The sequence below is a fragment of the Streptomyces sp. NPDC023481 genome, assembly GCF_055560195.1.
Genome location: NZ_JBVHJE010000016.1, coordinates 1 through 57,311, shown reverse-complemented (window position 1 = coordinate 57,311; position 57,311 = coordinate 1). Strand labels below are relative to the sequence as shown.

Annotated in this window: 46 protein-coding genes and 3 pseudogenes (1 of these 49 running past the window's edge); 24 read left to right on the top strand and 25 right to left on the bottom strand. The window is 71.5% G+C overall.

The genetic code is table 11. The annotated features are described in order from the left end of the window. On the top strand, positions 1–1,832 hold the 3' portion of the coding sequence (gene yicI / locus ACZ3ZD_RS27670) for an alpha-xylosidase (protein WP_467402705.1). The gene continues 439 nt to the left of window position 1, outside the view; 1,832 of the gene's 2,271 nt are visible here — the last part of the coding sequence; its start codon lies beyond the left edge, outside the window; its stop codon occupies positions 1,830–1,832. A gap of 101 nt (positions 1,833–1,933) precedes the next feature. Here yicI and ACZ3ZD_RS27665 read toward each other — a convergent pair whose 3' ends face one another. Next, complete coding sequence (locus ACZ3ZD_RS27665) at positions 1,934–2,911, bottom strand: MurR/RpiR family transcriptional regulator (RefSeq protein ID WP_467402702.1); 978 nt, start codon at positions 2,909–2,911, stop codon at positions 1,934–1,936. A 158-nt stretch (positions 2,912–3,069) separates the two neighbouring features. On the opposite strand from ACZ3ZD_RS27665, the gene ACZ3ZD_RS27660 reads away from it, so the two are divergent. The 11 genes from ACZ3ZD_RS27660 (at position 3,070) to ACZ3ZD_RS27610 (ending at position 14,530) form a co-directional block, all read left to right on the top strand. After that, positions 3,070–4,635, top strand: a complete 1,566-nt coding sequence (locus tag ACZ3ZD_RS27660; protein WP_467403132.1) for a sodium:solute symporter — start codon at positions 3,070–3,072, stop codon at positions 4,633–4,635. A gap of 98 nt (positions 4,636–4,733) precedes the next feature. Next, positions 4,734–5,903: an anhydro-N-acetylmuramic acid kinase gene (locus ACZ3ZD_RS27655; RefSeq protein WP_467402699.1), complete on the top strand. Its 1,170-nt coding sequence runs from the start codon at positions 4,734–4,736 to the stop codon at positions 5,901–5,903. Between the two features lie 261 nt (positions 5,904–6,164). Further along, positions 6,165–7,181: a zinc-dependent alcohol dehydrogenase family protein gene (locus tag ACZ3ZD_RS27650; RefSeq protein ID WP_467402696.1), complete on the top strand. Its 1,017-nt coding sequence runs from the start codon at positions 6,165–6,167 to the stop codon at positions 7,179–7,181. 267 nt (positions 7,182–7,448) lie between these two features. Beyond that, positions 7,449–8,162 carry an SDR family NAD(P)-dependent oxidoreductase gene (locus tag ACZ3ZD_RS27645; protein WP_467402694.1) on the top strand — a complete coding sequence of 238 codons (714 nt, stop codon included), beginning with the start codon at positions 7,449–7,451 and terminating at the stop codon, positions 8,160–8,162. Positions 8,163–8,235: 73 nt separating this feature from the next. Continuing rightward, on the top strand, positions 8,236–8,592 hold the full coding sequence (locus ACZ3ZD_RS27640) for a PRC-barrel domain-containing protein (RefSeq protein WP_467402691.1): 357 nt from the start codon (positions 8,236–8,238) through the stop codon (positions 8,590–8,592). A gap of 40 nt (positions 8,593–8,632) precedes the next feature. Next, positions 8,633–8,806, top strand: a complete 174-nt coding sequence (locus ACZ3ZD_RS27635; RefSeq protein ID WP_467402689.1) for a hypothetical protein — start codon at positions 8,633–8,635, stop codon at positions 8,804–8,806. Between the two features lie 107 nt (positions 8,807–8,913). Continuing rightward, on the top strand, positions 8,914–10,086 hold the full coding sequence (locus ACZ3ZD_RS27630) for a polysaccharide pyruvyl transferase family protein (protein ID WP_467402687.1): 1,173 nt from the start codon (positions 8,914–8,916) through the stop codon (positions 10,084–10,086). A 34-nt stretch (positions 10,087–10,120) separates the two neighbouring features. Further along, positions 10,121–11,530 (top strand): FAD-dependent oxidoreductase, encoded by a 1,410-nt coding sequence (locus ACZ3ZD_RS27625; protein WP_467402684.1) that lies wholly within the window; start codon positions 10,121–10,123, stop codon positions 11,528–11,530. Between the two features lie 281 nt (positions 11,531–11,811). Continuing rightward, positions 11,812–12,582, top strand: a complete 771-nt coding sequence (locus tag ACZ3ZD_RS27620) for a beta-glucanase (protein WP_467402681.1) — start codon at positions 11,812–11,814, stop codon at positions 12,580–12,582. A gap of 88 nt (positions 12,583–12,670) precedes the next feature. Then, positions 12,671–14,170, top strand: a complete 1,500-nt coding sequence (locus ACZ3ZD_RS27615; protein ID WP_467402677.1) for an MFS transporter — start codon at positions 12,671–12,673, stop codon at positions 14,168–14,170. 144 nt (positions 14,171–14,314) lie between these two features. Then, positions 14,315–14,530: a hypothetical protein gene (locus ACZ3ZD_RS27610; protein ID WP_467402675.1), complete on the top strand. Its 216-nt coding sequence runs from the start codon at positions 14,315–14,317 to the stop codon at positions 14,528–14,530. A 246-nt stretch (positions 14,531–14,776) separates the two neighbouring features. Here ACZ3ZD_RS27610 and htpG read toward each other — a convergent pair whose 3' ends face one another. After that, a complete protein-coding gene (gene htpG / locus ACZ3ZD_RS27605; protein WP_467402672.1) occupies positions 14,777–16,681 on the bottom strand; it encodes a molecular chaperone HtpG in 1,905 nt (634 codons plus the stop codon). Between the two features lie 236 nt (positions 16,682–16,917). Between htpG and ACZ3ZD_RS27600 the strand changes: the two genes are divergently transcribed. Continuing rightward, positions 16,918–17,397, top strand: coding sequence for an SRPBCC family protein (locus ACZ3ZD_RS27600; protein WP_467402670.1), 480 nt, complete (start codon positions 16,918–16,920; stop codon positions 17,395–17,397). 191 nt (positions 17,398–17,588) lie between these two features. On the opposite strand, the gene ACZ3ZD_RS27595 is transcribed toward ACZ3ZD_RS27600, so the two are convergent. From ACZ3ZD_RS27595 to ACZ3ZD_RS27585, 3 genes are all read right to left on the bottom strand, one after another. Further along, complete coding sequence (locus ACZ3ZD_RS27595; RefSeq protein WP_467402667.1) at positions 17,589–18,947, bottom strand: beta-1,3-glucanase family protein; 1,359 nt, start codon at positions 18,945–18,947, stop codon at positions 17,589–17,591. A 307-nt stretch (positions 18,948–19,254) separates the two neighbouring features. Beyond that, positions 19,255–20,646: an APC family permease gene (locus tag ACZ3ZD_RS27590; RefSeq protein ID WP_467402665.1), complete on the bottom strand. Its 1,392-nt coding sequence runs from the start codon at positions 20,644–20,646 to the stop codon at positions 19,255–19,257. Between the two features lie 56 nt (positions 20,647–20,702). Beyond that, positions 20,703–21,572, bottom strand: coding sequence for a carbon-nitrogen hydrolase family protein (locus ACZ3ZD_RS27585; protein WP_467402661.1), 870 nt, complete (start codon positions 21,570–21,572; stop codon positions 20,703–20,705). 93 nt (positions 21,573–21,665) lie between these two features. On the opposite strand from ACZ3ZD_RS27585, the gene ACZ3ZD_RS27580 reads away from it, so the two are divergent. Further along, positions 21,666–22,436 (top strand): FadR/GntR family transcriptional regulator, encoded by a 771-nt coding sequence (locus tag ACZ3ZD_RS27580; RefSeq protein WP_467402657.1) that lies wholly within the window; start codon positions 21,666–21,668, stop codon positions 22,434–22,436. 160 nt (positions 22,437–22,596) lie between these two features. After that, positions 22,597–23,481: pseudogene (locus tag ACZ3ZD_RS27575) on the top strand (NPP1 family protein). Between the two features lie 183 nt (positions 23,482–23,664). On the opposite strand, the gene ACZ3ZD_RS27570 reads toward ACZ3ZD_RS27575, so the two are convergent. Further along, the gene (locus ACZ3ZD_RS27570; RefSeq protein ID WP_467402655.1) at positions 23,665–27,594 is read right to left on the bottom strand and encodes a Pls/PosA family non-ribosomal peptide synthetase; all 3,930 of its coding nucleotides are present in this window, start codon (positions 27,592–27,594) and stop codon (positions 23,665–23,667) included. Between the two features lie 585 nt (positions 27,595–28,179). Here ACZ3ZD_RS27570 and ACZ3ZD_RS27565 point away from each other — a divergent pair. The 6 genes from ACZ3ZD_RS27565 (at position 28,180) to ACZ3ZD_RS27540 (ending at position 39,457) form a co-directional block, all read left to right on the top strand. After that, on the top strand, positions 28,180–29,550 hold the full coding sequence (locus ACZ3ZD_RS27565) for a lectin (protein ID WP_467402652.1): 1,371 nt from the start codon (positions 28,180–28,182) through the stop codon (positions 29,548–29,550). Positions 29,551–29,604: 54 nt separating this feature from the next. Further along, positions 29,605–31,785: an RICIN domain-containing protein gene (locus ACZ3ZD_RS27560; RefSeq protein WP_467402649.1), complete on the top strand. Its 2,181-nt coding sequence runs from the start codon at positions 29,605–29,607 to the stop codon at positions 31,783–31,785. Between the two features lie 270 nt (positions 31,786–32,055). Continuing rightward, the gene (locus ACZ3ZD_RS27555) at positions 32,056–33,237 is read left to right on the top strand and encodes an ROK family protein (protein ID WP_467402646.1); all 1,182 of its coding nucleotides are present in this window, start codon (positions 32,056–32,058) and stop codon (positions 33,235–33,237) included. A gap of 422 nt (positions 33,238–33,659) precedes the next feature. Further along, positions 33,660–35,534, top strand: coding sequence for an alpha-galactosidase D (locus ACZ3ZD_RS27550; protein WP_467402644.1), 1,875 nt, complete (start codon positions 33,660–33,662; stop codon positions 35,532–35,534). A 177-nt stretch (positions 35,535–35,711) separates the two neighbouring features. Continuing rightward, a complete protein-coding gene (locus tag ACZ3ZD_RS27545; protein WP_467402642.1) occupies positions 35,712–38,138 on the top strand; it encodes a glycosyl hydrolase family 95 catalytic domain-containing protein in 2,427 nt (808 codons plus the stop codon). Positions 38,139–38,194: 56 nt separating this feature from the next. Then, positions 38,195–39,457: an SGNH/GDSL hydrolase family protein gene (locus ACZ3ZD_RS27540; protein ID WP_467402639.1), complete on the top strand. Its 1,263-nt coding sequence runs from the start codon at positions 38,195–38,197 to the stop codon at positions 39,455–39,457. 367 nt (positions 39,458–39,824) lie between these two features. On the opposite strand, the gene ACZ3ZD_RS27535 is transcribed toward ACZ3ZD_RS27540, so the two are convergent. The 4 genes and pseudogenes from ACZ3ZD_RS27535 to ACZ3ZD_RS27520 all read right to left on the bottom strand — a co-directional run bounded on the left by ACZ3ZD_RS27535 (position 39,825) and on the right by ACZ3ZD_RS27520 (position 43,499). Further along, positions 39,825–41,270, bottom strand: a complete 1,446-nt coding sequence (locus ACZ3ZD_RS27535) for an MFS transporter (protein WP_467402635.1) — start codon at positions 41,268–41,270, stop codon at positions 39,825–39,827. Beyond that, positions 41,267–41,923: a TetR/AcrR family transcriptional regulator gene (locus ACZ3ZD_RS27530; RefSeq protein WP_467402632.1), complete on the bottom strand. Its 657-nt coding sequence runs from the start codon at positions 41,921–41,923 to the stop codon at positions 41,267–41,269. Before ACZ3ZD_RS27530 ends, ACZ3ZD_RS27535 begins: the two co-directional genes overlap by 4 nt. A gap of 92 nt (positions 41,924–42,015) precedes the next feature. Continuing rightward, positions 42,016–42,102 (bottom strand): annotated as a pseudogene (locus ACZ3ZD_RS27525) (IS5/IS1182 family transposase); the annotation flags it as partial. Positions 42,103–42,104: 2 nt separating this feature from the next. Next, the gene (locus ACZ3ZD_RS27520; protein WP_467402630.1) at positions 42,105–43,499 is read right to left on the bottom strand and encodes an MFS transporter; all 1,395 of its coding nucleotides are present in this window, start codon (positions 43,497–43,499) and stop codon (positions 42,105–42,107) included. Positions 43,500–43,652: 153 nt separating this feature from the next. Between ACZ3ZD_RS27520 and ACZ3ZD_RS27515 the strand changes: the two genes are divergently transcribed. Further along, positions 43,653–44,039: a winged helix-turn-helix transcriptional regulator gene (locus ACZ3ZD_RS27515; RefSeq protein WP_467402627.1), complete on the top strand. Its 387-nt coding sequence runs from the start codon at positions 43,653–43,655 to the stop codon at positions 44,037–44,039. A 37-nt stretch (positions 44,040–44,076) separates the two neighbouring features. Here ACZ3ZD_RS27515 and ACZ3ZD_RS27510 read toward each other — a convergent pair. The 9 genes and pseudogenes from ACZ3ZD_RS27510 to ACZ3ZD_RS27470 form a co-directional block, all read right to left on the bottom strand. Next, positions 44,077–44,302 (bottom strand): annotated as a pseudogene (locus ACZ3ZD_RS27510) (IS630 family transposase); the annotation flags it as partial. Between the two features lie 112 nt (positions 44,303–44,414). Then, positions 44,415–45,074 carry a hypothetical protein gene (locus tag ACZ3ZD_RS27505; RefSeq protein ID WP_467402624.1) on the bottom strand — a complete coding sequence of 220 codons (660 nt, stop codon included), beginning with the start codon at positions 45,072–45,074 and terminating at the stop codon, positions 44,415–44,417. Further along, positions 45,071–45,931 (bottom strand): carbohydrate ABC transporter permease, encoded by an 861-nt coding sequence (locus ACZ3ZD_RS27500; RefSeq protein ID WP_467402622.1) that lies wholly within the window; start codon positions 45,929–45,931, stop codon positions 45,071–45,073. The genes ACZ3ZD_RS27505 and ACZ3ZD_RS27500 overlap by 4 nt, the downstream gene beginning before the upstream one ends. Beyond that, on the bottom strand, positions 45,928–46,806 hold the full coding sequence (locus ACZ3ZD_RS27495) for a carbohydrate ABC transporter permease (RefSeq protein WP_467402619.1): 879 nt from the start codon (positions 46,804–46,806) through the stop codon (positions 45,928–45,930). Before ACZ3ZD_RS27495 ends, ACZ3ZD_RS27500 begins: the two co-directional genes overlap by 4 nt. Continuing rightward, positions 46,803–48,086 (bottom strand): ABC transporter substrate-binding protein, encoded by a 1,284-nt coding sequence (locus tag ACZ3ZD_RS27490; RefSeq protein WP_467402616.1) that lies wholly within the window; start codon positions 48,084–48,086, stop codon positions 46,803–46,805. The genes ACZ3ZD_RS27495 and ACZ3ZD_RS27490 overlap by 4 nt, the downstream gene beginning before the upstream one ends. Positions 48,087–48,140: 54 nt before the next feature. Then, complete coding sequence (locus tag ACZ3ZD_RS27485) at positions 48,141–48,902, bottom strand: cupin domain-containing protein (protein WP_467402613.1); 762 nt, start codon at positions 48,900–48,902, stop codon at positions 48,141–48,143. Further along, a complete protein-coding gene (locus ACZ3ZD_RS27480) occupies positions 48,896–49,825 on the bottom strand; it encodes a DUF6807 domain-containing protein (RefSeq protein WP_467402609.1) in 930 nt (309 codons plus the stop codon). Before ACZ3ZD_RS27480 ends, ACZ3ZD_RS27485 begins: the two co-directional genes overlap by 7 nt. Continuing rightward, the gene (locus tag ACZ3ZD_RS27475; protein ID WP_467402607.1) at positions 49,822–50,934 is read right to left on the bottom strand and encodes a Gfo/Idh/MocA family protein; all 1,113 of its coding nucleotides are present in this window, start codon (positions 50,932–50,934) and stop codon (positions 49,822–49,824) included. The genes ACZ3ZD_RS27480 and ACZ3ZD_RS27475 overlap by 4 nt, the downstream gene beginning before the upstream one ends. A 349-nt stretch (positions 50,935–51,283) precedes the next feature. Beyond that, complete coding sequence (locus tag ACZ3ZD_RS27470) at positions 51,284–52,273, bottom strand: pirin family protein (protein ID WP_467402603.1); 990 nt, start codon at positions 52,271–52,273, stop codon at positions 51,284–51,286. A 211-nt stretch (positions 52,274–52,484) separates the two neighbouring features. On the opposite strand from ACZ3ZD_RS27470, the gene ACZ3ZD_RS27465 reads away from it, so the two are divergent. Continuing rightward, the gene (locus tag ACZ3ZD_RS27465; protein ID WP_467402599.1) at positions 52,485–52,928 is read left to right on the top strand and encodes an SsgA family sporulation/cell division regulator; all 444 of its coding nucleotides are present in this window, start codon (positions 52,485–52,487) and stop codon (positions 52,926–52,928) included. A 26-nt stretch (positions 52,929–52,954) separates the two neighbouring features. Here ACZ3ZD_RS27465 and ACZ3ZD_RS27460 read toward each other — a convergent pair whose 3' ends face one another. The 6 genes from ACZ3ZD_RS27460 to ACZ3ZD_RS27435 all read right to left on the bottom strand — a co-directional run bounded on the left by ACZ3ZD_RS27460 (position 52,955) and on the right by ACZ3ZD_RS27435 (position 56,466). Further along, positions 52,955–53,320, bottom strand: coding sequence for a hypothetical protein (locus tag ACZ3ZD_RS27460; RefSeq protein ID WP_467402597.1), 366 nt, complete (start codon positions 53,318–53,320; stop codon positions 52,955–52,957). Between the two features lie 58 nt (positions 53,321–53,378). Then, entirely contained in the window at positions 53,379–53,636 is a 258-nt protein-coding gene (locus tag ACZ3ZD_RS27455; protein WP_467402595.1) for a hypothetical protein, read from the bottom strand. Then, a complete protein-coding gene (locus ACZ3ZD_RS27450) occupies positions 53,623–53,880 on the bottom strand; it encodes a DUF6400 family protein (protein ID WP_467402592.1) in 258 nt (85 codons plus the stop codon). Before ACZ3ZD_RS27450 ends, ACZ3ZD_RS27455 begins: the two co-directional genes overlap by 14 nt. A 108-nt stretch (positions 53,881–53,988) precedes the next feature. After that, positions 53,989–54,858 (bottom strand): 4Fe-4S domain-containing protein, encoded by an 870-nt coding sequence (locus ACZ3ZD_RS27445; protein ID WP_467402589.1) that lies wholly within the window; start codon positions 54,856–54,858, stop codon positions 53,989–53,991. Between the two features lie 185 nt (positions 54,859–55,043). Next, positions 55,044–55,556, bottom strand: a complete 513-nt coding sequence (locus tag ACZ3ZD_RS27440; protein ID WP_467402585.1) for an AAA family ATPase — start codon at positions 55,554–55,556, stop codon at positions 55,044–55,046. A 187-nt stretch (positions 55,557–55,743) separates the two neighbouring features. Beyond that, positions 55,744–56,466, bottom strand: a complete 723-nt coding sequence (locus ACZ3ZD_RS27435) for an FAD binding domain-containing protein (RefSeq protein ID WP_467402583.1) — start codon at positions 56,464–56,466, stop codon at positions 55,744–55,746. Between the two features lie 187 nt (positions 56,467–56,653). On the opposite strand from ACZ3ZD_RS27435, the gene ACZ3ZD_RS27430 reads away from it, so the two are divergent. Beyond that, positions 56,654–57,052, top strand: a complete 399-nt coding sequence (locus ACZ3ZD_RS27430) for an ACT domain-containing protein (RefSeq protein WP_467402580.1) — start codon at positions 56,654–56,656, stop codon at positions 57,050–57,052. Positions 57,053–57,311: the final 259 nt, after the last annotated feature.

Below are 57,311 nucleotides of genomic sequence, written 5' to 3'. Positions count from 1 at the left end.
CCCACCACGTCCTCACCCAGCTCGCCCTGGGCGTGGGCGAGCAGGTCTACGGCCTCGGGGAGCGCTTCACGCCGTTCGTCAAGAACGGCCAGGTCGTCGACATCTGGCAGGCGGACGGCGGCACCAGCAGCGAACAGGCCTACAAGAACATCCCGTTCTACCTCTCCTCGCGCGGCTACGGCGTCTTCGTCAACCACCCCGGCCGGGTCTCCTTCGAGGTCGGCTCCGAGTCCGTCGGCCAGGTGCAGTTCAGCGTCGAGGACCAGAGTCTCGAGTACTACGTGATCGCCGGGCCCACACCCAAGGACGTCCTCGCCCGCTACACCGCTCTCACGGGCCGTCCGGCGCTGCCGCCCGCCTGGTCGTTCGGCCTGTGGCTGACGACGTCCTTCACCACGGACTACGACGAGGCGACGGTGACGTCCTTCGTGGACGGCATGGCCGAGCGCGGTATCCCGCTGACGGTCTTCCACTTCGACTGCTTCTGGATGCGCGAGTACCAGTGGTGCGACTTCGCCTGGGATCCCGCCGTCTTCCCCGACCCGGAGGGCATGCTGGCCCGGCTCAGGGACAAGGGCCTCAGGGTCAGCGCGTGGATCAACCCGTACATCGCGCAGAAGTCCCCGCTGTTCGAGGAGGCGGCCGCCCTCGGCCACCTCGTGCGCCGCCCGAACGGCGACGTGTGGCAGTGGGACCTGTGGCAGCCCGGCATGGGCCTGGTCGACTTCACCAGCGCCGACGCCCGCACCTGGTTCCAGACCAAGCTCAAGACGCTGCTCGACCAGGGTGTGGACTGCTTCAAGACGGACTTCGGCGAGCGCGTCCCCACCGACGTCGTCTGGCACGACGGCTCCGACCCGGAGCGGATGCACAACTACTACACCCACCTGTACAACCGGACCGTCTTCGAACTGCTGCTGAAGGAGCGGGGCGAGGGCGAGGCCGTCCTCTTCGCGCGCTCCGCGACCGCGGGCGGCCAGCAGTACCCGGTGCACTGGGGCGGCGACTGCTGGGCGTCCTTCGAGGCCATGGCCGAGTCCCTGCGCGGCGGGCTGTCCCTGTCCCTGAGCGGGTTCGGCTTCTGGAGCCACGACATCGGCGGCTTCGAGGGCACGCCCGACCCGGCGGTGTTCAAGCGCTGGCTCGCCTTCGGGCTGCTCTCCTCGCACAGCCGGCTGCACGGCTCGACGTCGTACCGCGTGCCGTGGAACTTCGGCGACGAGGCGGTGGCGGTCGCCCGGCGGTTCACGCTGCTCAAGCACCGCCTCATGCCGTATCTCTACGGTGCCGCGGCCGAGGCCCACCGCACCGGTGTCCCGGTGATGCGCCCGATGCTCCTGGAGTTCCCGCACGACCCGGCGTGCCGTCCGCTGGACCGCCAGTACATGCTCGGGCCCGATCTGCTGGTCGCCCCGGTGTTCACGGAGGACGGCGAGGTCGAGGTCTACCTCCCGGAGGGCACCTGGACGCACCTGCTGAGCGGTGAGCGGGTCACCGGCCCGGTGTGGCGCATCGAGCGGCACGCCTACGACAGCCTGCCGCTGTACGTCCGCGAGGGCGCCGTCCTGCCGCTCGCCTCCGACGACGGCCGCCCCGACGGCGACTGGCTGGACACCCCGACCCTGCTCGTCCACCCCACGGGCGCGGCGGACTACACGGCCGAGGTGACGGTGCCCGACCTGACGGGCACCCCGGCCGCCACCTTCACCGTCCTGCGCGAGGGCACCCGCCTTCGGGTCACCGCCCGCGGCACCGCCCGCCCGTTCACCGTCCGCATCGCCGGCGGCACGAGCGCGACGGGCACGGGTGAGGTGGTCGTCGCGCTGGACTGACCGCAGGGGCGCAGCCGTGCGGCCGGGGTCCCTGTCGCGGCGCGCCTGCGTCGCCGGCCGGTGTGGGGCACAGTGGTGTGCGTCGGAGCACTGACAGGACGTCAATCCCGCGGTTCGAAGCCCCCACGTGGCGCGCCGCCGTCGCCGGCCGGCGCGCGGTGCGGTGGCTGTGGGGGGTTGTGGTGTGAGGGGCTGTGGTGTGAGGGGCTGTGGTGCTGGACGGCCCGGTAGGTCTCGTGGAGGGCCTTGGTCGTGGCCTCGGAGCCTCGTTGGGCTACGCCGACGAACAGGCAGTCGATCACGGCGAGTTGGGCGATGCGGCTGACGGTGGCGCCGGAGCGGAAGGGGGTCTCGCGGGCGCAGGTGGTCAGGACGAGGTCCGCGCTCCGGGCGAGGGAGGAGCGTGGGGCGTTGGTGAGGGCGATGGTGGTGGCGCCGTGTGCGGCGGCGGCCCGGAGCGGCTCGACGGTGTCCTCGGTCTCTCCGGAGTGTGAGACGGCCAGCGCCACGTCGCCGGGCCGGAGCAGGGCGGTCGCCGTGAGGGCGGCGTGCCGGTCGGTCCAGACGAACGCCATGTGGCCGATGCGGTGCAGCTTCTGGTGCAGGTCCTGGGCGACGAAGGCGCTGGCGCCGACGCCGAAGACGTCGATCCGCCGTGCTTCCGCCACGGCGTCCACCGCCCGGCGCAGGGCCTCGATGTCCAGTCCGGCGCCGGAGTCCTCCAGGGCCCGTACCTCGGTGTAGATGATCTTGTCGACGATCTGGTCCAGCGTGTCGGTGGGTCCGATGCCCGTGCTCGGTATGGGCCGGTCGTCGTCGCGGGCTTGTTCGCGGGCCGCGGCGGCGGCCAGGGCGAGGCGCAGCCGGGGGTAGTGGGTGAGGCCTATCGTGCGGCAGAAGCGCATGACCGTGGCAACCGAGGTGTCCGCCCGCTCGCCGAGCGCGCCGATGGAGAGTTCCGCCGCCCGCGCCGGATCGGCCAGGACGACGTCCGCGACCCGTCGTTCCGAGGGCGTCATGGACGGCTTCTCCGCGCGGATGCGCGCGAGGACACCGGTGGGCGGTCTCCGGCCGGTCATGGTCCGCTCCCTCCTGACGGGCCTGACGGGGTGGCACACGGTAACCCCGCCCGGCGTGTCCGTCAAAAACTTACGCGACTCACTGGGGGTGGTTACTTGTTGACTCCGCACGCCCGGCTTCTGATACTCGCCGCATGACAGCAGCGGCCGGAGAGAGCGTGCGCCAGCTCGACCTCGTGGTGATCGTCGTCTACCTGGTCGCGATCGCCGTGATCGGCCTCCGTCTGGCCGGCCGGCAGCGGACGTCGAAGGACTACTTCGTCGGCGAGAGCGGCATGCCGTGGTGGACCGTCTCGTTCTCCGTGGTCGCCACCGAGACCAGTGTGCTCACCGTCATCAGCGTGCCCGGCGTCGCGTACAGCGGCCAGGGTTTCGGCAACGTCGAGCTGGCCCTGGGCTATGTGGTCGGCCGTGTCGTCGTGGCCACCGTGCTCATCCCGCTGTACAAGCGGGGCGGGTTCGTCAGCGCCTACCAGTACCTGGGCACCCGGTTCGGGCCCCGGCTGCAGGGGCTGGCGTCGGTCACCTTCGTCTTCACCCGGCTGATGGCCGAGGGCGTCCGGCTGTTCGCTTCCGCGATCCCCATCAAGCTGCTGCTCGCCGAGTACGGTGTGCACGCGGACTACCGCGTCGTCATCGTCGCGCTCACCGTCATCACCGTCGTCTACACCTATCTCGGTGGCATCAAGGCGGTCATCTGGACCGACGCCATCCAGATGGGTCTCTACCTGGGCGGCGCGGTCCTCGCCGTCGCCGTCCTCTCCGCGCACGTCGGCGGCACCGGTTTCGCCCGCGCCTTCGACGCGGGCCGGTTCCGGCTGTTCGACACGGACTTCACCCTCGCACACGTCCTGACGAGCCCGTTCGCCCTGCCCACCGCCATCGTCGGCGGCGCGATCTTCGCCATGGCCAGTCACGGCTCCGACCAGCTCATCGTCCAGCGGGTGCTGGCCACCCGCTCCCTGCGCGACGGCCAGAAGGCCATGATCGCCTCCGGTGTCTTCGTCACCGTCCAGTTCGCGGCCTTCTCACTGGTCGGCGCGCTGCTGTGGTCGTACAACTGGGGCCGGAGCTTCCAGGAGGCCGGCCTGGGCAGTTCCGACGACCTCTACCCGGACTTCATCCTGCACGGGCTGCCCGTGGTGATCTCCGGCCTGCTCGTGGCCGGCATCCTCGGTGCCGCCATGGGGTCGCTGTCCTCGGCGCTGAACTCCATGTCGAACTCGACGGTCGCCGACATCGTCCGCAGCTTCTTCGGTACGGCACCCTCCGAGGCGTCGCTGCTGAGGCTCGCCCGGGTGATGACCCTGGTGTGGGCGGCGCTGATGGCGGTCTTCGCCTGTGCCTTCAGTGCCGGTACCGGCAACGTCTACCTCACCGGTCTGACCATCGCCGGCTACACCTACGGCGCCCTGCTCGGCGCGTTCCTGCTGGGCCGGACCGTGCGGCGCGCCGACGAGGCGGACTCCGTCGTGGCGTTCCTGGTGACGGTCGCGGTGATGACGTACGTCGTGCGCGCGGTGAGGATCGACGTCACCACGGCCGGCGGCACCGTACCGACGGCTGTCGCCGCGCAGTGGCTGGTGCCGATCGGTGTGGCCGTCACCCTCGCCGTCGGCGGCCTGCTGAGCCTGCGGCACCGCGCCCCCGGGCCGGCCGGGGTCCGCGTGGGCGATCCGGACCCCGGAGAGGGCCGGGTCACGGCGGCCACCGGACCGAACTGACGGCGGGCGGCGGCCTCGGCACCCCCTCGCGTTCCCGACCCCCCGGAGGCACCCATGCCCCAGCCGCAGTCCGCCCCGGCCGCCGAACGGGTGGCGCCATGCGGGTGATCGGCCTGATGTCGGGCACCTCGTACGACGCGATCGAAGCGGCCGCCGCGGACCTCGCCCTGGACGACGACACCCTGCTCCTACGGCCGCTCGGGCACCTCTCCGTCCCCTACCCGGACGACCTACGCGCCCGGGTCGCCGCCTCCCTGCCGCCGGCGGTCACGACGACGCAGGCGGTCTGCGCCCTGGACACCCGGATCGGGCAGGCCTTCGCGGGCGTGGCCGCGCGCGCCCTGCGGGAACTGTGCGCGGGCGCCGCCGACCTGACGGTCTCGCACGGGCAGACGGTGCACCACTGGGTCGAGGACGGCGTCGTCCGCGGCACCCTGCAACTCGGCCAGCCGGCCTGGATCGCGGAGGCCACCGGGCTGCCCGTCGTCTCCGACCTGCGCAGCAGGGACGTCGCGGCCGGCGGCCAGGGCGCCCCGCTCGTCGGCATGACCGACGCGCTGCTGCTGCGCGGCCTGCCCGGCACCCCGGCCGCGCTGAACCTGGGCGGCATCGCCAACGTCACCGTCCTCGCGCCCGGCGCCGAGCCGCTGGCCTTCGACACCGGCCCCGCCAACGCCCTGCTCGACGCGGCCGTCCACCACTTCACCGACGGCGCCGCCTGCTACGACGCGGACGGGCGCCGGGCCGCCGCCGGACGGGTACGCCCCGCGCTGCTCCGCGTCCTCCTGGACGACCCCTACTACCGCAGGGCCGCCCCCAAGACCACCGGCAAGGAGCACTTCCATCTCCCCTATCTCCAGCGGGCGTTGAACGCCGTACCCACGCCCTGCCCCGACGACGTGCTGGCCACGCTGACCCGGCTGACCGCCGTGACCGTGGCCGACGCCTGCCGTGCTCACGGGGTCACCCGGCTCGTCGTCTCCGGCGGCGGCACCCGCAACCCGGTGCTCATGCGCATGATCACCGAGGAACTGCCCGGCGTACCGGTGCGCCCCAGTGACGACCTGGGCCTGCCCTCCGGCGCCAAGGAGGCCCTGGCCTTCGCCGTCCTGGGCTTCCTCACGGTGCACGGCCTGCCCGGCACCCACCCGGGCGCCACCGGCGCCTCCAGAGCCACCCTGCTCGGCAGCATCACCCCCGGCCTGACACCCCTGCGTCTGCCCGAACCGGTGACGCGGCCGCCGCGCCGGCTGCGGATCGTCCGCTGACCGCGACGATCCGCCGGTCGGGTGAGGTCTCCAGCGCGCGCTGCAGCCGGGGCCGCACCTTCTGCCGGCCGCGCCGCCGCAGGCGCGGTCCGCAGACCCGGCGGGGCCGCCGCTCTCCGGCAGTCCGACCGTGCGCGGATGTCCTTCCCCGGATGGATTGCTCCGCTTTTCGCCCTGGCCCTCCGGTGTGAGGCTCGACCGTGGGCAGCCGCCGTGACCGGGGCTGCGGCACCGGACCCCCGTACCGAAGGAAGACCCACCATGCGCGGAGCAGTGATCCACGCGCCCGGCGACGTGCGCTTCGAGGACCTGGACGACCCGGAGATCAGCCGGCCCACCGACGCGATCATCCGCACGGTGGCCACGTGTGTGTGCGGCTCGGACCTGTGGCCGTACCGCGGTGCGGAGCCCATCGGGGACCCGCACCCGATGGGGCACGAGTACGTCGGCATCGTGGAGGAGGTCGGCAGCGAGGTCACCCATGTCAAGCCGGGACAGTTCGTGGTGGGCTCCTTCGCCACCTCGGACAACACCTGCGCGAACTGCCGTAACGGCTGGCAGTCCAGCTGTCTGAACCGCGAGTTCATGAGCACCTGCCAGGCCGACTACGTCCGCATCCCCAACGCCCACGGCACCCTGGTCGGCACGGACGACCACCCGGCCGGCGACTTCGTGCCCAGCCTGCTCGCCGTCTCCGACGTGATGGGCACCGGCTGGTACGCCGCTCTCGCCGCCGAGGTGAAGCCCGGCTGCACGGCCGTCGTGGTCGGTGACGGGGCGGTCGGCCTGTGCGGTGTCATCGCCGCAAGGGAACTGGGCGCGGAGCGGATCATCGCCATGAGCCGGCACGAGTCCCGGCAGAAGCTGGCCCGTGAGTTCGGCGCGACCGAGATCGTCAGCGAACGCGGCGACGACGGCATCGCCCGCGTCAAGGACCTCACGGACGGCGTCGGCGCCGACTCCGTGCTGGAGTGCGTCGGCACCCCGGAGTCCATGCGGCAGGCCCTGCACTCCGCCCGCCCCGGCGGGAACGTCGGCTTCGTCGGTGTCCCCCACGAGGTGGCGCTGGACGGCCAGGAGCTGTTCTTCTCCCAGGTCGGCCTGCGCGGCGGTCCCGCGCCCGTGCGCCGCTACCTGCCCGACCTGATCGAGCGCGTCCTGTCCGGCCGGATCAACCCGGGCAAGGTCTTCGACCTGACGCTGCCCCTGGACCAGGTCGCCGAGGGCTACAAGGCGATGGACGAGCGCCGCGCCATCAAGGCCCTGCTCAAGCCCTGACACCGAAACCCCACCCGTCCGGGGCCCGGCGCCATCGGCACCCCGCAACCCCCGGATGACGGCCTCGTCGTCGGCGTCGGCCCGCCCGCGGACGGCGGCTACGTCGCCCGACGGGCCCTGGGCCGGATGGCGGAGAACGCGACGCCGGTGGCGCGGGTACACGACGATGGATGCCAGGGACGCGGTGGACGCATGGCGTCTCACGGCATCGGCGAGCCTCCCGCCGGGTCAGGGACGGGCGGCGCACACAGGAGATGACGGACCGACATGGCACTGATTCTGGTCACCGGGGCAGCCGGCGGGCTCGGGCGGGACACGGCGCACGCGTTGGCCGACGACGGGCACGAGGTGGTCGTCCACGCCCGTACCCCCTCCCGCCTCACGGAGGGCGGCGACACCGCCCGGTGGAAGGGTGTCGTCACGGGTGATCTGGCCGAACTCGACCAGATCCGTGACGTCGCCCGGCAGGCCGGCGCGTTCGGCCGCTTCGACGCCGTGATCCACAACGCCGGTGTCCTGCACTCCCCCGACGTGAGCACCGTCAACACGGTCGCGCCCTACCTGCTGACGGCTCTCATGGACAAGCCGGCCCGGCTCGTCTACCTCAGCAGCTCGATGCACCGCACCGGCTCCACCGACCTGCGACGGCTGGCCGACGGCACCGCTTCCTACGACGACACCAAGCTGTGGGTCACCGCCCTCGCGCTCGCCTGCGCGTCCCGCTGGGAGGGGACCACCAGCCACGCGGTCGACCCCGGCTGGGTCCCCACCCGGATGGGCGGCGCCGGCGCACCCGACGACCTGGCCGCCGGACACCGGACCCAGGTGTGGCTCGCCACCGCCCACGACGTGACCCCGGCGACCGGCGGCTACTGGTACCACCGGCAGCCGCAGACCCCGCATCCCGCGGCCGGCGACGAGGCCTTCCAGGCGCGGCTCGTCGGGGAACTGGAACGCCGTACCGGCGTCCCGCTCGGCTGACGCCCGGCGCACCGCCCAGCGCGGCTGACATCACCTGGGCCCACCCTGGGTACCCCCCGCACAGGAGGTTGTGATGTTCGAGGCATCCGATATCCGCGAATGGCGTGGGCACGACGTCGTCGACGCGGACGGGCACAAGATCGGCACGCTGGAGGCCGTCTACGTGGACACCAGCACCGACCAGCCCTTCTTCGCCACCGTGACCGTGGGCCTGCCCACCCGCCGGCGGCTGGTTTTCGTGCCCCTCACGGGTGCGACCGTCGGTCCGGGGTATCTGAAGGTCGCCCACAGCAAGGACCGGGTCAAGAAGGCGCCGGCGATCGACCTCGACGGAGAGCTGCCCGCCACCGAGGAGCCGTCGGTCTTCGCCCACTACGAGCTGACCTACACCCCGGGCGCCGGCGGCGAGCGGCGCCTGGGCCGCCGTTGACCGACCGAAGCCGAACCGACCGAAGCCGGCGGGAGATCCGATGAGCCTGTTCCTGTTCCTGATCCTCGTGGCCGTCGCGCTGGGCATCATCGGCGTCGCCGTCCACGGCCTGTTCTACCTGCTGGTCATCGGCGTCGTCGTGCTCCTCGCCGACCTCGTCCTCACCGCCGTACGGTTCCGCCGACGGAGCAGGAAGCACCGCATCGCCCGCTGACGGGCCGGTCGGGTGGGCGGCCCGTCAGCGATGCGGTCGCGCGTTCCGGCGTGCAGGCCGCAAGCTGGTACCGACATGCCCGACAGGTCGTACGGCAGGGAGCGGTCATGGATGGCGCGGACGACGTGACCGTAGGCGTCCTGGGCTCCTACGGGGGCCGGAACGTGGGCGACGAGGCGATCCTCACCGCCCTGCTGGACCGCGTCCGCGCCGGCCGGCCGCGGGCCCGTCTCGTGGTCTTCTCCCGCCATCCGGAGCACACCCGCGGCGTCCACCCGGACGTGGAGGTCGTCGCCTGGGAGGGGGTCTGCCGGGAGGACATCTCCGCTCATCTGCGGCGGCTGGACGTCCTGGTGCTCGGGGGCGGCGGGATCCTCTACGACACCGAGGCGCGGCGCTATCTGCGCACGGCCCGCACCGCCCAGGAGCTGGGCGTGCCCGTCTTCACGTACGCGGTGGGGGCCGGTCCGCTCACCGACGAGGCGGACTGCGCGTGGGTGCGTACGGTGCTCTCGGACGCGGTCGAGGTGACGGTCCGCGACGAGGAGTCGAAGCTGGTGCTCGAAGAGGCCGGGGTGGCCCGGCCCGTCACCGTGACCGCCGATCCGGCGCTGCTGATGGTCCCCGGCGACCGGGGCGGGGCGCTGCTGCGGGCGGAGGCCGTGCCGCGCCGGGTGCGGCTGGTGGGCATGAGCGTGCGGGAGCCGGGGCGGGCGGCGGAGCACCTGGACGAGGAGGGGTACCACCAGCTGCTCGCCAGCGTGGGTGACTTCCTCGTGCACCGGCTGGACGCGCATGTCGTCTTCGTCTCCATGGAACGCGGCGACATCCGGCACGCGCACGCCGTGGCGTCGCGCATGGCGGAGGCGGACCACTGCACGGTGCTGCGCGGGGACCACGGGCCGCAGCAGGTCCTGGACATCGTCGGCCAGATGGACCTGGCCGTCGGGATGAGGCTGCACTTCCTGATCTTCGCCGCGCTCGCCGGGATCCCGCTGCTGCCGCTGCCGTACGCGGGCAAGGTGTTCGACTTCGCGCAGCGGATCGGCGCGCCGGCCCTGCGCGGTGTGGTCAGGGAGACGGCGGGGCTGCTGCTGGCGGAGGTGGACCGCCTGTGGGACGAGCGGCGCGCCCGTGCGGCCGAGACGGCGCTGCGTACGGCGGCGATGCGGCTGCGGGCGGCGGAGACCGCCGAGCGGCTCCTCGCCTGTCTGGACGGCGTGGCCGCGCAGCGGGTCCTGCGGGGTGTGGCGCCCGTGCCCGCGTCGACGCTGGGCTGACGCCGACGGTCACCGGTTCCCGGAGGGAGTGAACGTGTCGTACCTGAGGCCGCCCCGCGTTCCCCGGACGGTGGAGCTTCCGCCGCGTCAGGCGCTGCACGCGGGGTCCACGCAGGTGTTGGTGATCGGTGGCGGCCCGGCCGGTATCGGCGCGGCCCTCGGTGCCGCCAACGCGGGCGCCGAGGTCGCGCTCGTGGAGCGGTACGGGTTCCTCGGCGGCAACGCGACCGCGGCGCTGGTGATGCCGTTGATGAGTTTCCACAACGAGGTCAAGCAGGCCGTGGCCGGCGACACCACGCGCCTGCTGCCGCCCGATCACGGCGAGGGCGAGCCGGTCGTCGGCGGAGTGCTGTGGGTGCTGCTGGACCGGCTGGTGCGGGTGGGAGCGGCGATCCGGCCGTCGCTGGAGACCGGCTACACCGTGCCGTTCGATCCGGAGCTGTTCAAGCTGGTGGTGTACGAGCTGCTGGAGAGCCATGAGGTCCGTACGCTCCTGCACGCCTTCGCCTCCGACGTCCTGAGCCTGCCCGACCGGGCGCGTGCGGTGTTCGAGACGAAGTCGGGTCCCCTCGTCATGGACGCGGACGTGATCGTGGACTGCACCGGGGACGGTGACATCGCGGCGGCGGCCGGGGCGTCGTACGAGATCGGGCGGCCGGAGGACGGCTGGACGCAGCCCATGTCGCTGATGTTCCGCATGGTCCGCTTCGACCACGAGGAGTTCACCGCCTACACCCGCGCCCACCCGGACCAGTGGAGGGGTGTGCACGGGCTGTGGGACCTCGTGCGGGCCGCGGCGGACGCCGGGGAACTCGATCTGCCGCGCGAGGACGTGCTGCTCTTCGCCACCCCGAACAGCGGTGAGGTGGCGGTCAATTCGACGCGGGTCACCGAGGTGCTCGGCACCAGCGTCTGGGACCTGACCCGTGCGGAGTTCACGGCCCACCGGCAGATGGCGCAGATCGCCCGTTTCCTACGCGACCGGGTACCGGGCTTCGCCGACTCCTACGTCGCCCAGAGCGGTGTCCAGGTCGGCGTGCGCGAGACCCGCCGGATCGTGGGCGAGTACCAGCTGACCGGCGACGACGTGCTCAAGGCCCGCAGCTTCGAGGACGCGGTCGCCCGCGGTGCCTACCCGGTGGACATCCACAACCCGAGCGGTCGCGGCACCACGCTGAAGCGCCTGCCGCGCGGTCGGTCGTACGACATCCCCCTGCGCTGCCTGCTCCCCCGGGACGTCGACCGGGTCCTGGTCGCGGGGCGCTGCATCTCCGGGGACCACGTGGCGCACTCGTCCTACCGCGTGATGCCGATCTCCATGGCCACCGGGCAGGCGGCGGGCGTCTGCGCGGCCCTCGCGGCGACCGGGGGACGCCGGCCACGGGACGTCCCGGTGGGCGCGGTCCAGCGGGAGCTGCGGGCGCAGGGCGCCAGCCTGGCCTGACCCGGCGCGTACGGCGGGTGTGGGGCCGCATCGCCGCCAAGGCGCGTACGGCGGGTGTGGGGCCGCATCGCCGCCACCGCGCGTGCGGCGGGTTTCGGATCGCGTCGCCGCCACCGCGTGTGCGGCGGGTTTCGGATCGCGTCGCCGCCAAGGCGCGTACGGCGGCTGTGGGGTCGCGCCGCCGCCAGGGTCGCGGGCGGGGGAACCTCCGAACGGATGTGTCCCCGGGTGGCACGCCGCCCGGCGCGCATGGCGGGTCGCCGTACGGTCAGACATCGCCCATGGACGAATCGACATCCCCCGACCCGCTGCCGGGCCCCCGCGTCCCATCCCCCGAACCCGACGTCGTGTTCCAGGCGGACTTCGCCTCCGGGACCCAGTGGGTCGCCGGGCGCACGTCGGCCTATCCGGGAGGCGGTCCGGTCAATCCGGGCGACGACAAACTGGACCATCTGGTGGACGACGCCTCCTACAGCCGCTCGGGCGTCTTCCGGGCCACCCTCCGGCCGGACGGGCGGTGGGACACGGGGCTGCTGACCACCGAGGGCAGCGAGGAGGGGTTCATGGTGCGGTCGGGGGACGCACTGGAGGCGCGCGTACGACTGCCCGAGGCGATCGGTACCTGGCCGGCCATCTGGACCTGGCGGGACGGCGGCCAGGAGGTCGACGTCTTCGAGTACCACCCGGACAACCCGGATCTGCTGGAGTTCACCAACCATGTGCGCGGCGGCAACCGCTACCTGCGCGACGACGCCGTCCGGCCCGGCGCCTGGGTGGACCTGCGCACGGACTTCGGGGCGCGGTCGGTGGTCTGGTGGCTGAACGGCACACGGGTCTTCGCGGACGGCCGGGGCGTGGGGCACGCCTGGCAGGCCTACCTCATCGTGAATCTCTCGGTCGTCGCCGGCCGGTACCACCCCCCGCCCGAGCCCGGGACGACCGAGATGTCCTTCGAGGTGGCCGGCCTGCAGGTACGCCGTCCGTCCGCGGGCGGTCCGCCGCACGCCGGGCCGGCGGCCGGGGACGGAGAGCGGCAGCAGGCCGGTTCCTGAACCGTGGCGTCTCCGCCCGGAATGTGTGCCCGCGCGGGGCGGGGGAACTTGGAGCGACCGGGTGGCGGCCGAGGGGAGAGGAGTCCAGGTGGCAGCGGCAGCATCCGCGGACGCTCACGAGGCCGGGTACGAGCCGGACCCGCAGCGGTGGCGTGCCCTGTGGGTCACCCTGGTGGCCGGCTTCATGAGCCTGCTGGACGTGACGATCGTGTCGGTCGCCCTGCCCACCATCCAGCGCGAGCTGCACGCCTCCCCCGCGCAGGTGCAGTGGGTGGTCTCCGGCTACGCCCTGACCTTCGCGCTCGCCCTGGTCACCGCCGGCCGCCTCGGTGACGCCCTGGACCGGCGGCGGATCTTCCTGCTGGCCCTGAGCGGCTTCGTGCTGTGCAGCGCGGCCTGCGGAGCGGCCCCCGGCATCACTCTGCTGGTGGTGGCCCGGCTCGCCCAGGGGCTGGCGGCGGGCTTCATGGCGCCGCAGAACTCGGCGCTGATCCAGCAGATGTTCCGCGGTGCCGAGCGCGGTCGCGCCTTCGGGTTCTTCGGCGCCACCGTCGGCATCTCCTCCGCCGCGGGGCCGATCACCGGCGGTGCCATCCTCGCCCTCGCCTCCGGCGCCGAGGGCTGGCGGTGGATCTTCTACGTCAACGTCCCCATCGGCGTCCTGGCCGTCCTGCTCGGCCGCCGGTTGCTGCCCCGCACCCGGCGCTCGCAGCGGGGTCAAGTGGACGCGGCCGGCGTGCTGCTGCTCGGCCTGGGTGTCCTGGCGCTCATGTATCCGCTGGTCCAGGCGGACTCCGGTGGCCTTGACCGGCTGTGGTGGCTGTTCCCGGTGGGGGCGGCGGTGCTGGCCGTGTTCACCTGGTGGCAGTACCGCCGCGTCGCCCGGGGTGCCCAGCCGCTGCTCGACCCGCGCCTGTTCAGCACCGTGCGCGGGTACGCCGTCGGCGCCGGCATCGGCACCCTGTACTTCATCGGTTTCAGCGGGGTCTGGCTGGTCTTCGCCCTCTTCTACCAGCGGGGCCTCGGCTTCTCCCCGCTCCGGTCGGGCCTCGCGGTGACGCCGTTCGCGCTGGGCTCGGCGAGCGCGGCCGTGGTCGCGGGCCGGCTGGTGGAACGGTTCGGGCGGCTGCTCACCGTGTGCGGTCTCGCGGGCGTGCTCGCCGGTCTGGGCGGCACCGCGCTGCTGCTGCGTTTCGCACCGCTGCACTCGGCGCCCTGGCTCGCGGCTCCCGTCATGTTCCTCGGCGGTATCGGCAGCGGCTTCGTCGTCTCGCCCAACATCACGATGACCCTGCGGGACGTGCCCGTGCGCATGGCGGGCGCGGCGGGCGGTGCCCTGCAGACCGGGCAGCGGCTGGGCGCCGCGCTGGGGACCGCCGCCCTGCCCGGGCTGTTCTACCTGGTGCTCGGCCGGAGCCACGACTACCGCGCCGCGCTCGTCACCGCGCTGGGCGCCGGCCTGGTCGGCATGGCGGCGTCCCTGGCGCTGGCCACGGCCGACTGGCAGCGCGACCGGCGCGCGAAGCGGTCCCGCCGCAGCTGCCCGGACGAGCTCGCCAACGACCCGGTGCACGCCCGGCAGACCTGACGTAACGCTCCCCCGGCTCCCCCGGCTCCCCCGAGCTCGCCAGGTCCATCAGGGTGGTCCGGGGCCGTGTCGGGGCGCGGGTGCGGGCCCGGTTGGCCATGCTGGGCCGACAGCGGCACCGCGAGCGGCGACAAGGAGCACTGCATGCCGAAGGATTCCGTCGAACGATTCCTGGCGGCGCTGGACCCCGGCCACCGGGAGACCGTCGGCGCGAAGCCGCGCGAGGAGCAGGAGCAGCTCGCCGCGGCCTGGGAGCGGGAACTGGAAGCGGACGACGAACTCGACACCCTGGACGAGCTGTCCCCGCCGGCGGCGGAGGCCGAGGCGGCCCGCCGGGTCCTGGACCGCGGGACCGGATGACACGGCGCCGGCTCTGCTGCCGGGTGGTCGGCCGTCCTCCCGGTGCGGGTCCAGGCTCGCCGCCAGGTGGAGGTGGGCCGCCACCCGGTGCCGGGCGGCGGCCGCGGCGCCCTGGCCGTGCGGGGTGCGGGTCCCGCCGTCCAGGAGGCCTGCCGTGCCGGTCGGGCCGGTGCGGCGCGGGCGGCCTGCCCTGTCCGGGTGGGAGCGGGTGTCCCGGGCAGGCCGCCTGCGGCGGGAGGAGGCGTGTTACAGCGCGCGTTCCAGACGGTCCGCCATCAGCTTGACGAAGCGGGCCGGTTCCTTCGGCTGCCCGCCCTCGGCGAGCACCGCCAGGCCGTACAGCACTTCGGCGGTCTCGGCCAGCTCCGCGCGGTCCTCGCGGTCCTTGTACGCCTGGTTGAGGCCCTTCACCAGCTGGTGGTCCGGGTTGAGCTCCAGGATCCGCTTGGCGCGGGGCACTTCCTGGCCCATCGCGCGGTACATGTTCTCCAGGGCCGGGGTCAGGTCGTGCGCGTCGGAGACGACACAGGCCGGGGAGACGGTGAGCCGGGAGGACAGGCGCACCTCCTTGATGTCCTCGTCCAGCTGCTCCTTCATCCAGCCGAGCAGCCCGGCGTACTCCTCGGTCTGCTTCTCCCGCTCGGCGTCGGAGGTGTCCTCGTCCTCGGCGTCGAGGTCGATCCGGCCCTTGGCGACGGACCGCAGCTTCTTGCCCTCGTACTCGCCGACGGCGTCCGCCCACACCTCGTCCACCGGGTCGGTGAGCAGCAGCACCTCGATGCCCCGCTCCCGGAACGCCTCCATGTGCGGGGAGTTCTCGATGCTCTGCCGCGACTCGCCGGTCAGGTAGTAGATGTCCTCCTGACCGTCCTTCATCCGCTCCACGTAGCCCTTGAGCGTGGTCGGTTCGGTGTCGTGGTGGGTGCTGGCGAACGACGCGACGGCGAGGATGGCGTCGCGGTTCTCCGCGTCGGTGACCAGTCCCTCCTTCAGGGCCGTGCCGAACTCGCGCCAGAACGTGTCGTACCGCTCCCGGTCCTTGGTCATCATGTCCTTGACCGTGGACAGGACCTTCTTCGTGAGCCGGCGCCGCATCATCTCGATGTGGCGGTCCTGCTGGAGGATCTCGCGGGAGACGTTGAGCGAGAGGTCCGCCGCGTCGACGACGCCCTTGACGAAGCGGAGGTACGGCGGCAGCAGCGCCTCGCAGTCGTCCATGATGAACACGCGCTTGACGTAGAGCTGTACACCGCGCTTGAAGTCGCGCGTGAACAGGTCGTGGGGTGCGTGCGCGGGGAGGAACAGCAGGGCCTGGTACTCGAAGGTGCCCTCCGCCTGGAGGCGGATCGTCTCCAGCGGGTCGCGCCAGTCGTGGGCGATGTGCTTGTACAGCTCGTGGTACTCGTCCTCGGACACCTCGTCGCGGGGCCGCGCCCACAGCGCCTTCATGGAGTTGAGGGTCTCCGGCGCGGGCGTCTCGTCGCCGCCGTCGGCGGGGCCCTCGGGCATCATCCGGATGGGCCAGGTGATGAAGTCCGAGTACCGCTTGACGATTTCCTTGATCTTCCACGGCGAGGTGTAGTCGTGGAGCTGGTTCTCCGGGTCGGCCGGCTTGAGGTGGAGCGTGACCGAGGTGCCCTGCGGCGCGTCGTCGACCGTCTCCAGGGTGTACGTGCCCTCACCACGCGACGACCAGCGGGTGCCCTGGCTCTCGCCGGCGCGGCGGGTGAGCAGGGTCATCTCGTCGGCCACCATGAAGCCGGAGTAGAAGCCGACGCCGAACTGGCCGATGAGCCCCTCCTCACCGGCCTGGTCCTTGGCCTCCCGCAGTTCCTGCAGGAACTTGGCGGTGCCCGAGTTGGCGATGGTCCCGATGAGCCGCCCGACCTCGTCGTACGACATCCCGATGCCGTTGTCCCGCACGGTGAGCGTACGGGCGTCCTTGTCGATGTCGATCTCGATGTGCGGGTCGGAGACGTCGGCGTCGAGCGAGTCGTCCCACAGCTTCTCCAGACGCAGCTTGTCCAGCGCGTCCGAGGCGTTGGACACGAGCTCCCGCAGGAAGACGTCCTTGTTCGAGTAGACCGAGTGGATCATCAGCTGGAGCAGCTGACGAGCCTCCACCTGAAACTCGAAGGTCTCAGTCGGCATGTTCGCGAATACCTCACACGTCCTGTCGCTGGAACTGGGTGCAGACACTGTAAAACACCACGTCAGCGCGGTGGCCGGAATGGGGGCAGTGGCTGGATCCGAGCGGCGCGGGATCAGGGTGGATGCGCTGCGTGTCCGCGCCCTCACGCTCACGGTTTCGCACTTCGGTGCTCATGACCTCCGGTTGTCCGGGTACTCGGCAGGTCCAGGCAAGCAGTGACGACGGAGGTACAGAGATGAGCACGGTCCGGGAAGCGGTGGAGGTCGAGGTTCCGCTGCACACCGCCTACAACCAGTGGACGCAGTTCGAGGACTTCCCGCACTTCATGGAAGGCGTCGAGGAGATCAGGCAGCTGGACGACCGGCACAATCACTGGACCACGAAGATCGGCGGGGTACGCCGGGAGTTCGACACCGAGATCGTCGACCAGCTGCCCGACGAGCGCATCACCTGGCGCACCACCACCGGCGACGTCAGCCAGAAGGGCTCGGTGCGCTTCGAGCGCCTGGACGACAGCCACACCAAGGTCGAGCTGGTGATGGACGTCGAGCCCAGTGGCCCCGCGGAGAAGGTCGCGGACCTGCTCGGCACCATCGACCGGCGGGTCAAGGGCGACATGAAGCGGTTCAAGGAGTACATCGAGGAGCGCGGTGGGGAGTCCGGTGCGTGGCGAGGCCGGATCCGCCCCGGTGGCAACGACCCGTCGGCGCTCTGACCCCCACACAGGTCGCGCACGCCACGTGGCTTCACGGCACATGTGATGCCACGGCACATGGCCCGGGCACACCAGCCCGGGCCATGTCGTGTGTCGGGGCATGGGAGTCCGCGATGCCACCTCCTGCAGACCACGTGCGGCCGGCGACGCCTTCCGGTGCGGTGGCCGCGGTCAACCCCTGTGCATCGTGTTCACCAGCCGACGGCGACCAGGAGCCACTGCGGGTTGCCGTGGGAGATGAAGGAGGACTGACCCGCCACGTCGTCGTAGGGGAAGCCGTAGGCGAGGTTGTCGATGGCGTTGTCGTGCCAGAACTTGGCGTAGTAGTTGGCCGGTGCCGCCTTGTAGTACTGGCTCGGGTCGGCCTGCTGCGAGGCCGGCAGTGTGGCCACGTGACGGTTGAGGGCCGCGCACAGGTCCGGGTTGCCGGCCAGGGATGCGGCGCAGCCGAAGATGTCGGATGTGGCGGCGTTGACGCCTACGGACTGGGCGTAGGAGGTGAAGTAGTCGGCGTTGGCGCCACCCGCGCGGAAGCTCGGGTCGCTGCCGGGGGCGATGATCCGATACGGGGCCTGGGTCTGGGCCAGTATCTTGAACTGGGACGGGACCGCGTCGGTGAAGCGCTGGAACGTGGTGGCGCGGTCCTCGGCGAAGGTCTGCCGGTTCTCGCCGACCTCGACGTCGTAGCCGTCCTTGGCGTGCAGCCGCATGGCGAGTTTGAGGCCGAAGGCGTCGACGCGTGTGGTGTTGCCGTTGAAGACGTTGTTGCCGACGGTGAACTCGATGAAGTCGTAGTACGGGCTGTTGGGTGAGCCCAGGTAGAAGTACATGCGGCCTGCGGAGTTCGCCGGCATGTCGAGGTAGGGCTGTTCGGCGATGGAGTGCGTCTGGCCGTTGAAGCTCCAGTAGACCTGGCTGTCGGGGTACTTGCCGTTGGTGCGGTTGAGGATCTTCACCTCTACGGCGTTCTGCGCGGCCGGGATGTCACTGGTGCTGCCCCAGAAGTCGGACGGCGGAGTGGTGCCGCCGCCGGGGCCGTAGATCTGGAACTCCCACAGGGAGTAACCGTATTGAGTCGCCCTTGCCGTTCCGTAAACGCGTACGTAGCGGCCGCTGCCGGTGACGGACAGGTTCTGGGTGCCGCCGGTGGCCGTGGTGGTGGAGTAGACCGACGTCCAGTTGGCCCCGTCGGTGGAGGTCTGTACCTGGTAGGCCTTGGCGTAGGCGGCCTCCCAGGCGAGGGTGACGCGGGTGATCTGCTGGACGGAGCCGAGGTCCACCTGGAGCCATTGCGGATCGGCGAAGGCCGAGGACCAGCGGGTGCCGGAATTGCCGTCAACGGCTGCGGCGGCGGGGAAGGACGCGCTCTCGGTCGAGGACGCGGTGGCGGGCCGGCCCTGGGAGAGCAGTTGGTCGGCGGCCCGTGCGGGCGACGGCGTCAGGGCGACGAAGCAGGCGGCGAGCAGGGCGATGACCAGGACCAGTGCCGTGCGGGGGCGCACCACGTGGGCTGCTGGTCTGCGCATGAGCGCACTTGAGGAAGTCTGCATGGGGGCCTCCGGGTGCCGAGTGGGCGGGCGTGGGGGGCTGGAGGAACAGCAGGTGGAGAGCGCTCTCGGGGTTTGTACTCCCGCCCCTGCCCGGCGTCAACAACTGAACGCGAAACCACGGGAGTTCACAGGAACGGGGACGGCACACCTGCGACCTCTTCAGAACCCGTTCAATTGGCCGATCCCAAGCCCTCTTCACCGTTCACCACTTGACGTGAGTTGAGCTGGTGCGTGGGTCCCCGTCCTCCATGACATCGTCGTCTCGGCGTCGGCCCCGGCAGCAACCTGTACTGCTGATCGAACCCGGTCACTTCGCGCTCTGCAGAGGCGCGGCGTCTTGGACGTCCTCCGGTGCGGTCTCCGTGAACGACATCTCCGGCGGCGGCACGCGGAACATCCGGGTCAGGTAGGCCAGGTACACCACGCCGAGGGTCAGCCAGATCAGACCCAGGGTGAGCGCCCTGCCGTCGAGGTTGTACAGCAGGTAGAGGTCCACGACCGCGCCGACCGCGGGGGCGACGACGTACGACAGCGCGCTGGGGCTCTCGCCGGCGCGGCGGCGCCGTACGTAGGTGGCGAGCACGGCGACGTTGACGAAGGTGAACGCGGTGAACGCGCCGAAGTTGATGAAGGACGTCGAGGCGGCCACGTCCAGGCGCAGGGCGATCAGGCCGACCGCGCCGGTCAGGAGGATGTTGAGCGCGGGGGTGCGGTAGCGCGCGTGGAGGCGGGCGAAGACCCTGCGCGGGAGGGCGCCGTCGCGGCCCATCGCGTACAGCAGGCGGGAGGTGCTCGCCTGGGCGGCGATGCCGGAGGCGAACTGCGCGACCACGAGCCCCGCCAGGAACACCGAGGAGAACAGGTCACCGCCGATGGTCCTGGCGATCTCGAAGGCGGCGGAGCTGGGGTCGTCGAAGGCGCTGCCCGGATGGGCCAGCTGGGTGGTGTAGGCGACCAGGACGAAGATGCCGCCGCCGATCAGCGCGGTGAGCAGGATCGCGCGCGGCATGGTGCGCTTCGGGTCGACCGTCTCCTCCGTGAGCGTGGTGACCGCGTCGAAACCGAGGAAGGAGTACGCGGCGATGGCGGCACCCGCCGAGATCCCGGCGGCGGTGGTCGCGCCGTTGGCGAAGGGCGTGGTGCTCACCAGCGCACCGGCGCCGCCCGTCTGGAAGACGTGGCGCACCGACAGGACGACGAAGATGCCGATGACCAGCACCTGGAAGACCATGAGCAGGTCGTTGACGCGCTCGGCGGTCTTGATGCCGCGGATGTTCAGCGCGGTGGTGACGGCGACGAAGCCGATGATCCATGTCCAGTGCGGCACACCGGGGAACTGCGCCTGGAGGTAGGCGCCGCCGATCAGCCAGATGACCATCGGCAGGAAGAAGTAGTCGAGCAGGGTCGCCCAGCCGACGAGGAAGCCGAGCCGCCCGTCGATCGCCTTGCGGACGTAGGTGTAGGCGGAGCCGGCCACAGGGTACGCGGCGGCCATCTTTCCGTAGCTGTGGGCCGTGAACAGCATCGCGACCAGGGCGAGCAGGTACGCCGTCGGGACCGCCCCACCGGTACTGGCGGCGACGACGCCGAAGGTGCCCAGCACGATCAGCGGGGTCATGTAGGCGAGACCGAACAGCACGACGGCTCTGAGAGTGAGGGTGCGCGCGAGTGCGGGCGCGCCGGTGGTGTCGTTGGCCATGACGGGGCTCCGGGGACGTACGAGCGGGGGACGGTGAAGGGCGGGAGGCCGGAGGGTCAGACGCCCGGACGCCAGGTGCGCGGGTCGATGCGGCCGCCGTACAGCGGAAGCTCGATGGGGGCGTCGGTGTCCGTGAACTGGTCCCACATGCGGTTCACGCCTGCGGTGCCGTACGTCCGGACGCGGGTCACGTCGTCCAGGTCGATCACGTCCGTGAGGATGGTGCTGCCGTCGCCGGGTGCCTCGGCCCGGATCCGGCCCTCGGGGTCGACGACCAGGCTGTGCCCGCTGCCCAGGGGGCCGGCGGTGTTCACGCTGACCACGTGCACCTGGTTGACGATGGCGTTGGCGCGGGCCAGGACGACCTCCTGGGCACGGTCGGCGGTCGTGGTCATCACGGGGTTGACGATGACCTCGGCGCCCTGCCACGCCAGGTGGCGGGCGACCTCCGGGAACCAGGCGTCGTAGCAGATCGCGAAACCGATCCGCCCCGCCTCCGGCACGTCGAAGACCACGAACCGGTCGCCCGGATCGTAGGGCTCGCTCGGCCGCCAGGGGAACACCTTGCGGTACCAGGCCGCCAGACGCCCCTGCGGGGAGAAGGCCAGGGCGGTGTTGAACAGCTCCCCGGCCGGCCCGCGCTCGCACACCGATCCCGGAAGCAGCCAGATGCCCAGGTCTCCGGCCAGCGCGGCGAGCTCCTTGACCCGGGGGCCGTCCAGGGGCTCGGCGATCTCCCGCAGCTGTTCGTGCGCCTCGGCCCCGAGAGCGTCGACGCCGCACAGGTGCAGCTCGGGGAAGACCGCCATCCGGGTGTGCGGGAAGCGGGCCATGATGCTCTCCGCCTCAGCCGCGAAACCAGCGAGCGGGGTGTGCGCGGGCCTCGGGGGGAGCTGGGCGAGAGCCAGGGGCAGGGGGCGGGACATGAACGCGAAACTAGTTCAAGATGAGCACTTAAACAAGAGTGCTCAAGATGAGCATTTTCAGCGGTGATCAACGAAGCTGGTTAGGGTGACGCCATGCCCGGCAGCGACCACCCCCCGACCACCGGCCTCACGGCCCCCGAACTCAGCGGCGTGCGCAGGCTGTCCGCCCTGGAAGCGGTCCGGGCCCGGATCGCTCTGGCCGTCGATCTGGGCCTGCTGACCCCCGGCGAGCGGCTGCCCGGCACCCCGCAGATCGCCCAGGCCCTGGACGTCGGCGAGATCACCGTCCGTCGAGCCCTGGTATCCCTGTGTGCCGACGGCGTTCTGGAGCGCCGCCGCGGGCGCGGCGGGGGCACCCTGGTCGCCGCGCACCCCACTCCCGGCACCGTCCTCACCACGGACGTGTACCGCACGGCCGGCGACGCCGTGCGCCGACTGATCGACCACCGGCTCGCCCTGGAATGCGGAATCGCCCACCTGGCGGCGGTCCGGGCCCGCGACGAGGACCTGTCCGAGCTGCGGGAACTCGTCGAGGAGATGGACCGCGCGCCCAGCTGGGCCGAGTTCCACGGCTGCGACGAGCGCTTCCACCTCCGGCTCGCCGAGGCGACCGGCAGCTCCTCGATCACCGGCCCCTACGGCGCGGTCCTGCGCGAGCTCTACCGCTACTACCTGCCCTACCCCATGGACGCGCTGCGCGCTTCCAACCGCGAGCACCGCGACCTCCTCGACGCCCTGCGCCGCAAGGACACCGCCGCCGCCGGGGAAGTCGCCCGGCGCCATGTGGAAACGCTGCACCAGACCATGTTCGTGGGCCTGCTCCGTACATCCGCCGACACCGGAACCTCCCTGACCGGCGACTGAACTCGCCCGACCCGTCAGGTTCCGACACCCGAAGACGTCCTCGCGCATCGCCCGTCTGCGGACACCCTGGTCGACCTCGTCGTGATCACCTTGCGCCGACCGGTCGTCGACGGCACGGCCATCGGCACGACCAGCACATCCGCGACGCCTCTTGATCTCGATGCGGGAAAGCAAGAGGCTCACCTCAACTTGCCTTCATACAAGAGGAGTTGGAGTGCTCGGCAGATCCTCGTCACCCGTCCCGCAAGCGGAAACCGCTCCCCGCCGAACGAAGCGCCCCGGCAAGAGGACCCGCCACCTCGCGCTCACCGGCGTCCTTGCCGCCGCGGCCCTGGTCCTCGCGTTCCCGGCCGACGCGAACGCCGACGTTCTCACCCTCCTGCCGCAGAACGCCGACGGACTGGAGCAGACGTTCTCCCCCGCCTACGACTACGACGGCGACGGCTGCTACGCCACCGCCGCGATCGGCGCGGACGGCACCGTCAACCCCGGCCTGCCGCTGGGCGGCGACGTGAAGAACGGCCACTGCCACGATCCCGCCCAGCTGAAGAACGCCAACACGTACTCGCGCGAGAAGTGCAACAACGGCTGGTGCGCCGTCATGTACGCCAGCTACTTCGAGAAGGATCAGGCCACGCTCGGGCCGGCGGCCATCGGTCACACCCACGACTGGGAACACGTCATCGTGTGGATCTCCGACAACCAGGTCCAGTACGTCTCCGTGTCACAGCACTCCTCATAGCTGGTGAGTCCGAGCTCCTCGGTCCGCTTCGACGGAACCCACCCGAAGATCGTGTACCACAAGGACGGGGTGTCGACCCACGACTTCCGCTTCGCGAACAGCAACGACGAACCACCGGAGAATGCCACCGGCGGCTGGTTCTACCCGCGCCTGGTCGGCTGGGAGGGTTATCCGGCCGGCTACCGCGACAAGCTCATGACCGCCGATTTCGGCGAGGCCACGATCAAGATCAAGGACGGCTCCTTCAATGACAACCTCGCCTACTCCAAGCCCTCCGGCATCTCGTTCGACCCCTACGCCTGAGACATCGACGCACCGCTGAGGGGCGTCGACGCCGTGGCGTCGCGGTCCACCGCGGGCCGAAGCGCGCCGAAGCGCCCCGATGGCGGAGGCTGCAGGGCACGGACCGCTGTCGGCCCGTGCCCTGTCGACGTCACGGGTGGTGTCTGCGCGCCCGACGACCGTCGGTGCCGCCGCGACCTCGCCTCACACCGGGCGGGCGACGGGGGCCGGCGGTGCGTCCCAGGCCACGACCGGGTTGCCGAGCCACCGGGTGCCCTGCGGCACCTCTTCGCCGCGCATCACCAGGGAGGAGGGGCCGATCGCCGCGCCTTGGCCGAGGGTGGAGCCGGGCAGCACGATGGAGTGCGGGCCGATGGTGGCGCCCCGGTGCAGGCGGATGGTGTCCATCCGCATCAGGCGGTCGTGGAAGAGGTGGGTCTGGACGACCACGCCGCGGTTGACGCTGGCGCCGTCGTCCAGGCGGACGAGGTCGGTCTCGGGGAGCCAGTGGGACTCGCACCACACGCCGCGCCCGACCCTGGCGCCCAGGGTGCGCAGCCACCAGTTGAAGAAGGGTGTGCCCAGCAAGGCCTGGCCGAGCCAGGGCATCGCCAGCTCCTCCACGAACACGTCATACAGCTCATTGCGCCAGACGAAGGAGCTCCACAGCGGGTGCCGGCCGGGGCGGAAGCGGCCCACCAGTAGCCACTTCGCAGCGGTGGTGGTCAGCAGGGCCGGCACGCCGAAGACGAGTGCCACCGGTCCGGCGGCGAGCGCGGCCACGGCGAGCCCGGCGCTGTTCAGGACTTCCTGGAGCGCGACCGTGGTGACGTCCGCGAGGGCTGCGACGACCAGCAGCGGCAGAAGGCGGCACAGTTCCACCGCCGCGCGCGCCACCACCAGGCGGCGCGGTGGCTCGTGGGTGCGGTTGACGTCCGCGGGCTCCACGACGCGGCTGATGGTCAGTCCGGGGCGGCCGATCCAGCTGGAGCCGGGGGCCGCCTCGGCCGGGGCGTCGGAGAGGACGCCGACGAGGGAGTCCTCCGGCAGCCGCCGCCCCGGGCCGACGATCCCGGAGTTTCCGACGAAGGCTCGCCGGCCCACGTGTGCCTCGCCAAGCCTCAGCCAGCCGCCGCGCACCTCGAAGGGGGCGACGAGTGCGTCGTCGGCGAGGAAGGCACCGTCGTCGAGCGTCATCAGAGCGGGCAGGCCGAGGACGGTGGAGGCCTCCACGCGGCGCCCGACGCGCGCACCCAGCAGGCGGAGCCACACCGGGGTGAGGAGGGAGGCGTAGATCGGGAAGAGCTGGTTGCGGGCGGCATCCATCAGGCGGTGCGTCAGCCACGCGGCCCAGGCGGTTCTTCCGCGTCCGGGGTGCAGGCCCGGCGTGAGGGCGCGTCCGAGCAGGCGGACGGCGGCCCCGAGCAGGCCCGCGTAGCAGGCGTAGGCCAGGACGGCGGCCGGGACGGACAGGAGCAGCAGCAGCTCGACGGCGCGGCCGTAGCTGGTGGCGTGCCGCAGAAGGACGAACAGGGTGATCCCCGCGGGGGCGGCGGCGAGCAGCGGCAGTGCCTGGAGCGCAGGCAGGGAGAGCAGGTACGCCAGCTCCCAGCGGCGGGAGGTGCGGTGCGTCGGTGCAGGCCAGTCCCGCACGGCGCCGGCCGTGTCGCCGTCCGCCGGCCGGGCGGGGGATCCGTGCCAGTACTCGAGCTCGGGGACGGGGCCGGTGACGCAGCTGCCGGGTGCGATCTCCGCCCCGGCGCCGATGTCCGCGCCGGGCATCAGGACGCTGCGCGTTCCGACGCGCGCCTCCGGACCCACCCACACGCTCCCGACGTGGAGAACGTCACCGTCGAGCCACCAGCCTGCGACATCCACCTCCGGTTCGATGCTGGAGCCGGCACCGAACCCCGCCAAGCCGGTCACCGGCGGCAGCGCGTGCAGATCGACGTGATCGCCCACCGCGCAGCCCAGCCAGCGGGCGTACCGGGAGGCGAGGGGGGTGCCGGCCACCGATGCCACGTTGAAGGCGGCCACCAGCCGTTCCGCCGCCCACAGCCGCAGATGGACCCGGCCGCCGCGCGGATAGCTGCCCGCTCGCAGGCCGCGGGTGAGCAGCCGGGCGCCGCCCGCGCCGATCGCGGCCCGGCCCGGTGCGCTGAACAGCACCAGCCAGCCTGCCGCGACCAGCCACCAGGAGACGTGTGGCGCCCAGCGAACCGGGCCGAGCAGGTCGTCGGCCGCCGCCAGGACCGTCAGCCAGCGCAGTCCGGCGACGCCCAGCAGCACGGTGGTGACGAGGAGTTGAACGATCGCGGTGCGGCGAGGCGTGGGACGTACCTCCCGCGCACTGCCGGTCGCCGATCCTGACTCGTCCAGTCGCTCGGCGAGCCGGCGCAGGACCGGGAAGTGGTAGACGTCCGCCATCGACGCCTTGGGGTAGCGCTCGCGCAGGAGGGAGACCAGGGAGGCGGCGGTGAGGCTGGTGCCGCCGAGGGCGAAGAAGTCGCTGCCGCTCTTCGGGGTGACGCCGAGGACGGAGCGCCACCGCTCGGCGAGCCAGGCGGCGGTGCCGTCCGACGGTGGTTCCCCGTCCTCGCCGTCGCCGTCGTCCGCGAGGGTGGGCAGCGGCCAGGGCAGAGCCTTGCGGTCCACCTTGCCGGAGGTACGGGCCGGCAGGTCGCTGACCACGCCGAGCACCGGGACCAGGGCCTGCGGCAGCCGTTCCCGCAGCAGCTTGCGGCAGAGGCCGGGGTCTAAGGAGGTGCCGTCCTCCAGAACGAGGTAGCCCACAAGCAGGGGGCCGCCCGCCTCGGCGGCCTGGACCGCCGCCGCTGCGGCGCGCACCCCCGGCAGAGCCCGGAGGGCGGCGTCCACCTCGCCCAGTTCGATCCGGCGGCCGCCGAGTTTGACCTGCTCGTCGGCCCTGCCCACGAAGACGAGACCCTCGGGCTCGGCGCGCACCAAGTCGCCGCTCCGGTAGACCCGTTCGCTGCGCAGCGCCCCGTGCGCGCCGAACTTCTCCGCGTCCCTGGCCGGATCCAGGTAGCGGGCCGTGCCGACGCCGCCGATCAGCAGTTCACCGGTGCCGCCCCACGGCACCGGGCGGCCCTCACCGTCCACGACGGCGATCTCCCAGCCGTCCAGGGGGGTGCCGATCCGCACCGGCTCACCGGGCCGCAGCCGCGCGGCGCAGGCCACGACGGTGGTCTCGGTCGGACCGTAGGTGTTCCAGAACTCCCGCTCCGGAACGGCGAGCCGCTGCACCAGCTCGGGCGGGCAGGTCTCGCCGCCCACGATGAGCAGCCGAACGTTCGCCAGCGCCTCCTGCGGCCACAGCGCCAGCAGGGTGGGGACGGTGGAGACGACGGTGATTGCGCGTTCCACCAGCCAGGGTCCGAGGTCCGCCCCGCTGCGCACCAGCGCCCGTGGGGCGGGGACGAGGCAGGCACCGTGCCGCCAGGCCAGCCACATCTCCTCGCAGGAGGCGTCGAAGGCCACCGAGAGCCCGGCGAGCACGCGGTCTCCGGGGCCGAGCGGGCGTTCCCGCAAGAAGAGCCGGGCTTCGGCGTCCACGAACGCCGCCGCGCTGCGGTGCGTCACCGCAACTCCTTTGGGGCGGCCCGTGGTTCCGGAGGTGAAGATGATCCAGGCGTCGTCCCCGGGGGTGGGGAGGCCGCCGGGGCCGTGGGGTCGTACGCCGGGCACCGGGGTGATGGCGAGCTGCTCGCCGACGACGGCGCAGACCGCCGCGTCCGTGAAGATGGTCTCCGCCCGCTCGTCCGGGTCGTCGACGTCCACCGGCACATAGGCGGCTCCGGCGCCGAGAACGCCCAGCACCGCCACGTACAGGTCGGCCGTGCCGGAGGGCACCCGCACGCCCACCCGGTCGCCGCGGCCGACGCCGAGCCGGGCCAGGCGGTCGCCGAGGGCCCGCACCCGTTCCGACAGCGCCCGGTAGGTGAGCACCGTGCCGCCCGCGTCGAGGGCCGCGGCGTCGGGATGCGCTCTCACAGTGGCGTCCAGGATGTCCAGCAGCGTCCTGGCCGGTGCGGGATCCCGCACCGGCCAGGCGGCGAGCGCTGCGGGTAAGGCTCGTCCATCGGTCGTCTCGATGGTGTTCGAGGTAGGCATGGATCAAGGCTGTGTCCATTCCATGAGGCACCCCGAAGAGTTCTCTGCAATTCGCGTGAGAAACGCCGATGAAAGCGGTGTGCCCTCGTCCTGGAACTCTCATTCGGCAGCGTTTACTCGTTTCATCGGGCACGCCTAATCGTTTCAGGCGGCTCCCGCTCCACGGCTGGTCAAGTGTGAATACAATCAGCCCGGATGAAAAGAATGAAGAGTGAACGATCCTGAGCACCAGGCGACCTCGACGGCGTGAACGACGGTCGCGATGGCGAACGCGGCGTCGCCGAACCGGACCAATAGCTCGGAGCCCCCAACGATGTGGCGGCCGCACAGGTCGACGGGGCGGCGGTTGGTCATGTGGGCGACACCAAGGGATGCGTGGGGAACGAGAGTGCCACACCCCATGGGCCGCCGTGCACTGTGTGAGCCAACACCCAACCCCCTTCCTGCACGTCTTACTTCACACCTTGACGGAACTGGTCCGTACCTTTAGTTTCTCCGGACGACCACACGCCCATGCGTGCGCTCGACCGTTCGCCAGGCGAACGCGGCCCGAGCACCCCATCCCCCACGAAAGGCCGCCGCGCCATGTCCAGAGCCAGGTACTTCCCCGCATCCGCCGCCCTGTCGGTCTCTGTACTCACCCTGTCCTCCGCCCTGCTCACCGCTTCACCCGCCCAGGCCGCGACCGGGGCCATCACCGGCCTCGCCGGCAAGTGTCTCGACGTCGCCGGGGCCGGCTCCGCCGACGGCACGCCCGTCCAGCTCTACGACTGCAACGGCACGAACGCCCAGCAGTGGACGGTCGGCAGCGACGGCACGATCCGCGCCCTCGGCAAGTGCCTCGACGTCACCGGCAGTTCGACGGCCGACGGCGCCAAGGCGCAGCTGTGGACCTGTACCGGCGGCGCCAACCAGAAGTGGACCGTCACCGCCGCCCACGACATCGTCAACCCCCAGGCGAACAAGTGCCTGGACGTCACCGACAACAACTCCGCCAACGGCAGCCGGATACAGATCTGGAGCTGCAGCGGCGGCGCCAACCAGAAGTGGAACGCGCCCGCCGCGGGCGACACCCCGACGCCCTCCGCGCCGATGGCCGTGGCGCCGTACCTGTACAACGGCTGGGGCAGCCCGCCGAACCCCACCACCATCACCCAGGCCACCGGCGTGAAGTGGTTCACCCTCGCCTTCGTGCTCAGCAACGGCTACTGCACCCCCCAGTGGGACGGCAGCCGCCCGCTGACCGGCGGCGTCGACCAGCAGACCGTCAACACCGTGCGGGCGAACGGCGGTGACGTGATCCCCTCCTTCGGCGGCTACAGCGGCAACAAGCTGGAGAGCTCCTGCTCCAGTGCCGGCGAACTCGCCGCGGCCTACCAGAAGGTGATCAACGCCTACGGCCTGAGGGCGATCGACATCGACATCGAGGCCGACGCCTACAACAGCGCCACCGTGCAACAGCGCACCGTGGACGCCCTGAAGACCGTGAAGGCGAACAACCCCGGCCTGAAGGTGTACATCACCCAGGGCACCGGGCAGTCCGGCCCCGACACCAGCCTCATCAACCGGGCCGCCTCCTCCGGACTGACCGTGGACGCCTGGGCCATCATGCCGTTCGACTTCGGCGGCGCCGGGCAGAACATGGGCAACCTCACCACGCAGGCGGCCGAGGGCCTGAAGAACGCGCTGAAGAACGCCTACCACTACAGCGACGACCAGGCCTACCGGGACATGGGCATCTCGTCCATGAACGGGATCACCGACAACAACGAGACCGTCACGGTGAACGACTTCCGCACCATCCTGGCCTACGCCCAGCAGCACCACCTCGCCCGGCTGACCTTCTGGTCCGCCAACCGTGACCGGCCCTGCACCGGCGGTCCCGCCGACAGTTGCTCCGGCGTCGCCCAGTCCGACTGGGACTACACCCGCGTCTTCGCCGCCTACACCGGCTGACACCCCCGGCCGTCCCGACCTCGGCCGAACCCCCGCTTCCGGCTAGGAGAACCCATGCCTTCCCCATCACGCCGCGGCAGATCCACAGCGGCCGCACTGGTCGCCGTGGCGGCCGCGTCCCTGCTCACCGGCGCTCCCGCACGGGCCGCGACCACCGCGCTGCCCACCGGCTTCGCCACCGTCATGAACGCCGCGAGCGGCAGATGCCTCGACGCCAAGGCGGCCGCCACCGCCAACGGCACCGTCGTGCAGCAGTACACGTGCAACGGCACCACGGCGCAGCAGTGGAGCTTCGCCGCCACCAGCGACGGATACGTCCGCATCAACAACGGCAACGACACCACCCAGGTCGTGGACGTCGCCGACCTCTCCACCGCCGACAACGCGCAGGTCCACCTGTGGGCGTACGGCGGCGGCGGCAACCAGCAGTGGCTGCCGGTGGACGACGGCGGAGGCGCCTACCACTTCGTCAACCGCAACAGCGGCAAGTGCCTGGACGACCCGGGGGCGTCGACCGCGGACAGCGTGCAGTTCGTGCAGTACACCTGCAACGGCACCGCCGCCCAGCGCTTCCAGGTCGTCCCCGTGACCCAGTCGGCCACCGACCCCGACCTCGGCCCGAACGTCGCCATCTTCGACCCGTCGATGTCCTCCTCGACGATCCAGAGCAAGCTCGACTCGATCTTCCAGCAGCAGCAGACCAACCAGTTCGGCTCCCAGCGCTACGCCGTCCTGTTCAAGCCGGGCGCCTACAACGCCGACGTCAACGTCGGCTTCTACACCCAGGCGCTGGGCCTCGGACTGTCGCCCGACGCGGTGACGATCAACGGGGCCGTGCACGCCGAGGCCGACTGGTTCCAGGGCAACGCCACCCAGAACTTCTGGCGCGGCGCGGAGAACCTGTCCGTCAACCCGACCAGCGGCAGCGACCGCTGGGCCGTCTCGCAGGCGGCGCCGTACCGCCGGATGCACCTGCGCGGCAACCTCGCCCTCGACGACGGCGGCTGGTCCTCCGGCGGATACCTCGCCGACAGCAAGGTCGACGGACAGGTCAACTCCGGCACCCAGCAGCAGTGGCTGACCCGCAACTCCCAGCTCGGCAGCTGGACCGGCTCCAACTGGAACATGGTCTTCGTCGGCAGCACGGGCGTCCCCGCCACCAGCTTCCCCAGCCCCCCGTACACCACGGTCGCGCAGACCCCGACCAGCCGGGAGAAGCCGTTCCTCTACGTTGCCGGCGACGGCACGTACAAGGTGTTCGTGCCGTCCCCGCGGGCCAACTCCACCGGGATCAGCTGGGCGAACGGGGCCTCCGGTACGTCGCTGTCGCTGGACACCTTCTACGTGGTGAAGCCGGGCGCCACCGCCGCGCAGATCAACGCCGCCCTGGCCGCCGGCAAGAACCTGCTGGTCACTCCCGGCGTCTACCACCTCGACCAGACTCTCCAGGTCAACCGCGCGGACACCGTCGTCCTCGGCCTGGGTCTGGCCACCTTCGTCCCCGACAACGGCGTCACCGCTATGAAGGTCGCCGACGTCGACGGCGTGAAGATCGCCGGCCTGCTCTTCGACGCCGGCACCACCAACTCGCCCTCTCTGCTGGAGGTCGGGCCGACCGGCTCCTCCGCGTCCCACGCGGCCGACCCCACCTCCCTGCACGACGTCTACTTCCGCATCGGCGGCGCCGGCGTCGGCAAGGCGACCACGAGCCTGATCGTCAACAGCAGCAACGTCATCGGCGACCACACCTGGATCTGGCGCGCCGACCACGGCAGCGGCGTCGGCTGGACCAGCAACACCGCCGACACCGGACTCGTCGTCAACGGCAACAACGTCACCATGTACGGCCTGTTCGTGGAGCACTTCCAGAAGTACCAGGTCATCTGGAACGGCAACGGCGGCCGCACCTACTTCTTCCAGAACGAGATGCCGTACGACCCGCCGAACCAGTCCGCCTGGATGAACGGCTCCACCCAGGGCTACGCCGCCTACAAGGTCGCCGACTCCGTCACCAGCCACCAGGCGTACGGCCTCGGCAGCTACTGCTACTTCAACGTCAACCCCGGCGTCGTCGCCGCGCACGCCATCGAGGCGCCCAACAACTCCAACGTCCGCTTCACCAGCATGGTGACCGTATCCCTCGGCGGTGTCGGCACCATCAGCCATGTCATCAACAACACCGGTGGCCCGTCCAACTCCAGTACCAACGTGGCCGACCTGACCAGCTATCCGTAGCCCCACCGGGCATCGGGGGCGGTCAACACCCCGGATCCGTCCGGCATCGCCGGGCGGATCCGGGGTTTCTCGCATGCGAGGCGGGCTGCGTGCAAGCCGGGCGGGAGAGGGCCGCCCAAGGTCGGCGGGCAGCTGATCACTCCTTCGATCATGCCCCAATCGACGGGCTATACCTGCTTTTCATAGGCACAAAAGCCCTCAGCCGAGTCTCTTAGCAGAGGGATGCTTTTTTCATTGACAGCAGAAAAGAGTCGCCCTAGGTTTCCGGCCATGCGCACGGCATCCCCCCGTGAGTCGGCCGTCACGATGACTCCGGCCACTTCCCTGGTGTTCACCACCCTGCTCTCACACGGTCCGCTCACCCGGGCCGAGGCGGGGCGGCGTACCGGGCTCTCTCCGGCAGCCGTCACCAAAGCGGTCCGTCCGCTGATGGAACTCGGCTATCTGGTCGAGGGCGTGGACGAAGAGGCACGGCCCTCGGTGGGACGGCCGGCCAACCTGGTGCGGGTGGACGGGGGGAAAGCGCTGTTCATCGGCATCAAGGTGACGGGCGACGAGATCATCGGCGCGCTGGCCGACCTGTGCTGCCGTGTCCGGATCTCCCGGCGCGTACGGCTCACCGGCCGCGAGCCGGACGCGGTGCTCCCCGACCTCACCTCGCTGGTACAGGAGTTGCTCACCGAGGCCGAGGGATTCGGTGTACGGGTACGCGGCCTGGGCATCGCGATCTCGGGGGACGTGGACCGCGCGGACGGTGTGGTCCGCTACTCCCCCTTCCTGGAGTGGCGGGACGTACCCCTCGCCGAGATCGTCGGGACCGCGACCGGGCTGCCGGTCACGGTCGACAACGACGTACGGGCACTCACGGTCGCCGAGCACTGGTTCGGCGCCGGAGTCGGGCTCTCCGACTTCGCTCTGGTGACCGTGGGCGCCGGAATCGGATGCGGCCTGGTGGTCCACGGGCGGGTGGTGTCCGGGGCGCACGGCGTGGCCGGCGAGATCGGGCACCTGGCGCTGGACCCGCTCGGCCCGCTCTGCCACTGCGGCAACCGAGGGTGCGTGGAGGCGATCGCGGCGGACCCGGCGATACTCCGCGCGGTGCGCGCGGCCACCGGCAGGCAGGTGACCGATGTAGCCGGAGCTCTGGCCCTGGCCCACGACGGAGACCCCGGTGCCCGAGCGGTCTACGCCCGGGCCGGCAAAGCCATCGGCAAGGCCATCGGCTTCCTGGTGAACCTTGTCGGTCCCGAGCGGGTGGTCATTTCCGGCGAGGGCCTGGCCGCCTACGACCTTTTCGCCGAGGGCATCCGGGACGCGTTCGCCGCGTCCGCCTTCGGCACCGCCGCGCAGTGCGACGTGGTGACACATCCCCTGCCCTTCGAGGAGTGGGCGCGTGGAGCCGCGGCCACCGCCATCCAGTCCTTCATGGGGTCAGACACGTACGAGGAGTAGCAATGACGCTGCAGAGCCGCAGCCCGTAGGCAGTCGCGGGAACCGCCGGCCGCACGGTGTTCCGGGTGCCGTTCGGTCTCGGGGCCGCCACTTCGGCCCTGCCCCGCTCTCGCCGCCTGCGGCGCAGGGGCCGGTCCGGTTCAAAGACGGTTACTCGGTCCCATCCGGTCGCGGACGGTGCTCTCGTGACCGCGATCCCCATGCCCCCGGCGCACTTCGGGTCGCGGCGACAGCCCATCAGCGGGCTCACATCGCCTCGGGGAAAGGCTGAGCCACCGACCCGACGCCCTGGCGGCCGGCCACTCGGCCGCTCCAACCGGCCTCCTGCCCGGCACCTCACCCCCCTCCCCTGCCCGGCCTACGCCCGTCCCCCACCGGGTGCCACCGAACCGATTCCGCTCCCTCACCCCAGGAGGCGACCCATGCGGTCATCCCCGTACAGAGCCCTGCGCGGAGCCCTCCCCGGCCTCCCGCGCCGTACCCTCCGAGCGATGCTGGTGCTGGCCGTCACGGCCGGATTCGCCGCAGCGGTCTCGGCCGCCGGCCAGGCCATGGCCGCCACCGCCAAGTCCACGAGCACCGCCGTCACTTCCGCCGCCACGACGGTGGACGCCACTTCCGGCCTCGCGGCCAGGCCGTACATGGGCTGGTCCAGTTGGAGCATGCAGTCCTCCCAGTACCCGGGCCTGAACCCGGACGGCAACTACAGCTACCTCACCGAGGCGAACGTCCTGAAGCAGACGGACGCCCTGGCCGCCACGCTGAAGAAGTACGGCTACGACTACGTCAACATCGACGCCGGCTGGTGGATGGACAAGAACTGGACATCCGAGTTCGACCAGTACGGCCGCCAGACACCCGACCCGGTCCGGTTCCCCCACGGCATGAAGTCGGTCGCCGACCATATCCACGCCAAGGGCCTCAAGGCCGGCATCTACCTGCCCGTCGGCCTGGAGAAGGGCGCGTACGGTGACGGCAAGGTGCCGATAGGGAACGCCCCCGGTTGCACCACGGCCGACGTCGTCTATCCGGACCTGCGCACCACCAACGGCTGGGACAGCGCCTACAAGCTGGACTTCGACAACCCGTGCGCGCAGAAGTACATCGACGCGCAGGCGCGGATGCTCGCGGACTGGGGCTACGACTTCCTCAAACTGGACGGGGTGGGCCCTGGCTCGTTCAAGTCCGGTGACAACTACAACAACGTTGCGGACGTGGCCGCCTGGCACCGGGCCATCGCCGCCACCGGGCGCCCCATCCACCTGGAGCTGTCCTGGTCGCTCGACATCCAGCACGCCGCCGACTGGAAGAAGTACTCCAACGGCTGGCGCATCGACACCGACGTGGAGTGCTACTGCAACACCCTGGTCACCTGGGAGAACTCCGTCAACGACCGGTGGAACGACGCCCCGGCGTGGAGCCACCAGGCAGGCCCGGGCGGCTGGAACGACCTCGACGCCGTCGACGTCGGCAACGGGGCGATGGACGGCCTGACCAACGCAGAGCGGCAGAGCTACATGACTCTGTGGGCCATCAACAAGTCGCCCCTGTTCACCGGCGACGACCTCACCAAGCTGGACAGCTACGGCCTCTCCCTGCTGACCAACCAGGAAGTCATCGCCGTCGACCAGAACACCTCGCCCGTCGCACGCCCCGTCACACCGATGGGCGACCAGCAGGTCTGGGGAACGAAGAACGCCAACGGCACCTACACCGTCGCCCTGTTCAACCTCGGCAGCTCGCCGGCCTCCGTCACCGCCGACTGGGCGTCCTTCGGCTTCACCGGGGCCGCCTCCGTACGCGACCTGTGGAACCACCAGAGCCTCGGCACGCACAAGAACAGGATCACCGCGACGCTGCCCGCACACGGCTCACGGCTGTTCACCGTCAAGCCCGGCGGTACCCCCCTGCCGGTCACCCGCTACGAGGCCGAGTCGGCGGACAACACCCTCACCGGCAACGCCTCCGCCGCCGCGTGCGACTCCTGTTCCGGCGGCAGGAAAATCGGCAACCTCTATCTCGACAGCAAGCTGCAGTTCAACGACATCACGGTGAAGAAGGACGGCGTCTACACCGTCAACGTCGACTACGTCAGCGGCGATCCGCGCTCGGTGACCGTCTACTCCAACAGCGGCAACGGCACCAGCATGAAATTCCCCGCCACGGGCGACTGGAGCACGGTCGACACCGTCAGCGTGCAGCTGGCACTGAAGGCGGGCACCAACACCATCACGTTCGACAGCGGCTGGGACTACTCACCCGACATCGACAGGATCGACGTACCCAAGTCCGCCTGACCACTTTCCCGCGGGTCCCGGGAGTGACACGCCCCGGGCCCGCGCCGAAGGACCGTCCCCGCCCGCACACGGTCCCGCAACCCGGGCGCGCCGCCCGGGTCCTCGCCTCACGCAACTCCCGACGGCCCCCATCCGTCGTTCCCGCATGCGCCGTTCTCCGGACATGGAGTGCACAACGTGGACACCCAGCACACCGATCACACCGCATCGCGCGACAACCGCGCGAGCCGCAGGGGCTTTCTCGCTCTCGCCGCCACCGCCGGCGCGGCCGCCGCCCTCGGCGGTCTGCCCGCCTTCACCGCGTCGGCCGCCCCCGCCCGCCCCACCTCCTCCCCCCTGCTGTCCGCGGCCGCCGCCGCGAAGAACCAGCTGTGGTGGCAGGCTCCCGGCTCCCCCGACTCGATGATCCAGCAGGGCCTGCCAGTAGGGAACGGGCGCCTCGGGGCACTCGTGAGCAACGACCCCTCCAGCGAACTGCTGACCATCACCGACGCCACCCTGTGGACCGGCGGCCGCAACGACACCCTGCAGAGCGACGGCCAGTTTCCTTACGGCCGCGACGACTTCGGGTCCCTGACCCTGCTCGCGAAGCTCACCGTCGACATCCCCGCACACGACCTGGGCTCCGTCGACAACTACCGTCGCACCCTGGACCTGGCCCAGGGCGTCGTCAGCGCCTCCTACGACCTGTCCGGCGTCACCTACCGGCGGCAGATCTTCGCCAGCCGCCCCGACGACGTCATCGTCCTGTACTTCTCCCAGCAGGGCGGCGGCACCTACACCGGAAACATGACCCTCGTCGGCACCCACGGCGAGAACACCACCGTCAACAGCCCCGGGCGCTACGCCTCGTTGGGCGGCTCGTTCGCCAACGGGCTGACGTACGGTGCTGCCGTCACCGCGCACAGCAGCAGCGGCACGGTCTCCGTGACGGGTGCGTCGATCTCCTTCAAGGGTTGCAAGGACCTCACCGTCGTGATCAGCGGCGGCACCGACTACGCACCCGACGCGGCCGCCGGATTCCGCGATCCGTCCCTGGACCCGGAGCGCCTGGCGCGTACCAAGGTCCTCGACGCGGCCGGCCACTCCGCGAGCACCCTGTTGCACACACATGTCGCCGACTTCCGGCCGGTGTTCGAGCAGCTGGACATCAACCTCGGCACCTCGTCCGCCGCGCAGCGCAGGCTGGACACCTGGCAACGGATACAGGCCCGCTACCGGGACGACGTCCCCGACCCCGAACTCGAGGCGGCGTACCTGCAGTTCGGCCGCTACCTGATGATCTCCGGATCGCGGGGCACCCTGCCGATGGGCCTGCAGGGCCCATGGCTGGACGGCAACGACCCGGACTGGATGGGCGACTACCACACCGACATCAACGTCCAGATGAACTACTGGATGGCCGACCGCGCCGGCCTGTCGAGCTGCTTCGACGCCTTCGCGGACTACTGCCTCGCCCAGCTGCCCTCCTGGACGGACGTCACCCAGCGGCTGTTCAACAGCCCGGCCAACAGATACCGCAACTCCAGCGGGAAGATCGCCGGCTGGACCACAGCCATCTCCACCAACCCCTACGGCGGAGGCGGCTGGTGGTGGCATCCGGCCGGCAACGCCTGGCTCTGCCAGAGCCTGTTCGAGCACTACGAATACACCCAGGACCGCGCCTACCTCCAGAAGATCTACCCCCTCCTCAAGGGCGCCGTCCAGTTCTGGGAGGCACGCCTCATCACCACGACCGTCACCGACGCCTCCGGCGCCTCGCGCGAGGTCCTCGTCGCCGACAGCGACTGGTCCCCCGAACAGGGTCCGCTGGACGCCAAGGGCATCACCTACGCCCAGGAACTGGTCTGGAACCTGTTCGGCAACTACCACACCGCGACCCGGCTGCTCGGCAAGGACGTCGCCTACAGCACGACCGTCGACGGTCTGCGCCGGCGCCTGTACCTGCCCGTGGTCAGCCCCAAGACCGGCTGGCTGGAGGAGTGGATGTCGCCCGACAACCTCGGCGAGACCACACACCGGCACCTCTCCCCGCTCATCGGCCTCTTCCCCGGCGACCGCATCCGCCCCGACGACTCCACCCCGAAGGACATCCTCGCCGGCGCCACGGCCCTCCTGACCGCCCGCGGCATGAACAGCTACGGCTGGTCCAACGCCTGGCGCAGCCTGTGCTGGTCCCGGCTGAAGAACGCGGAGAAGGCCTACCAGCTCGTCATCAACAACCTCAAGCCCTCGGTGAACGGCGGCAACGGCACGGCGCCGAACCTCTTCGACATCATGGACATGGGACAAGGCCGCGGCATCTTCCAGATCGACGCCAACTTCGGTACACCCTCCGCGATCGTCGAGATGCTCGTCTACTCACGACCGGGGCACGTGGAACTGCTGCCCGCGCTGCCCGCCGCCTGGGCGGCCTCCGGCTCGGTGTCCGGCATCGGAGTCCGCGGCGGCTTCGTCGTCGACCTGAAGTGGAAGAACGGCAAGGCCACCCAGGTGACGCTGAAGAGCGTCGGCGGCCGGGACACCACCGTCTTCGCGGGCGCCGCCGCACGGAGGATCAGCCTCAAGCCCGGAGAGTCCGTCACGCTGCGCGATCTCGGCTGAGGACGCAAACCCTGAGAAGAGCGGAGAGATCGAGCATGTCCCCGGATGAGATAACCATGGCGGCGGGTCGCCGACCGCGCCGCAGAACCCTGCTGGTCGTGTTGGGCGCGCTGACCGGCCTGGCCCTGACGGCTGTGCCGTTGGGCACCGCGCATGCGGCAAGCGCCGCCACGCCCTCGACGCAGGGCAAGGGCACCCGGGTCAGCGCCTGGTCGCCCAGCATGACGACCGGCGGCCCGTCCTTCACCGACCGGACCCTCCGGATGGTCGTCCACAGCAGCGTCTCGGGCTCGGGCCCACGCATCACCCTGTCCAACCGGTACAGCACCACCCCGCTCGACGTCAGCGCCGTGGACATGGCCGTCCAGGCGAGCGGTGGAGAAGCCACGCGCGGCACCACGCGCAACGTCACCTTCGGCGGATCCCGCCACGTCACGCTCCCCGCGGGCGAGGAAGCGGTCAGCGACGCCGTCCCGATCTCGGTCCGCGCCGGGGAGAACCTGCTCGTGAGCCTCTACGTGCCCGGTACGACGGGGATGTCGACCTGGCACTCCGACGCGTTCGACACCACCTACATCGCCTCCGGCAACCACACCGGTGACGACAGCGCCGACGCCTTCGGCACCACCACGACCTCCTGGTACTACCTGGCGGGGCTCGACGTCGTGTCACCGACCGCGCGCGGCACGGTCGTCGCCTTCGGTGACTCCATCACGGACGGCTACCACTCCTCGACCGGCACCTACACCCGGTGGCCCGACTTCCTCGGGCGCCGGCTGGGCGCCGGACCGAACCCGCAGCGGCTGAGCGTCGTCGACGCCGGCATCGGCGGCAACCGGGTCCTCACCGACGTACCGAACCTGTGGCAGGGGGTCAGCGCCCTCAAGCGCTTCCGGCACGACGCCCTCGGCCAGCCCGGTGTCAAGGACGTGATCCTCTTCGAAGGCATCAACGACATCGGGAACAACGCCGGCCCCGACGGCCGTCCGCTGACCGCCCAGGACCTCATCAACGGCTACCGCACGCTGATTAACGAGGCACAGGCCGCCCACGTCCACGTCATCGGCGCGACCCTGATGCCCGACGAGGGCAACGGCTACTACACCCCTGCCGCCGAGGCGATCCGCCAGCGCGTCAACCGGTGGATCCGCACCAGCGGCGCCTTCGACGGCGTCATCGACTTCGACAAGACCATGCGTGACCCCGCCAACCCGGCCGCCCTCGACTCGGCCTACGACTCGGGCGACCACATCCACCCCAACGACCAGGGCATGAAAGCCATGGCCGACGCGATCGACCTACGGCTCCTGCGCAGCTGACGCCGCCCCTGGCACCCGGAGATGGTGCCCGTGTCCGATACGGCTCGCGGGCACCATCCTGCCGTTGCTCGCGCTCACGGGTTCCTTGGCCGCGTCAGTGCCGCTGAACAGATCGTCGGGCAAGCCGGACCCGGCACGTCGGGCTGGAAATACCTCGCCGATCACGGCGCAGGTCTCATGGCTGAGGCCGGCCATCAGCTCGCCGGGTGAGCCCGGGCAACCATCGGCAGTGGTGAGCGCGGCCTGGTCCTCGGTGGGCTTCGGCCGGGAGCCCGGGCGCGGGCGGAGGCGAGCCCGTGGTTGGTGTTCGCCACGATCAGTTCGTGCTGGAGCTCGGCCGGTCTGGAACATGACCGGATCAGCCTGGTTATGCTCGGCGGTTGCTCAACTGTCTGTACGTGGGGGCGGGTGCCGCCGGTGGTGTTGGTGCTTGCATCGGGGGCGCAGCGGTCGTGTCGTCGTCTTCCTGATGAGCCGGGCGCCGGGGCAGCCGCGAGGCGGGCAGCAGGCCGAGAGCGGCGAGTGCGGCCAGGATCAGCAGAGTGGAGCTCATGGTTGAAGCAGCCGTGCCGGTTGCACTGGCCGCGACGGCGATGCCGAAGGTCGGACCGATGTTCATGGCGGTCTGCTTGAGCCCGCTGACGACCCCGGCGTACCCGGGCGGCGCGTCACCGACGACGGTCCCGGTGGCGGTGACCATCACGGTGGCGAACCCGGCACCGATGGCGGCGAAGGCCGCAGCCATGGCCATCCATGTGCCGGCGGGACCGAGCCGGGACAGCCCCGCGATGCCGACCACGACGAGGACCGTACCGGCGATGGCGGTGCGGCGCGCACCGTACCGGCGCAGTGCGGTGACCGCGGCGGGTGAGCCGAGGACCATGAGCACGGTCAGCGGGAGCACGCGCAGACCGCTGTCGAGTGGGTCGAGTCGAAGTACGTCCTGGAGGTAGAAGGTGGCCCTGAACAGCGCGCCGAACAGGCCGGCGGTGGTGACCAGCAGGATCGTCATCGAGGCCGTCACCGGTACGGACCGCGCTACGGCTGGTGGAACCATCGGGTGCGTGGTGCGGCGTTCGTGCCAGGCGAGCACCGTTGCGACGCCGATGACGGCGAGGAATTCGAACAGCGTCGGCGCGGCGGTCCACCCCCGCGCGGGTACGTCGGCCAAGGCGTGGACCAGGATGGCGAGCGCGACCGCCAGCAGGCCCGCGCTGGTGAGGTTGAGCCGTGGGGAGTCGCCACGTTGAGGTGCCGGCGTCCGGACGGCGAGGGCGAGGACGGCGATGCCGAACGCGAGGGGCACGTTGACCCAGAAGACGGCGCGCCACCCCAGATGAGCCACGAGAACACCGCCCAGGAGCGGACCGGACCCTGCCGCCACCGCGATCGCACTGGTGCGGATGGCGATCGGCGTGCCGAGCCGGTCCGCGGGATACGCCAGCCGTAGCAGCGCGAGCGTCGCAGGCTGGAGGAACGCGGCGAACCCGCCCTGCACCGCGCGCAGGACGATCACCCAGCCGACGGTCGGCGCGAGCGCGATCCCGGCCGAGGCGGCCCCGAAGCCGAGGACGCCGACGAACAGCAGACGCGGGTGCCCGTACCGGTCCCCGAGACGCCCGGCGATCACGAGTAACGCGGCCACGGCGACCAGGTAACCGGTGCTCGTCCACTGGATCTGCGTCACGCTCGCGCCGAGATCACGCTGCATGCCGGGCTGCGCCATGAGCAGGATGGTTCCGTCCAGCGCGACGATCACCGCGCCGACCACGCTGACCAGAAGTGCGATCTGCCGCTGTACGGGTGCGGTCATGAGGCCACCGGGCCGAGATGGGCGTCCAGAACTGCCACGATGAGCCGGTCGCGTTGGTCGTCATCGGGGGCGCCGTCCGGCGGTGGGGTGCCGAGGGCGAGTTGCAGGCTGCCCCAGGCCCACAGCTGGGCCATGCCGTGCAGGTTCGACCACAGGGCGGCGGCGGTCACCGCGGGCGGAGGTCCGGCCTCGTTCGGCCCGTCGGCGCGTCGCGCGGCATCCCGCTCCGGTAGGCATCGGGCGACGAGTTCGGTGAAGTGCTCGAACAGCGGGAGGGTCGACTCGCGCAGCCCCGGTTGGTCCGATGCCTGCGCCGCGCCGTCGAGCAGGTCGTGCCGCCACATGAGCTCGAACATGGCGCGGCGTTCCAGCGCGTACCCGACGTACGCCCGAGCCAGGGCCTCCAACTGGCCGCGCGGTGTGGTCGTGCCGGCGACCGCGGCCTCGAACATGGCTGCGAGGTCCTCGAAGCCGCGACGGCCGATAGCCGAGAGCAGCGCCTGGTGCGTGGGGAAGTACCGACGCGGCGCGCCGTGCGACACCCCCGCTCGACGGGCTATTTCCCGCAGGCCCACGGACGCGGAGCCCTCGCTCAGCACAAGGTCGACCCCGACATCGATCAACCGCTCCCGAAGGGAGCTCTCATCAGTCATAGACAGTGTCTACCAGCCTGCGTAGACACTGTCTACTCACCTTGGTGAGTGATCATTCCGCTCAGTGGGTGGCGGGGCCCCCCGGCTCGCTCACTCGTCCCGGATACCAGCACCTCGATGAGCTTGTCGAAGATCACCCCGTTCGGGATCCGTCGACGATGGCATCCCGGTGGATGGGTAGTCAGCGAGTGGCGTTCTCGGTGACCGGCTTCTTCTCGGCCGCTGGACGTTGTGTCGTGGTGGGGGTGCGCAGCAGAGCGGCGGCGAGGAGGAGAGCAGCGGCGACGATGCACGAGCCGATGCGGAAGGCGAGTTGGTAGCCGCCCGTGAGTGCGGAGATGGTGTTGGTCCCGTCGCCCAGCAGGGTATGGGTGTGCGAGGCGGCGAGGGTGCTGAGGGCCGCGAGGCCGAAGGCGCTGCCGATCTGCTGCATGGTGTTGAACATGCCCGAGGCGATCCCCGAGTCCTGGGGCGTGGCCGCTGACATCGCGAGCGTGGCCAGCGACGGCATCGCGAGGCCGAAGCCGATACCGAGCGGCAGCAGCGCGGGCAGGACGTCCACGAGGTAACTCCCGCCTGCCGGTACGCGGCCGAGGACGGCGAGGCCCGTCGTGATCAGGAAGAGTCCTGGAAGGAGTACGGCACGGGGGCCGAAGCGTGAGATCAGCCTGGGAGAGAAGCCGAGCGACAGTGCGCCGATCGCGACCGAGACCGGGAAGATGCCGAGGCCGGTGTGGACCTCGTCGAAGCCGAGCACCTTCTGCAGGTAGAGCACGCACAGGAACTGGAAGCTGAACATCCCGGCCACCATGAGGGCCTGGATGCCCATCGCTCCTGAGACGTTGCGCGAGCGGAACACGCGCAACGGCAGGAGCGGGTGACTCGCCTTCGCCTGGCGGGTGACGAATGCCAGGAGCAGGGCGAGTGCCGCAGCGCCGAAGCCCAGTGTGTGCGCGGATGCCCAGCCGTAGCTGGCGGTCTCGACGATCGTGTAGACGCCGAGCATCAGTGCGGAGGTGGCCAGGAGCGCGCCCACGGCATCGGCCCCCTCACCGAGGCCGGTGCCGTGCTCGGACGCGAGCATGCGCCCGGCCGACAGTGCGGCCACGATGCCGATCGGAACGTTGACGAAGAAGATCCAGTGCCAGCTGATGGTCTGCGTCAGGACGCCGCCGGCGAGAAGGCCCAACGAACCACCGGCGGACTGGACGAAGCTGTAGACGCCGATGGCCTTGGCCCGTTCCTTCGGCTGTGGGAACAGCGTCACGACCATGCCGAGGGTGACGGCGGAGGCCACCGCGCCGCCGATGCCCTGGACGAACCGGGAGGCGAGCAGCATGGCCGCATCCTGCGACACTCCGCACAGCAGCGAGGCGGTCGTGAAAATGCTCAAGCCAATAATGAAGATGCGTTTGCGCCCGATCAGGTCGCCGAGCCGACCGGAGAGCAGCAGCAGACCGCCGAAGGGGACCAGATAGATGTTGACCACCCAGGCCAGGGTCGACGAGGAGAATCCGAGGTCTTGCTGGATAGCCGGCAGTGCCACGTTCACGATGGTGCCGTCGAGGATGACCATCAACTGACCGGCGCAGAGCACGGCCAAGGCCGCCCAACGGGATGTTGCTGCCGAGGAGACGGATCTGGGCACGAGGCCCCCTTCCCATGGTGCACGACTTGTTACAGCCGTCATCCTCTGTAACCATGACGCGCACCGGAAGGAGGCACTTTCGTGTCACGCAGTCACACCGATGTGTCCGACCAGGTCAGCAACGAGGCGTGCCCGCTCACCGAGGTCCTCGACCATGTCGCGGGAAAGTGGAGCATCGGAATCCTCGTCGCCGCCGCGAACGGGCCGGTCCGGTTCACCGAGTTGGAGCGCGCCATCACGGGCATCAGCCGACGCATGCTCACCCTGAACCTGCGCAAGCTGGAACGCGACGGCCTGCTCATCCGGACCGTCTACCCCACCGTGCCGCCCAAGGTGGAATACAGCCTCACGCCCATGGCCCGCGAACTCCACGCGACCCTCACCGGGCTCGTCGGCTGGGCAGAACGCCACCGAGCCGACATCACCACCGCTCGCGCCACCTACGACGCCGCCGCATCGGCTCACTGACGCCCGCGGAGGGGCCCGGTAGGCGTTGAACGTTCACCTATTGGGGGACCGCCCTACGTTCGGCGGGCAGGACGTCGCGGTGGCGGGCGTTGGCGTTGCGCCAGCACAGGTAGGCGTGCAGGGCCCGGGTCTGCACGGTCTGATGGGGGTGGTCGGAGTTGGCAACGGTAAACTGCCTCAGACGGTGAACTGCCTCAACGGTCCAGAGTGCGCCTCGATCGGTTCGCCCACGAGGCGTAGGTCGGTGTGAAGCACAGTTCGACAAAGGCGCAGTGCCTCCGGGCCGCCGGCGAACGGGCGGGCGCACGGCAACGGCAGCCGCTCTCGCGCCCGTTGAAAATGGCGCCCCGGCGAGCGTGCGGTCCGGTCGTGGGGTCAGGCGGATGACCGCCGAGGGGGCGCGTGCTCCGGGACCGGTGCTGTACTGCCGGTGGCACCGCGCCCGGTGGTCCCGTGGCGTACGTCGACGGCGGTGAGGGCGAGGGCCAGGGGGCCCGGTGCCAGGAACGCGAGCGGGGGCAGGGCCCAGGCGGTCACGGCGGCCGTGGCCAGCGCGAGGAGGACGAGGGCGCTGCCGCCGGTGTCCCGGGCCGCGTCGTGGGCGGCGGTGCGCAGCGCGGTCCGCCAGTCGGTGAGCGACTCGGGGCGGGCGCAGGCCCGCAGGCCGACCAGTGCGGCACCGGCGGTGACGGCCGTGGCGGCGAGGGCGACGAGCGGCCCGCCGGGCAGCCCGCCGCGCCAGGCGACGGCCAGGTCGGCCGCGCACAGCAGCGCGCCGGTCAGGGCCACCGCGCCCGCCGCCAGGTCGCCGGCCCGGAGCCGGCCGCGGAGCAGGGCCGCGTACCGTCCGGCGGTGGCGGGCCGGTCCTCTCCCGCGCCGCGCAGCACCGCGCACGCCGTGGACAGCGCGGCCGGCGCGGTCAGCAGCGGCAGACAGGCCACGGCGGTGGCGAGGCCGACGGCGAGCATGTCGGCGAACAGGGTCATCCGGGGGCCGAACACCTCGCCCGCCTCCCGGGGGCGCGTCCCGCTCATCCCTTGAGCCCGGAGCCGGCCATGCCCTCCACGAGGAAGCGCTGGAAGGCGAAAAAGAACAGCACGATCGGCAGCAGGGCGAGCACCGACATGGCGAACATCGGGCCGAACGACGACTGGCTGGAGGCGTCGACGAAGGACCTCAGGGCCAGGGTGAGGGTGAACTTGTCGGGGTCGAAGAGGTAGATGAGCTGGGTGAAGAAGTCGTTCCAGGTCCAGATGAAGGTGAAGATCGCGGTGGTGATCAGGGCGGGGCGGGTGAGCGGCAGGACGACCTTCCAGAAGCTGCGGAACGGGCCACAGCCGTCGATCCGGGCGGCCTCCTCCAGCTCGCGCGGCAGGCCCCGCATGAACTGCACGATGAGGAAGACGAAGAACGCCTCGGTGGCGAGGAACTTCGGCAGGATCAGCGGCCAGTACGTGTTCACCAGGCCGAGCCTGTTGAAGATGATGTACTGCGGGATCAGTACGGCGTGGTGCGGCAGCATGATGGTGGCGATCATGAACGCGAACAGTGGTCCGCGCATCCGGAACCGCAGCCTGGCGAAGGCGTAGGCGGCGAGGGAGCAGCTGAGCACGTTGCCGAGGACGGCGCCGCCCGCGATCAGCAGCGAGTTGCCCAGCAGCCGCCAGACGGAGACGCCGTTCACGCCGTCCATGGCGGTGGAGTAGTTCGACCACTCCAGGTGGCGGGGCAGCAGGTCCAGGCTGGCGATGACCTCGTCGGCGGGTTTGAGCGAGGTGGCCAGCAGCCAGGCCAGCGGGTACAGCATGACCAGCAGCGCGGCCAGGCAGCCGAGGTGCAGGGCGATCCGGCCCGGCCGGGCCGGTGTGCGTACGGGGGCGGTGGTGGTCATCGGTTCCCCTCGGAGGTGTAGAAGACCCAGGACCGCGAGGTGCGGAAGAGCACGGCGGTGACGACGCCGATGGCGAGGAGCAGTACCCAGGCCATCGCAGAGGCGTAGCCCATGTGGGAGGCGACGAAGCCGCGGTCGTAGAGGTAGAGGGTGTAGACGAGGGTGGAGTCGGCGGGTCCGCCCTTGCCGGCGCTGACGGCGAAGGCGGGGGTGAAGACCTGGAAGGCCTGGATGGTCTGCAGGACCAGGTTGAAGAAGAGCACCGGGGAGAGCATGGGTACGGTGACGGACCGGAACTGCCGCCACCTGCCGGCCCCGTCGACGGCCGCGGCCTCGTACAGTTCGGCCGGGATCTGCTGGAGCCCGGCGAGGAAGATGACCATGGGGGCGCCGAACTGCCAGACCGTCAGGAGGGCGACGGCGAGCAGGGACCAGCCGGGCCGGTTGACCCAGCCGCCGGTGCCGAGCAGGCGGTCGACGGTGCCGCCGTCGTTGAAGACCGCCCGCCACACCAGCGCCACCGACATGGAGGCGCCGAGCAGGGAGGGGGCGTAGAACGCGGACCGGTAGAAGGCCTTGCCGCGGCGCATGCCCTTCAGGGCGAGGGCGACGGCCAGCGCGAGGGCGAGTTGGAGGGGTACGGCGATGACGACGTAGGTCAGGGTCGTCAGCACCGACCGCCAGTAGCGCGGGTCCTCGGTGAACATCTGCACGTAGTTGCGTGTGCCGACCCAGTGCGGGGCGTTGAAGAGGTCGTAGTCGGTGAACGACAGGTACAGCGACACGGCCATGGGCAGCAGGGTCAGGACGGTCGCGCCGAGTACCCACGGGGTGAGGAAGACCCAGGCGGCGCCCTGGCGTTGGCGTGTGCTCACGACCTCAGTTCCGCCTTCGCCTCGGTGACGTAGTTCCGGGCCGCCTCGCGGGGCGACATGCGCTGGTACGACACCTGGTCGTAGTCGCGCTGGAACGTGGTCTGCAGGGCGTTGTCGCCGGCGGGCGGGGCCTGCGGGGGATCCTTCAGGGTGCCCTCCAGGGAGTCCTGGAAGGCGGCGATGGTCCGGTCGAAGCCGGTCAGCCGGGGCCGGATCCGCTTGCGGACGGTCTCGTTGACGGGGATACCGCGGGTCGCGCCGAGGATCTTCGCCGCGTCCGGGTCGTTGAGCAGGAAGTCGACCAGCTGGGCGGCTTGCCCGGGGTGGCCGGTGCGGGCCGCGACACCGAGGAACATCGACGGTTTGAAGTACTGGCCGGGGGTGCCGTCCGGGCCGGCCGGCATCGGGGCGAGCGCCACCCCGTCCTCGAGGAGGGCGGTGTAACCGCCGGCCGGTGCGTCCCAGTTGAGGTCGGCGGTGGCCATGCCGCGGCCGAGCGGGGTGTTCTCCACGCTGCCGTCGAGCTGGGTGGTCTGCTCGGCGGGCGAGACCGTGCCCCCGCGGCGCAGCCGGTCGGTGAAGGTCCACCAGCGGGCGAGGTCGGCGGCGGTGAAGCCGAGCCGTCCGTCCCTGGTGTACAGGGACTTGCCCCGGCCGCGCAGCCAGACCTCGAAGGCGTCCTCGCTCTGCCCGGGGTCGGTGGCGCCGGGCCGGCCGGTCGCCCGGGCCAGGGCGCGCATCGTGTCCGCCCACTCCTCCCACGTCCAGCCGCGGCGGGGCAGCGGCACCCCGGAGTTCCTCCAGGCCCGGACGTCGTAGGCGACCGTCTCGGTGCCGCGGCCCTGGGGTACGGCGTACTGGCCGCCGTGCACCCGGCCGGTGGCGAGCAGGCCCGGGTCGACGCGGTCCGTGCGCAGCACGCCCCGCTGCCGGGTCAGGTCGAGCAGGACACCGCCGGCGGCGTACTGGTCGATCTGCCGGTAGTCGAGCTGCATCACGTCGGGTGCGTCGCCGCCGGCGGCCTGGGTGGCGAGCTTCTGCTTGTAGGCGTCGTAGCCGGAGAACGACGTCTGCACCCGTACTCCCGGGTGCCGCTCGACGAACAGGGCGACGGCCCGTTCGGTGCGTTCTGCGCGGTCGGGGTTGCCCCACCACGTGTAGCGCAGCACCACCTTGTCGCCGCCTGCCGACTCGCCGGAGCCGCCGCAGCCGGCCAGCACCGCGCACAGGGCGAGTGCCGCGGCGGTCGCGCGGAGTCGCGTCGTGCCGGGTCCGGGCATGCCGAGGTCACCTCTTCTCTCCTCGAACTGTCGTGGGGGGCGGAGCGGGCCGGATCAGCCGGCCTGGTACGGCAGGGTCGTGCCGGGCAGGGCGTACTCGTCGCGGCGCCCGCACATCCCGAAGCCGCCGTGCCGGGTGGGCCCGGTGTCGTACGCGGCCGCCTGGCCGAGGTAGGCGGGGTCTCCCGCCGCCAGCGCGTCGAGCTGGGCGCCGGTGCGTTCGGCGGTGGCGAGGGCGCCCGCGCGCCACAGCGCGCGCCAGGTGGGCACCTTCGCGCGGACCAGGCGGGCGGCGGCGCGCTGGAAGTCCCGGTAGGGGCGGTCGTCGCCGGCGGTGAGGGCCTCGCGCAGGACGAGGTAGCCCTCGACGGCGAGGTCCCTGCGGCGCCGGGCCGCCGCCTCGGTGCCCGGGCCGGTGCCCGGCGGGAGGGCGGCCGCCGCCGCGTACCGCTCCGGGTCGGCGAGCACCTCGGGCGGGAAGGTGAAGACGGCGTCCCCGGCCTCGGGCAGGCCGCTGTTCTGCATCAGCACGGTGACGCGCAGGTCGCCGCCCTGCACCATGCGGTGCACGGTGCCCGGGGTGAACCAGGCGACCGAGCCGGGCCGCAACGGGATCTCCCGGTAGCCGTCGGGGCCGAGCGTCTGTACCGCGCCCCGGCCGCCCGTGACGACGTACGCCTCCGTGCACACCAGGTGCAGGTGCGGGCTTCCGCCGCAGACGCCGTCGGCGGCCTCCCAGTCGTAGGCGCTCAGGTGGGACAGGCCGACGGCCCCGGGGAGCGGGTGCGGCAGGGCGCCCTGCGGTTCCGTCACCACGGCAGGCCCTTCAGGTGGCCGGCGATCCGGTCGCGGTCCCAGTCGCCGTCGGCGACGACCACCCGGTAGCGGTAGCCGAAGGACTCCCCCGGCTCCAGCGTGAACTCCTCGAAGAAGGCCCAGGAGAAGGCGACGGTGGAGATGGGTTCCGAGCGCACGAACCAGTGGGACTCGTGGATCGCGCGTGTCTCGTCCAGGTTCTCGGGCGCGTGCGCGAAGACGAGGGTGGAGTGCCCGTCGGCCTCGTCGTGCTCGGAGGTGAAGGCCAGCCAGGGCCCCTGACTGCCCATCGGTGTGCCGGTGCCGGTGCTCTCGGCGTCGGGGGTGAGGACCCGGCCGCCGGTGAAGTCGCGCGGCCCGCGCCACTGCAGTCCGGTGTAGCCGGCCAGTTCGCGGCCCGCGGTGGTCGGGGAGCCGAACACCAGTGGTTCGGCGCGGGTGTTGGTGAGCCGGATCGACCAGTCCAGCGCCCAGGAGCCGGCCTCCTCGTCGACGGAGTGCACCTGGATCCCGCGCACCTCGCGGGCCCATTCCCGGCCGCTGTTCTCGACCCAGGTCAACTCCTCCTCGAACGCCAGCCGTTCGTCTTCGACGGTGAGCGCGGTGAAGCCGTCGTGGCGCATGGAGCCGACGCGGTCGGGCAGCGCCAGGTAGCCCTGGCCGTGCACATAGCAGTTGCCGCCCCAGAAGTTCTGCCCCGACAGGTGACTGGCCGTCATCTGCAGGCCCTTGTGCCAGCGGTGGTCGCTCGGCCGGTAGCCGGTCACCGTGCGGCCGGCCAGGGTCCGCACGGGGTGGGCGTACGGCTTGCCGGACTCGAAGGGGTCCGGGTCGGGGCGGTAGACGTAGCGGAGGATCTCGGTGCCGTTCGGCGCCTCGACGGCGAGGTGCTCGCCGTGGACGTGGCTGACGCGGATGCTCATGCGCGCTCCTTCGGGGCCCAGTCGGGGTGTGCGCCGTGCATGGCCGTGTAGTAGGGGTCGCCGGGACCGATCTCGCCGGCGCGCACCGGCCGTCCGGTGAACGCGGCCTTGTACAGGGCGGCGGCGAACTCCAGGGCGGCGCGGGCGTCCTGGCCGCTGCCGGGGGGCCGTACGCCACGGTCGTAGGCGTCGAGGAGGGCGCCGAGCTGCGCGGTGTGCGAGCTTCGGACGTCCTCGTCGGGGGTGCGCCAGGCGGCGGCGCGCTCGGGGCCGACGTGCGGGGCCGGAGTGTAGACCCAGTCGTCGTTGCCGTGTCCGTACAGGTGGGTCAACTCCACCGTGGCGTCGGCGCAGTCGACGCGGATGCGGCTGACCTCGTGCGGGGAGAGCACGCTGTTGACGACGGTGGCGAGCGCGCCGCTGCGGAAGCGGACCAGGGCCGTGGAGACGTCCTCGCTCTCGACGTCGTGGACCAGCCGGGCCGCCATGGCGCGTATCTCCTCCCACTCGCCGAGCAGGTGCAGCAGCAGGTCGTACTGGTGGATGCCGTGCCCCATGGTGGGACCGCCGCCCTCCGTGGCCCACCGGCCGCGCCACGGCAGGGAGTAGTACGCGCTGTCGCGGTGCCAGGTGGTCTGGCAGTGCGCCACCAGCGGTGCGCCCAGCTCGCCGCGCGCGATCAGGTCGCGGGCGTGTACGGCGCCGGAGCCGTAGCGGTGCTGGAAGACCACCGAGGCGTAGGCGCCGGAGGCCTCCTCGGCGGCGGCGATGTCGTCGAGTTCGGCCGGTGACAGGCACAGCGGCTTCTCGCACAGCACCCAGGCGCCCGACGTGAGCGCGGCCACGGTCTGCTCCCGGTGCAGCGCCGGCGGGGTGCCGATCAGCACCAGGTCCGGGGCTACGGCGTCCAGCATGGCGTCCGTCGAGGTGAACCCGGCGACCCGGGCGCCCGCGAGCCGCCGGAAGGCGTCCAGCCGGCCCGCGTCCACGTCGACGGCGGCGACCAGTTCGACCCGCTCGGCATGGGCTCTGAGCGCGGGCAGATGACTGCCGGTGACGATGGCCCCGGTGCCGATCACGGCGACCCGGCGGGGTGCGGGCAGGGACATGCGACGCTCCTCGGAGATCGACGGGTCGGGAGCGGCTGCCCACGGCATGCTGTGCACGGCACGCCGTGGGCAGCGCGCAGGGGACACCACGCCGTGGACAACACAGTATGGAAAGCGCTTGCTCCCGTACGGGACGACCCTAGGGGCGGGAGATTGTCAGGACAACCCCTGTGCAGAATCGGCTGGGGCCGGCGGGTCGGCCGTCGCGCGGACCGCCTCGCGGATCAGGTCGGCGGCGGCCTTGGACCGGGCGACGGTTACGTCGGCGGTCCCGGAGCGGGCGACGGCCACGGCGGGCGAGGCGCCCCCGGCTTCCACGCTCGCCAACCGGTTCGGCCTGACCTCGCCGTCAGTGGCGCGGCGGGTTTCCGCGCGGCCTGATGGTGGCGTTCGGAAGGGCGGGGGCCGGGAGACGGTCCCCCGGATATCCCGCTACGGCGCCGAAGCGATCGGAGGAGTTCTGCCAGTCCTCGCGTGCCCTGACGATGTCCGCGTGACTGCGGCCGATGAAGTTCCACCAGATGACGATCTCCTCCTCGAAGGGAGTTCCGCCGAGGAGGACCGCCCGTGCGGTGTCGTCCGACTCGCTGGTCAGGGTCAGCGTGCCGGGGCCAGGGTGGACGTAGCCCAGCTCGGCGGCTTTCAGAGGGGCGTCAGCGAGGCGGACGGCACCCTGGTCGACCAGCAGGCCGTGCTCGAAGCCGGGGTCCACGGCGAGCGTGAGGACCGCGTGCGGTGCGAGCACGATCTCGGCGCCGAGCAGGGGGGTGAAGGTCGGCACCGGGGAGGTGGCCCCGGCGAGCGAGCCGAGGAAGACCCGGATCTCGGCGCCGCCGGTCCGCACCGGCTCGGGAACGTGGTGGCGGAAGTCGCGCGGCGCGGCCCGGTGCTCCTCCGGAAGGGCCACCCACAGCTGGACACCGTGCAGGACGGTGGTCCGCGGGGTGGAGACCTCGGAGTGGCTGATGCCGTAGCCGCCGGTCATCAGGTTCAGCTCGCCGGGCCGTACGAGGGCGTGGCTGCCGAGGCTGTCGCGGTGCTCGATCTCGCCGCTGAAGAGCCAGCTCACGGTCTGGAGGCCGGTGTGCGGGTGCGGGGCGACGTCCATGCCGCCGGTCGCGGCGACCTCGTCGGGGCCGTAGTGGTCGGCGAAGCACCAGGCACCGATCAGGGTGCGGGCGCGCTGCGGCAGTGTGCGCCGCACGGTCATCGCCCGGGGGCCGCCGAGGGGCACGTCGCGCGGGGACAGCACGTCGACGCGGGGTGCGCCGGGCGCCGGCTCCCGCGCCACCGTGGTGCCGCAGCGCACTTCCGCGGGCTCCGTCTCGACATTGCTCATCGTGGACCACCTCTCGACCTGCTATTTGTTCTATGTTCAACCAGCATGGGGTCGGATGGGTAGGGGCGCCATGCCGACGCGTCTTCGGGCGACCACCCGTGCGCGCGCCGGCAAGCCGCTCCCCCGGGCCCGCCGTACGGCCGCCGGCGCCCCGGGCCGCCCTGACACGGACCGCACAACCGAACCGAACCGTCGCAGACAGGGGAACGGCATGGCACAGGAACCCGCCAAGGCCGCTGACGAAGATCCGATCGTATGCAGGACGAGCGTCCGCGTCACCGTGGCCGGCGATCCGCCGGTGCCGCTCCCCGCGGAGCTGCGGTACTCGGCGGCCGACCCCTACGCCGTGTGTCTGTCCCTCGGCGCACCCGCCGCCCCCTCCGTCGACTGGGTCTTCGCCCGGTCGCTCCTCGCCCGGGGACTGAGCGGGCCCGCCGGGGCGGGGGACATCGTGGTGTCCCCCAAGCTCCGGCCCCGTTCCGACGCGGTCCGCATCCTGCTCAGGACCCGCACCGGGGCGGCGGTCCTGGAGGTCGCCGGCGCCACGGTCACCGCCTTTCTGCGCCGCGCGGACGCGCTGGTGCCGCCGGGTACCGAGCACCGGCACCTCGATCTGGACCGGGTGATCGAGCAGTTGACGGCGGGGAGCGAGTGATCCGCCCGGTGCGGTGACCTGTCGTCTCAGCCGCGTCCCGTCGCCCGGGCGGCCCGGGCCAGCAGGTGGGCTCTTCTTCGGGGCCACCACAGGAGGTCGGCCAGGCAGAGGGCGGTTGCCGGCCAGGAGGAGATCATTTCGCCGGTGGTTCCGGTCAGGGTGTCGTACACGGCGAGGGCGAGGGCGAGCAGCGTGACGAGGACGATGATCCAGCGGCGCAGGCGGTCCTCCTCGGCGGCCCGCCGCAGGGCGTCCGCGTACGCGGCGACCGCCGGGGCCAGGCCGGGATCGGCGGCGGGTTCGCCGCGCCGGGTGGCGCGTACCACCGTCGCCCGGTCGGCCGGGGTCAGGTCCCCGGCCCCGGCCCAGAGCCGGTTCATGCGGCGCGACACGCGGATCCCGTGGAGCAGGCCCAGTACCACGGCCGGCCGGCGGCGAGGATGCGGGATGTCACTCCGGTCGGTGACCGTCCGCCGTGCGTGGCCCGCGGGTGCGGGTGGCGCCGAAGCCCGTCTCGTGGTCCCAGACATGGGTGCACGAGGGGCACTGCAGGTGCAGGAGGCTGCCGGTGTTGGAGAGCAGGTAGCGCCAGTGGTCCGGGCACCTGCGCCCCTCCCGGCAGCCGGCGCACGCGAGGTGGTCCTCGCAGTTCGGGCAGGTCACCCAGGCGCGGCGCCCGATGTCCGCCTGCGGATCAAGCGGCAGCACGGCCGCCCCCGCGCCGCGGGAGGACCCCGGCTTCGACGAGGGTGTCGTACAGCCGCTGCTGCTCCTCGTCGAGGCCCGAGTACAGCCGGTCGTACGCCTCCTCCTCGCCACGCAGCGCCTCCACGGGGTCCCAGTCGGCGCCGAGCGCGGCCATGACGTGGGCCCGCCGGGTCATCTCATGGCCGGTGAGGTCTACGGCGAAGTCGGTCGGCTCGGGGGGAAGTGCGGCGTCTTGGGTGGACATACGATCGAATCTAGGGATCGTTTTCGGCCACGCCAAGGGCCCGTGGGACACATCACACCGTCCCCGGGGCCGCCTCCGAGCCGCTCTTCCCGCCGTACCCGGGCGCACTCACCAGCGCAGGCCGGTGAAGTCGACCGGGCGCGGGCGCAGCAGGCGGGTGCGGTCGGTCAGGGCGTGCAGCCGCCGGGACATCTCGTCGGCCGGCAGGCGGTGTCGGTCTCCGTGGCCCGGCAGGACCCACTCGAACCGCAGCCGGCCGGCCGTCCTGGCCAGGGACGCGGCCAGTTCCTCGATGGAGTACCAGGTCACGCTCTCGGCGACTTCCAGGTCACCGGTCGTACGCGACCAGTAGAAGCTGTCGCCGCTGAAGCAGTACCGGTCGTCGGCGAGGTAGAGGACGCTGCCCCGGGTGTGTCCGGGGAGGGGGTGGACGGTGACGCCCCCGGCGATCTCCAGGGGTTCGAGCCCGCGGATCACCTGGTCGGCGTCGGGTGCGGCGTCGAGGTCGTCCTCGTGGATCCACAGCCGGGCGCCGAAGTGGTCGGCGTAGCGGCGGCCGTGGGCGGCGTGGTCGCGGTGGGTGAGCAGCACGTCGGTGACGGGACCGGAGGCCGTGTAACGCTCGGCCAGGGCGCGGCTCCAGCGGGGCGTGTCGATCATCATGCTGGTGCCGGAGGGTCGTAGGAGCAGGTACGAGTTGGCGCCGGCGGTCTGGGGCGAGTTGTGGCCGCAGATCAGCACGCCGTCGTCAAGGCGCAGCGGGAACGGGTCGAGCGACTGGTCCGCCCGGCCGGTCACCGGCCGGATCGAGCGGGTGGGGCAGGCGAAGACGGCCGCGTGCAGGCGCCGGTTCTCCGCCTCGTCGGCCGGTGGGCGCAGGATGCGCGACTTCCCGTCGGCCTCGCCGATCAGCTCGGGCGCGAACTGCCGGGCCACATCGCAGTTCGTGCATCGGTCGTCCACGTACCATCCGTCCACGGCCGGGCTCCTTCCACGGGGAAGCGGCCTCGGCGGAGGCCGCCCTTCCAGGGGTATCCCGCCGGCCGTCGAACCGGTAGGACCCGCCGACCTTGTGTTTCCGGCGCCGGCCCGCTCTCACCAGGGAGATCCCGGGTGGGGCGGAAAGCAGCCGAATGTGTCCCGCGCCGGGTGTCAGGGGCGGCTCAGGGCGGGTGCCGGAGCCGGACGGCCGGGGCGGGCGCCGACGCCGTGTCCCGGGGCCGTACCTCGAACCCGCCCCGCCCGTCGAACCTCACCTCGTGCACCGCGTCGAACCCGTCCGCCGCCGTCGGTCTGCGCAGCCGCTTCAGGGTGGCGAGGACCCCGACGTCGGGGACCCGGTCGCGGCCCTCGCGCCCGGCGTTGCGCCGCAGGGAAGCCGCCACGTCGGGCGGGAACCAGTAGGCCGTCACGGTCGCGCCCCCGGCGTGGGCCGCCTCCACCACCGGTCCCCACTCCCGCGGCGACGGGTTGGTGTTGTCCACGGCCACGGACCGTCCCGCCGCCAGGTGCTCCGCCAGCAGCCGCATCTGCCGGCACTGCCTGTTCCGGGCACCGCGTGGGAACAGGTCCTTGCTGACCAGCGCGTACCGGTCGGACAGGCACCGTGCGTAGAAGGAGGTCTTCCCGGATGCCTGCAACCCGACCAGTACCGCCACCTCCGGGCCCGTCGCCATACCGCCACGATGGCACGCTCCCACGGCCGGAGAACACCGCCGAGCGCTCAGCCCGTCCGCGCCAGGGACGCCGTACCGGAGGGCCTCTCCGGTACGCGGTGGTGTGTCGGCGCGGGCTGGGGCAGGGCACCCCGGGCGGCCACTTTCTCCAGCGGCACGGCACACGGCCGGTGGACCGGCTGCCGCGTCAGCCCGTGCCGCGGCTCTTCAGAAGGGCGATGACCTGCGGCCGGACGAACTCCCAGGAGGTGGCGGGCAGTTCACCGAGGGCCGTGGCGCGCAGCGCGTCGAGGGTCGCCTCGGCGCCGGGTGCGCACCGGGTGGTGCCGCTGAGGACGTCGTAGCCGTCCCGTACGGCGACGCGCAGGCGGTCGGGTGTCCCCTGGCCGGCGTGCAGGGCGGAGGCCACGACGAGGGGAGGTGCTCCGCCGGCCTCGCCGGGCAGTTTGCGGTACGCCGACGCCGTCGGCGGGCGCCAGCGCAGGCTGAGCAGGACGGGGCGCTTGGCGACCACCTCGGCCAGGTCCGTCTCGCGGACGCCGTCGGGTTCCAGGACGGTCGCCCGGGCGTCGAGGACGAGTGCGGCGGGCAGCAGGCAGCGCAGCGTGCTGCCGACGATGTTGCCGCCGACGGTCGCCGTCCGCCGCACCGCGCCCGTGCCGACGGTGCCGGCGGCCAGCCGCAGCACGTCCGGGACGGTGGCGTCGATCCGGTGCAGCAGCACGGCACCGCCCACGGTCTCCGGGCCCAGGACATTGGCCTCCGGCAACTCGCGCAGGGAGAAGGCGAGTTCGGGGAACCCGTCCCGCTGCCAGGTCGCCCACACGAGCGTCGCCCCACCGATCGGTACGGCCCCCTCGGCCAGGCATTCCCGGGCTTCCGTCACGGTTGTGGGCAGTCGCAACAGCACGGCGGGCCACCTGCCTCTTCTCGGCTCGGACGACGGGCGGACGGTGGCGGCCGCCGCCCGCCGACAGCGCAGTCTTGTCGCAGGACCGGGGGCGCGTACAGGGCTCACACGAGCATGTGCCGCGCGCTCCGTGAACGACCGTGGGCCGAGAGGCACGGCCGGTCCGCGTGCCCTTAGGGTGGGGATCATGAGCGGTGAGACCGATCTGCGCACGCTGCTGAGGGAGATGCGGCCGGAGCTGAACCCGGGCCGTTATGTCTTCACCATGGCCGAGGGCGGTGCGCCCTCCGGGGTCTCGCCGGTGGTCACGGTCGCCGAGCAGGAGGGGCTGACCCTCGTGGTGTCCCAGGCGGACGCGGACGCGGCCGGGATGGCGTACGACTATGTGGCCGGGTGGATCACCCTGCGCGTCCACTCCGCGCTGGACGCGGTCGGGCTGACCGCCGCGGTCTCCCGGGCGCTCGCCGACGCGGGCCTGAGCTGCAACGTCGTCGCGGGCTACCACCACGACCACCTCTTCGTGCCGTACGAGCAGGCCGAGCGGGCGGTGGAGGTCCTGCGCGGGCTGGCGGACGCCGGCCACTGAGCCGTACCCGCGCACTCGGGTCACGGAGCGCGCACGCACCGCGTGCACCTTTTGCCCCCCGTGCCGGCTGACCGGCTCGAACCGCGCTCCGGCACGAAGAAGTCCTGCCGGGCCACGTGGCCCGGCAGGACTCGTCCGTCACTCCGCGGGCGGCTAGGCCCTCCCTTTCGGATCTTGCCGGCGTCGCGGGGCCTGGCACGCACATCTGCGGCGTTGTCGTCGGTCGCCGACGCTCCGCGTCGACTCCCTCCTCCGCCTT

Excerpts from the sequence above, each read along its gene's own strand:
- ACZ3ZD_RS27585 (WP_467402661.1), bottom strand. The coding sequence starts at position 21,572 with ATGTCCCGCCCCCTGCCCCTGGCTCTCGCCCAGCTCCCCCCGAGGCCC.
- ACZ3ZD_RS27590 (WP_467402665.1), bottom strand. The coding sequence starts at position 20,646 with ATGGCCAACGACACCACCGGCGCGCCCGCACTCGCGCGCACCCTCACT.
- ACZ3ZD_RS27535 (WP_467402635.1), bottom strand. The coding sequence starts at position 41,270 with ATGACCGCACCCGTACAGCGGCAGATCGCACTTCTGGTCAGCGTGGTC.
- ACZ3ZD_RS27490 (WP_467402616.1), bottom strand. The coding sequence starts at position 48,086 with ATGCCCGGACCCGGCACGACGCGACTCCGCGCGACCGCCGCGGCACTC.
- ACZ3ZD_RS27570 (WP_467402655.1), bottom strand. The coding sequence starts at position 27,594 with ATGCCTACCTCGAACACCATCGAGACGACCGATGGACGAGCCTTACCC.
- ACZ3ZD_RS27550 (WP_467402644.1), top strand. The coding sequence starts at position 33,660 with ATGCGGTCATCCCCGTACAGAGCCCTGCGCGGAGCCCTCCCCGGCCTC.
- ACZ3ZD_RS27655 (WP_467402699.1), top strand. The coding sequence starts at position 4,734 with ATGCGGGTGATCGGCCTGATGTCGGGCACCTCGTACGACGCGATCGAA.
- ACZ3ZD_RS27635 (WP_467402689.1), top strand. The coding sequence starts at position 8,633 with ATGAGCCTGTTCCTGTTCCTGATCCTCGTGGCCGTCGCGCTGGGCATC.
- ACZ3ZD_RS27665 (WP_467402702.1), bottom strand. The coding sequence starts at position 2,911 with ATGACCGGCCGGAGACCGCCCACCGGTGTCCTCGCGCGCATCCGCGCG.
- ACZ3ZD_RS27480 (WP_467402609.1), bottom strand. The coding sequence starts at position 49,825 with ATGAGCATCCGCGTCAGCCACGTCCACGGCGAGCACCTCGCCGTCGAG.
- ACZ3ZD_RS27645 (WP_467402694.1), top strand. The coding sequence starts at position 7,449 with ATGGCACTGATTCTGGTCACCGGGGCAGCCGGCGGGCTCGGGCGGGAC.
- ACZ3ZD_RS27475 (WP_467402607.1), bottom strand. The coding sequence starts at position 50,934 with ATGTCCCTGCCCGCACCCCGCCGGGTCGCCGTGATCGGCACCGGGGCC.
- ACZ3ZD_RS27440 (WP_467402585.1), bottom strand. The coding sequence starts at position 55,556 with ATGGCGACGGGCCCGGAGGTGGCGGTACTGGTCGGGTTGCAGGCATCC.
- ACZ3ZD_RS27465 (WP_467402599.1), top strand. The coding sequence starts at position 52,485 with ATGGCACAGGAACCCGCCAAGGCCGCTGACGAAGATCCGATCGTATGC.
- ACZ3ZD_RS27565 (WP_467402652.1), top strand. The coding sequence starts at position 28,180 with ATGTCCAGAGCCAGGTACTTCCCCGCATCCGCCGCCCTGTCGGTCTCT.
- ACZ3ZD_RS27430 (WP_467402580.1), top strand. The coding sequence starts at position 56,654 with ATGAGCGGTGAGACCGATCTGCGCACGCTGCTGAGGGAGATGCGGCCG.
- ACZ3ZD_RS27530 (WP_467402632.1), bottom strand. The coding sequence starts at position 41,923 with ATGACTGATGAGAGCTCCCTTCGGGAGCGGTTGATCGATGTCGGGGTC.
- ACZ3ZD_RS27630 (WP_467402687.1), top strand. The coding sequence starts at position 8,914 with ATGGATGGCGCGGACGACGTGACCGTAGGCGTCCTGGGCTCCTACGGG.
- ACZ3ZD_RS27560 (WP_467402649.1), top strand. The coding sequence starts at position 29,605 with ATGCCTTCCCCATCACGCCGCGGCAGATCCACAGCGGCCGCACTGGTC.
- ACZ3ZD_RS27610 (WP_467402675.1), top strand. The coding sequence starts at position 14,315 with ATGCCGAAGGATTCCGTCGAACGATTCCTGGCGGCGCTGGACCCCGGC.
- htpG (WP_467402672.1), bottom strand. The coding sequence starts at position 16,681 with ATGCCGACTGAGACCTTCGAGTTTCAGGTGGAGGCTCGTCAGCTGCTC.
- ACZ3ZD_RS27600 (WP_467402670.1), top strand. The coding sequence starts at position 16,918 with ATGAGCACGGTCCGGGAAGCGGTGGAGGTCGAGGTTCCGCTGCACACC.
- ACZ3ZD_RS27505 (WP_467402624.1), bottom strand. The coding sequence starts at position 45,074 with ATGAGCGGGACGCGCCCCCGGGAGGCGGGCGAGGTGTTCGGCCCCCGG.
- ACZ3ZD_RS27540 (WP_467402639.1), top strand. The coding sequence starts at position 38,195 with ATGGCGGCGGGTCGCCGACCGCGCCGCAGAACCCTGCTGGTCGTGTTG.
- ACZ3ZD_RS27650 (WP_467402696.1), top strand. The coding sequence starts at position 6,165 with ATGCGCGGAGCAGTGATCCACGCGCCCGGCGACGTGCGCTTCGAGGAC.
- ACZ3ZD_RS27595 (WP_467402667.1), bottom strand. The coding sequence starts at position 18,947 with ATGCAGACTTCCTCAAGTGCGCTCATGCGCAGACCAGCAGCCCACGTG.
- ACZ3ZD_RS27640 (WP_467402691.1), top strand. The coding sequence starts at position 8,236 with ATGTTCGAGGCATCCGATATCCGCGAATGGCGTGGGCACGACGTCGTC.
- ACZ3ZD_RS27450 (WP_467402592.1), bottom strand. The coding sequence starts at position 53,880 with ATGTCCACCCAAGACGCCGCACTTCCCCCCGAGCCGACCGACTTCGCC.
- ACZ3ZD_RS27500 (WP_467402622.1), bottom strand. The coding sequence starts at position 45,931 with ATGACCACCACCGCCCCCGTACGCACACCGGCCCGGCCGGGCCGGATC.
- ACZ3ZD_RS27555 (WP_467402646.1), top strand. The coding sequence starts at position 32,056 with ATGCGCACGGCATCCCCCCGTGAGTCGGCCGTCACGATGACTCCGGCC.
- ACZ3ZD_RS27470 (WP_467402603.1), bottom strand. The coding sequence starts at position 52,273 with ATGAGCAATGTCGAGACGGAGCCCGCGGAAGTGCGCTGCGGCACCACG.
- ACZ3ZD_RS27580 (WP_467402657.1), top strand. The coding sequence starts at position 21,666 with ATGCCCGGCAGCGACCACCCCCCGACCACCGGCCTCACGGCCCCCGAA.
- ACZ3ZD_RS27620 (WP_467402681.1), top strand. The coding sequence starts at position 11,812 with ATGGACGAATCGACATCCCCCGACCCGCTGCCGGGCCCCCGCGTCCCA.
- ACZ3ZD_RS27520 (WP_467402630.1), bottom strand. The coding sequence starts at position 43,499 with ATGGTCATCCTCGACGGCACCATCGTGAACGTGGCACTGCCGGCTATC.